Annotated in this window: 59 protein-coding genes (2 of these 59 running past the window's edge); 44 read left to right on the plus strand and 15 right to left on the minus strand. The window is 64.8% G+C overall.

Going from position 1 to position 54,806, the window contains the following annotated elements; all coding sequences use genetic code 11:
• From ASC83_RS17170 to gph, 3 genes are all read left to right on the plus strand, one after another.
• Window positions 1-18: the 3' portion of an SPFH domain-containing protein gene (locus tag ASC83_RS17170; RefSeq protein ID WP_056065287.1), read on the plus strand. The gene continues 1,332 nt to the left of window position 1, outside the view; only the last 18 of its 1,350 coding nucleotides appear in the window; its start codon lies off the left edge, out of view; its stop codon occupies window positions 16-18.
• Window positions 19-20: 2 nt separating this feature from the next.
• Window positions 21-1,544: a hypothetical protein gene (locus ASC83_RS17175; RefSeq protein WP_056065289.1), complete on the plus strand. Its 1,524-nt coding sequence runs from the start codon at window positions 21-23 to the stop codon at window positions 1,542-1,544.
• Window positions 1,545-1,623: 79 nt separating this feature from the next.
• Window positions 1,624-2,334: a phosphoglycolate phosphatase gene (gene gph, locus ASC83_RS17180; protein WP_056065291.1), complete on the plus strand. Its 711-nt coding sequence runs from the start codon at window positions 1,624-1,626 to the stop codon at window positions 2,332-2,334.
• 19 nt (window positions 2,335-2,353) lie between these two features.
• On the opposite strand, the gene ASC83_RS17185 is transcribed toward gph, so the two are convergent.
• Window positions 2,354-3,973 (minus strand): methyl-accepting chemotaxis protein, encoded by a 1,620-nt coding sequence (locus ASC83_RS17185; protein ID WP_056065293.1) that lies wholly within the window; start codon window positions 3,971-3,973, stop codon window positions 2,354-2,356.
• Between the two features lie 279 nt (window positions 3,974-4,252).
• Window positions 4,253-4,852: a chalcone isomerase family protein gene (locus tag ASC83_RS17190; protein WP_015016056.1), complete on the minus strand. Its 600-nt coding sequence runs from the start codon at window positions 4,850-4,852 to the stop codon at window positions 4,253-4,255.
• Between the two features lie 363 nt (window positions 4,853-5,215).
• Here ASC83_RS17190 and trpE point away from each other — a divergent pair, with 363 nt between their 5' ends.
• The 8 genes from trpE (at window position 5,216) to ASC83_RS17225 (ending at window position 11,109) form a co-directional block, all read left to right on the plus strand.
• Window positions 5,216-6,715 carry an anthranilate synthase component I gene (trpE, locus tag ASC83_RS17195; RefSeq protein WP_056065796.1) on the plus strand — a complete coding sequence of 500 codons (1,500 nt, stop codon included), beginning with the start codon at window positions 5,216-5,218 and terminating at the stop codon, window positions 6,713-6,715.
• Window positions 6,712-7,047 carry a chorismate mutase gene (locus tag ASC83_RS17200; protein WP_056065295.1) on the plus strand — a complete coding sequence of 112 codons (336 nt, stop codon included), beginning with the start codon at window positions 6,712-6,714 and terminating at the stop codon, window positions 7,045-7,047. The genes trpE and ASC83_RS17200 overlap by 4 nt, the downstream gene beginning before the upstream one ends.
• On the plus strand, window positions 7,044-7,628 hold the full coding sequence (locus ASC83_RS17205; protein ID WP_056065297.1) for an aminodeoxychorismate/anthranilate synthase component II: 585 nt from the start codon (window positions 7,044-7,046) through the stop codon (window positions 7,626-7,628). Before ASC83_RS17200 ends, ASC83_RS17205 begins: the two co-directional genes overlap by 4 nt.
• Window positions 7,625-8,296 (plus strand): LysE family translocator, encoded by a 672-nt coding sequence (locus tag ASC83_RS17210; RefSeq protein WP_056065299.1) that lies wholly within the window; start codon window positions 7,625-7,627, stop codon window positions 8,294-8,296. Before ASC83_RS17205 ends, ASC83_RS17210 begins: the two co-directional genes overlap by 4 nt.
• A gap of 23 nt (window positions 8,297-8,319) precedes the next feature.
• Window positions 8,320-9,357 carry an anthranilate phosphoribosyltransferase gene (trpD, locus tag ASC83_RS17215; RefSeq protein ID WP_055395612.1) on the plus strand — a complete coding sequence of 346 codons (1,038 nt, stop codon included), beginning with the start codon at window positions 8,320-8,322 and terminating at the stop codon, window positions 9,355-9,357.
• 7 nt (window positions 9,358-9,364) lie between these two features.
• On the plus strand, window positions 9,365-9,529 hold the full coding sequence (locus tag ASC83_RS24175; RefSeq protein WP_174240343.1) for a hypothetical protein: 165 nt from the start codon (window positions 9,365-9,367) through the stop codon (window positions 9,527-9,529).
• On the plus strand, window positions 9,519-10,322 hold the full coding sequence (gene trpC / locus ASC83_RS17220; protein ID WP_056065300.1) for an indole-3-glycerol phosphate synthase TrpC: 804 nt from the start codon (window positions 9,519-9,521) through the stop codon (window positions 10,320-10,322). The genes ASC83_RS24175 and trpC overlap by 11 nt, the downstream gene beginning before the upstream one ends.
• 70 nt (window positions 10,323-10,392) lie before the next feature.
• Window positions 10,393-11,109: a uracil-DNA glycosylase gene (locus ASC83_RS17225; protein ID WP_056065302.1), complete on the plus strand. Its 717-nt coding sequence runs from the start codon at window positions 10,393-10,395 to the stop codon at window positions 11,107-11,109.
• Between the two features lie 129 nt (window positions 11,110-11,238).
• Here the strand turns inward: ASC83_RS17225 and ASC83_RS17230 are convergent, their stop codons facing one another.
• Complete coding sequence (locus ASC83_RS17230) at window positions 11,239-12,150, minus strand: LysR substrate-binding domain-containing protein (protein WP_056065304.1); 912 nt, start codon at window positions 12,148-12,150, stop codon at window positions 11,239-11,241.
• Window positions 12,151-12,302: 152 nt separating this feature from the next.
• On the opposite strand from ASC83_RS17230, the gene ASC83_RS17235 reads away from it, so the two are divergent.
• Together ASC83_RS17235 and ASC83_RS17240 are read left to right on the plus strand one after the other, a co-directional pair.
• The gene (locus ASC83_RS17235) at window positions 12,303-13,286 is read left to right on the plus strand and encodes a tripartite tricarboxylate transporter substrate binding protein (RefSeq protein ID WP_056065307.1); all 984 of its coding nucleotides are present in this window, start codon (window positions 12,303-12,305) and stop codon (window positions 13,284-13,286) included.
• Between the two features lie 143 nt (window positions 13,287-13,429).
• The gene (locus tag ASC83_RS17240; RefSeq protein WP_056065309.1) at window positions 13,430-15,031 is read left to right on the plus strand and encodes a gamma-glutamyltransferase family protein; all 1,602 of its coding nucleotides are present in this window, start codon (window positions 13,430-13,432) and stop codon (window positions 15,029-15,031) included.
• A 29-nt stretch (window positions 15,032-15,060) separates the two neighbouring features.
• Here the strand turns inward: ASC83_RS17240 and ASC83_RS17245 are convergent, their stop codons facing one another.
• Window positions 15,061-15,669, minus strand: coding sequence for a hypothetical protein (locus ASC83_RS17245; protein WP_235509406.1), 609 nt, complete (start codon window positions 15,667-15,669; stop codon window positions 15,061-15,063).
• An 89-nt stretch (window positions 15,670-15,758) separates the two neighbouring features.
• Here ASC83_RS17245 and ASC83_RS17250 point away from each other — a divergent pair, with 89 nt between their 5' ends.
• Both ASC83_RS17250 and ASC83_RS17255 read left to right on the plus strand, forming a co-directional pair.
• Window positions 15,759-16,358, plus strand: a complete 600-nt coding sequence (locus ASC83_RS17250) for a DUF2975 domain-containing protein (protein ID WP_082437325.1) — start codon at window positions 15,759-15,761, stop codon at window positions 16,356-16,358.
• A 24-nt stretch (window positions 16,359-16,382) separates the two neighbouring features.
• Window positions 16,383-16,652: a helix-turn-helix transcriptional regulator gene (locus tag ASC83_RS17255; RefSeq protein ID WP_056065313.1), complete on the plus strand. Its 270-nt coding sequence runs from the start codon at window positions 16,383-16,385 to the stop codon at window positions 16,650-16,652.
• 727 nt (window positions 16,653-17,379) lie between these two features.
• On the opposite strand, the gene ASC83_RS17265 is transcribed toward ASC83_RS17255, so the two are convergent.
• From ASC83_RS17265 to ASC83_RS17280, 4 genes are all read right to left on the minus strand, one after another.
• Window positions 17,380-18,285 (minus strand): DMT family transporter, encoded by a 906-nt coding sequence (locus ASC83_RS17265; RefSeq protein WP_056065317.1) that lies wholly within the window; start codon window positions 18,283-18,285, stop codon window positions 17,380-17,382.
• On the minus strand, window positions 18,282-19,427 hold the full coding sequence (gene queA, locus ASC83_RS17270) for a tRNA preQ1(34) S-adenosylmethionine ribosyltransferase-isomerase QueA (protein ID WP_056065319.1): 1,146 nt from the start codon (window positions 19,425-19,427) through the stop codon (window positions 18,282-18,284). The genes ASC83_RS17265 and queA overlap by 4 nt, the downstream gene beginning before the upstream one ends.
• 90 nt (window positions 19,428-19,517) lie before the next feature.
• Entirely contained in the window at window positions 19,518-20,477 is a 960-nt protein-coding gene (locus ASC83_RS17275; protein WP_056065321.1) for a 1-phosphofructokinase family hexose kinase, read from the minus strand.
• Between the two features lie 3 nt (window positions 20,478-20,480).
• Complete coding sequence (locus tag ASC83_RS17280) at window positions 20,481-21,761, minus strand: HD-GYP domain-containing protein (RefSeq protein ID WP_056065324.1); 1,281 nt, start codon at window positions 21,759-21,761, stop codon at window positions 20,481-20,483.
• A 110-nt stretch (window positions 21,762-21,871) separates the two neighbouring features.
• On the opposite strand from ASC83_RS17280, the gene recG reads away from it, so the two are divergent.
• From recG to ASC83_RS17305, 5 genes are all read left to right on the plus strand, one after another.
• Window positions 21,872-24,031: an ATP-dependent DNA helicase RecG gene (gene recG, locus ASC83_RS17285; protein WP_056065327.1), complete on the plus strand. Its 2,160-nt coding sequence runs from the start codon at window positions 21,872-21,874 to the stop codon at window positions 24,029-24,031.
• Window positions 24,032-24,072: 41 nt separating this feature from the next.
• Window positions 24,073-25,038 (plus strand): LysR substrate-binding domain-containing protein, encoded by a 966-nt coding sequence (locus ASC83_RS17290; protein ID WP_056065331.1) that lies wholly within the window; start codon window positions 24,073-24,075, stop codon window positions 25,036-25,038.
• 146 nt (window positions 25,039-25,184) lie between these two features.
• Entirely contained in the window at window positions 25,185-26,918 is a 1,734-nt protein-coding gene (locus tag ASC83_RS17295; protein WP_056065333.1) for a dipeptidase, read from the plus strand.
• Between the two features lie 153 nt (window positions 26,919-27,071).
• Window positions 27,072-27,590: a Dps family protein gene (locus ASC83_RS17300; RefSeq protein WP_056065336.1), complete on the plus strand. Its 519-nt coding sequence runs from the start codon at window positions 27,072-27,074 to the stop codon at window positions 27,588-27,590.
• A gap of 170 nt (window positions 27,591-27,760) precedes the next feature.
• Window positions 27,761-28,129: a response regulator gene (locus ASC83_RS17305; protein ID WP_056065339.1), complete on the plus strand. Its 369-nt coding sequence runs from the start codon at window positions 27,761-27,763 to the stop codon at window positions 28,127-28,129.
• Window positions 28,130-28,226: 97 nt separating this feature from the next.
• Here the strand turns inward: ASC83_RS17305 and ASC83_RS17310 are convergent, their stop codons facing one another.
• The 4 genes from ASC83_RS17310 to ASC83_RS17325 are packed head-to-tail and all read right to left on the minus strand — an operon-like array spanning window position 28,227 to window position 34,312.
• A complete protein-coding gene (locus ASC83_RS17310) occupies window positions 28,227-29,351 on the minus strand; it encodes a hybrid sensor histidine kinase/response regulator (protein WP_056065343.1) in 1,125 nt (374 codons plus the stop codon).
• 52 nt (window positions 29,352-29,403) lie between these two features.
• Window positions 29,404-30,027 (minus strand): chemotaxis protein CheB, encoded by a 624-nt coding sequence (locus ASC83_RS17315; protein ID WP_056065346.1) that lies wholly within the window; start codon window positions 30,025-30,027, stop codon window positions 29,404-29,406.
• The gene (locus ASC83_RS17320; protein WP_056065800.1) at window positions 30,024-30,860 is read right to left on the minus strand and encodes a protein-glutamate O-methyltransferase CheR; all 837 of its coding nucleotides are present in this window, start codon (window positions 30,858-30,860) and stop codon (window positions 30,024-30,026) included. The genes ASC83_RS17315 and ASC83_RS17320 overlap by 4 nt, the downstream gene beginning before the upstream one ends.
• Window positions 30,861-30,868: 8 nt before the next feature.
• The gene (locus ASC83_RS17325) at window positions 30,869-34,312 is read right to left on the minus strand and encodes a response regulator (protein ID WP_056065349.1); all 3,444 of its coding nucleotides are present in this window, start codon (window positions 34,310-34,312) and stop codon (window positions 30,869-30,871) included.
• A gap of 197 nt (window positions 34,313-34,509) precedes the next feature.
• On the opposite strand from ASC83_RS17325, the gene ubiA reads away from it, so the two are divergent.
• On the plus strand, window positions 34,510-35,403 hold the full coding sequence (ubiA, locus tag ASC83_RS17330) for a 4-hydroxybenzoate octaprenyltransferase (protein WP_056065352.1): 894 nt from the start codon (window positions 34,510-34,512) through the stop codon (window positions 35,401-35,403).
• A 43-nt stretch (window positions 35,404-35,446) separates the two neighbouring features.
• Here ubiA and proC read toward each other — a convergent pair whose 3' ends face one another.
• The 3 genes from proC to ASC83_RS17345 all read right to left on the minus strand — a co-directional run bounded on the left by proC (window position 35,447) and on the right by ASC83_RS17345 (window position 38,721).
• Window positions 35,447-36,283, minus strand: coding sequence for a pyrroline-5-carboxylate reductase (gene proC, locus ASC83_RS17335; protein WP_056065802.1), 837 nt, complete (start codon window positions 36,281-36,283; stop codon window positions 35,447-35,449).
• A gap of 158 nt (window positions 36,284-36,441) precedes the next feature.
• Window positions 36,442-37,935, minus strand: a complete 1,494-nt coding sequence (glpK, locus tag ASC83_RS17340; RefSeq protein WP_056065356.1) for a glycerol kinase GlpK — start codon at window positions 37,933-37,935, stop codon at window positions 36,442-36,444.
• 21 nt (window positions 37,936-37,956) lie between these two features.
• Window positions 37,957-38,721, minus strand: coding sequence for a DeoR/GlpR family DNA-binding transcription regulator (locus tag ASC83_RS17345; protein ID WP_056065359.1), 765 nt, complete (start codon window positions 38,719-38,721; stop codon window positions 37,957-37,959).
• A 235-nt stretch (window positions 38,722-38,956) separates the two neighbouring features.
• On the opposite strand from ASC83_RS17345, the gene ASC83_RS17350 reads away from it, so the two are divergent.
• The 23 genes from ASC83_RS17350 to rpoA form a co-directional block, all read left to right on the plus strand.
• Entirely contained in the window at window positions 38,957-40,048 is a 1,092-nt protein-coding gene (locus ASC83_RS17350; protein ID WP_056065364.1) for an ABC transporter ATP-binding protein, read from the plus strand.
• A gap of 1 nt (window position 40,049) precedes the next feature.
• Window positions 40,050-41,141: an ABC transporter ATP-binding protein gene (locus ASC83_RS17355; RefSeq protein WP_056065366.1), complete on the plus strand. Its 1,092-nt coding sequence runs from the start codon at window positions 40,050-40,052 to the stop codon at window positions 41,139-41,141.
• 58 nt (window positions 41,142-41,199) lie between these two features.
• Window positions 41,200-42,096 (plus strand): carbohydrate ABC transporter permease, encoded by an 897-nt coding sequence (locus tag ASC83_RS17360; RefSeq protein WP_056065369.1) that lies wholly within the window; start codon window positions 41,200-41,202, stop codon window positions 42,094-42,096.
• Window positions 42,089-42,901, plus strand: coding sequence for a carbohydrate ABC transporter permease (locus ASC83_RS17365; RefSeq protein WP_056065372.1), 813 nt, complete (start codon window positions 42,089-42,091; stop codon window positions 42,899-42,901). The genes ASC83_RS17360 and ASC83_RS17365 overlap by 8 nt, the downstream gene beginning before the upstream one ends.
• A gap of 12 nt (window positions 42,902-42,913) precedes the next feature.
• Window positions 42,914-43,222, plus strand: coding sequence for a DUF2160 domain-containing protein (locus tag ASC83_RS17370; RefSeq protein WP_056065375.1), 309 nt, complete (start codon window positions 42,914-42,916; stop codon window positions 43,220-43,222).
• Window positions 43,223-43,335: 113 nt separating this feature from the next.
• The gene (locus ASC83_RS17375; RefSeq protein ID WP_056065378.1) at window positions 43,336-45,066 is read left to right on the plus strand and encodes an ABC transporter substrate-binding protein; all 1,731 of its coding nucleotides are present in this window, start codon (window positions 43,336-43,338) and stop codon (window positions 45,064-45,066) included.
• Between the two features lie 188 nt (window positions 45,067-45,254).
• A complete protein-coding gene (locus ASC83_RS17380) occupies window positions 45,255-46,847 on the plus strand; it encodes a glycerol-3-phosphate dehydrogenase/oxidase (RefSeq protein WP_056065805.1) in 1,593 nt (530 codons plus the stop codon).
• 194 nt (window positions 46,848-47,041) lie between these two features.
• Complete coding sequence (rplN, locus tag ASC83_RS17385; RefSeq protein WP_007861702.1) at window positions 47,042-47,410, plus strand: 50S ribosomal protein L14; 369 nt, start codon at window positions 47,042-47,044, stop codon at window positions 47,408-47,410.
• 9 nt (window positions 47,411-47,419) lie between these two features.
• Window positions 47,420-47,740, plus strand: coding sequence for a 50S ribosomal protein L24 (rplX, locus tag ASC83_RS17390; RefSeq protein ID WP_056065381.1), 321 nt, complete (start codon window positions 47,420-47,422; stop codon window positions 47,738-47,740).
• 9 nt (window positions 47,741-47,749) lie between these two features.
• Window positions 47,750-48,289 carry a 50S ribosomal protein L5 gene (gene rplE, locus ASC83_RS17395; RefSeq protein ID WP_005793632.1) on the plus strand — a complete coding sequence of 180 codons (540 nt, stop codon included), beginning with the start codon at window positions 47,750-47,752 and terminating at the stop codon, window positions 48,287-48,289.
• A gap of 8 nt (window positions 48,290-48,297) precedes the next feature.
• Entirely contained in the window at window positions 48,298-48,603 is a 306-nt protein-coding gene (gene rpsN / locus ASC83_RS17400) for a 30S ribosomal protein S14 (RefSeq protein WP_015016017.1), read from the plus strand.
• Between the two features lie 20 nt (window positions 48,604-48,623).
• Complete coding sequence (rpsH, locus tag ASC83_RS17405) at window positions 48,624-49,019, plus strand: 30S ribosomal protein S8 (protein WP_005793636.1); 396 nt, start codon at window positions 48,624-48,626, stop codon at window positions 49,017-49,019.
• A 25-nt stretch (window positions 49,020-49,044) separates the two neighbouring features.
• Window positions 49,045-49,578, plus strand: a complete 534-nt coding sequence (rplF, locus tag ASC83_RS17410; protein ID WP_056065384.1) for a 50S ribosomal protein L6 — start codon at window positions 49,045-49,047, stop codon at window positions 49,576-49,578.
• Window positions 49,579-49,589: 11 nt separating this feature from the next.
• Entirely contained in the window at window positions 49,590-49,955 is a 366-nt protein-coding gene (rplR, locus tag ASC83_RS17415; protein ID WP_005793639.1) for a 50S ribosomal protein L18, read from the plus strand.
• A 17-nt stretch (window positions 49,956-49,972) separates the two neighbouring features.
• The gene (rpsE, locus tag ASC83_RS17420) at window positions 49,973-50,491 is read left to right on the plus strand and encodes a 30S ribosomal protein S5 (protein WP_015016014.1); all 519 of its coding nucleotides are present in this window, start codon (window positions 49,973-49,975) and stop codon (window positions 50,489-50,491) included.
• A 14-nt stretch (window positions 50,492-50,505) separates the two neighbouring features.
• Window positions 50,506-50,688 carry a 50S ribosomal protein L30 gene (gene rpmD / locus ASC83_RS17425; protein WP_005793644.1) on the plus strand — a complete coding sequence of 61 codons (183 nt, stop codon included), beginning with the start codon at window positions 50,506-50,508 and terminating at the stop codon, window positions 50,686-50,688.
• Window positions 50,689-50,698: 10 nt separating this feature from the next.
• On the plus strand, window positions 50,699-51,130 hold the full coding sequence (gene rplO / locus ASC83_RS17430; RefSeq protein WP_056065387.1) for a 50S ribosomal protein L15: 432 nt from the start codon (window positions 50,699-50,701) through the stop codon (window positions 51,128-51,130).
• Window positions 51,131-51,154: 24 nt separating this feature from the next.
• Complete coding sequence (secY, locus tag ASC83_RS17435) at window positions 51,155-52,474, plus strand: preprotein translocase subunit SecY (RefSeq protein WP_056065391.1); 1,320 nt, start codon at window positions 51,155-51,157, stop codon at window positions 52,472-52,474.
• A gap of 137 nt (window positions 52,475-52,611) precedes the next feature.
• Window positions 52,612-52,725 (plus strand): 50S ribosomal protein L36, encoded by a 114-nt coding sequence (gene rpmJ, locus ASC83_RS17440; protein ID WP_005793651.1) that lies wholly within the window; start codon window positions 52,612-52,614, stop codon window positions 52,723-52,725.
• Window positions 52,726-52,748: 23 nt separating this feature from the next.
• Window positions 52,749-53,114, plus strand: coding sequence for a 30S ribosomal protein S13 (gene rpsM / locus ASC83_RS17445; protein WP_008906516.1), 366 nt, complete (start codon window positions 52,749-52,751; stop codon window positions 53,112-53,114).
• Window positions 53,115-53,130: 16 nt separating this feature from the next.
• Window positions 53,131-53,535 carry a 30S ribosomal protein S11 gene (gene rpsK / locus ASC83_RS17450; RefSeq protein ID WP_005793662.1) on the plus strand — a complete coding sequence of 135 codons (405 nt, stop codon included), beginning with the start codon at window positions 53,131-53,133 and terminating at the stop codon, window positions 53,533-53,535.
• A gap of 90 nt (window positions 53,536-53,625) precedes the next feature.
• Window positions 53,626-54,249 (plus strand): 30S ribosomal protein S4, encoded by a 624-nt coding sequence (rpsD, locus tag ASC83_RS17455; protein ID WP_008906515.1) that lies wholly within the window; start codon window positions 53,626-53,628, stop codon window positions 54,247-54,249.
• A gap of 113 nt (window positions 54,250-54,362) precedes the next feature.
• Window positions 54,363-54,806, plus strand: partial view of a DNA-directed RNA polymerase subunit alpha gene (rpoA, locus tag ASC83_RS17460; RefSeq protein ID WP_005793666.1) — the 5' portion only. 549 nt of this gene lie beyond the right edge of the window; 444 of the gene's 993 nt are visible here — the first part of the coding sequence; it begins with the start codon at window positions 54,363-54,365; its stop codon lies beyond the right edge, outside the window.

Below are 54,806 nucleotides of genomic sequence, written 5' to 3' on the forward strand. Positions count from 1 at the left end.
CAAGCCGTGGAGCAGTGAACATGAACGCGACCTTCGCAACTTTGTTGGCAGCCGTGGCCAGCGCTGCAGTGACCGTGGCGGCCGAGGCCGCCCCCCAGCCATCGCCCGGCGCCCACGGCAGTGCCATCGTGGTGCAGGACCAGGCCAGCCTGCGCGTTACACCGCGCGATGGTGCCCAGCAGCATGCCAGCCTGTGGCAGGGCGAAGTGCTGGAAGTGCGCGGCGAACGCCTCGACTATTTGCAGGTGTGGGACCACAAGCGTGAGCGCGGTGGCTTCATCCGCGCCAGCGATGTGCGCCGCGTGGCCCTGACCGAGGCCGAAGGCCCCGCGCTGCTGGCCGTGATGCGCTTTGTGCAGGACACCCCGGGCGCCGAAGCGCTGGGCATTGGCCTGACTGCCGCCTACCTGCAGGCCGCGCCCGCAAAGGCGCTGGCGGGGGTGGAGGGGGCCCAGGCTTTCGATGCCCTGGGCACCTTTGCCGACCGCCTGGCCCGCCGTGCCTCGGTGGCCGTGCCGGGCAAGGCCTCGGGTGCTGCGCTGTCGGCCCACCTGGATGTGGCCAATGGCTACGGCGTGCGCTTTGCCACCTACGAGGTCGAAGGCCGCATGCAGGTTTGCTACGAGGGCGAGGCCTTTCGCCGCCTGCTGGCCATGCCTGTGGCCGATGCCGAGCAGCGCGCCCGCGCCGTCCTGGCGCTGACCCGCCCCGAATGCATCAACCCCGAACTGCCCGCACACGAGCGTGCCAAGGTCACCACCTGGCAGGCTGAGGTACTGGAGCGCGTGGACGTGGCGGGCCTGCCCGGCTACCTGCGCAACCGCGTGCAGATGCGCCGCGCCAGCGTGTGGGGTGCTGCAGCCTTCCAGCAAGCACGCAAAAACGCGGCCGACCCGGCGGTGGCCGCTGCCGCCGCACGCGCCCTGACGGAATTCACCGGCGTGAGCAAGGCCGAGCTGCCTGACGAGGACCAGAGCGCCTACAACGACGCTGCCATGCGCGTGAGCGCCGTACGCTGGGCGCTGGTGCCTGCTCCGGCACCCGTCGCGACCGCCGCCGGAGCCCGCCCCGCACTGTTGACCGAACCCGGCGCACCCGGCGAAACCTGCGTGCTGCTGGTGGACGCGCAGCACAGCGCCAAGGCCCCGCTGCTGCGCCGCTGCACCTACGGCGTGGTATGGACTGCATCGGCCAGCACCAACCGTGAAGGCACAGCCCTGACCCTGGCCGTGCAGCCCATGGAAGGCTGGCGCGAGCTGTGGGTGCTGCGCAAAACGGAAGGCGGCTGGCTGGCCGATGTGCTGCCGCCCGCCGCCGCCACGCCCGAGACCGGCGTGGCCGAATGGGCGGGCTGGGTGCCCGGCGGCCAGCAGATGCTGGTGGCGCGCGAAGCCCGGGGCCAGGGCCGCTACCGCAAGAGTTTTGAGGTGGTGCGGCTGGAGGGCTTGACCACCGAGCGCGTGACGGGCGATGTGGCAGCGCTGCCCCTGTTCCAGCGTTGGCAAGACCCAGCGTGGAAGCGCGAGACGCTCAGCCTGCGGTGAACGAAGCAAGGCAGACCAGGGGAGGATTTGACGGGTTCCGTAAACTTGGTCCCGTCTTCTCTTTCCGAATGCTTGCCCAATGTCTCTCGCCGTTACCCCCCCGCTGTCCACATTGCTCACCGGCGTGGACGCCGCCATCATCGACCTGGACGGAACCATGGTGGACACCATGGGTGATTTCAACGAGGCACTGAACCGCATGCTGCGCGAACTGGAGCTGCCGTCGATTGCGGCACAGACCATCGAGCACATGGTGGGCAAGGGGTCGGAGCATTTGCTGCGTTCAGTGCTCCACCACGTGCTGGCGCATATAAATCATGCCTCTGTTGCTACTGAAATTGAAGCGTTGTATCCATCGGCCTGGGCCAGCTACCAACGCCACTATCTCGCCATCAATGGCCAGTATGCCGGGGTGTATGACGGTGTGAAGGCGGGGCTCCAGGCTTTGCGCGCCCGTGGTCTGCGTCTCGCCTGTCTGACCAACAAGCCCCGGGACTTTGCGCTGCCCTTGCTGCAGTCCAAGGGGCTTGACGGCTATTTCGAGAAGGTCTTCGGTGGCGACTCGTTCGAGCGCAAGAAGCCCGATCCGTTGCCGTTGCTCAAGACCTGCGAAGCATTGGGTACCGACCCTGCGCGCACGCTCATGGTGGGCGACTCCAGCAACGATGCGCAGGCCGCGCGGGCTGCGGGCTGCCCGGTGGTGCTGGTCACCTATGGCTACAACCACGGCCAGCCCGTGCGGGCCGTGGATGCCGATGGTTTTGTGGATACGCTGGCGCAGCTCGCCTGAGCTGGCCGAGCCTGCCTGTTTAGGCAGTCAGCTGGCGTGGCGCCACGCTGCGGTAGTCCAGACGTGATGACGCGGGGGAATTGCTACGCACGGGGGCGGGCACGGTGCTGTTGGGGCGCGTGGCGTTGTCAGAGAGGCGGAACACCGCCACGGCGTCCACCAGCTGGCCGGCCTGGGTCTTGAGGCTGTCGGCGGCTGCAGCACTTTGTTCCACCAGGGCGGCGTTTTGCTGGGTGGCCTGGTCCATCTGCGTGATGGCCTCGCCGACCTGTGAGACGCCCTGGCTTTGTTCGCTGCTGGCAGCGCTGATCTCGCCCATGATGTCTGTCACGCGCCGAATCGCGCTGACCACTTCGGTCATCGTGGCGCCGGCCTTGTCCACCAGGGCCGTGCCGCGCTCCACGCGTTCCACACTGGTTCCAATCAGACCCTTGATCTCCTTGGCGGCCTCGGCGCTGCGTTGCGCCAGGCTGCGCACCTCGCCCGCCACCACGGCAAAGCCCCGACCCTGTTCGCCCGCGCGTGCGGCCTCCACAGCCGCGTTCAGCGCCAGGATGTTGGTCTGGAAGGCGATGCCATCGATCACGCTGATGATGTCGGCGATCTTGCGGCTGCTGTCGTTGATGCCGTCTCCGCCCTGCACGGCCACGGTGCTGGCGCTCATGGCCAGCTGGTTGGCGGTGCGGGCGTTGTCGGCGTTCTGGCGCACGGTGGAGCCCAGCTCTTCCATGGAGGCTGCGGTTTCCTCCAGTGCGCTGGCCTGCTGTTCTGTGCGGGCACTCAGGTCGTTGTTGCCTGATGCAATCTCGGCACTGGCCGTGGCCACGCCCTCGGCGCTGTTGCGCACGTTGCCCACGATGGTGGCCAGGCGCGATTGCATGGTGGACAGTGCCTGTAGCAACTGGCCGGTTTCGTCATTGCCACTGGTGGTAATGGGGTGGGTCAGGTCGCCATCTGCAATGCTTTCGGCGGCTTGTTGGCCTTGCTGCAAGGGGCGCACGATGGAGCGCGTGACGGTCAGGCCCATCAATGCGCCGAGCGCGACGGCCACCAGCGTGCCTACGCCCAACAGCACCTGGCTGGCTTTGGCCAGGGTGGAGGTGTCTGCCTGGCTTTCGGCCAGCTGGGCGGCCATGGTTTTGCGCAGGTCGTCGAGGGATTGAAGGTATTTGTCGGCCAGCGGGCGCAGGTCTTTGTCCACGAGGGCGGGCACGTTGGGTTCGCCACCGCGGTGCAGTTCCCGGATTTCGTTGAGCTTGTCGTTGTAGGCCTGCCGGGCCGTCGCAATTGTGGCCAGAAGCCCCTTGGCCTGGTCGCCTTGCACCAGTGCCTCAATGCGCTTGACCTTGGCTTCCATGCCCTTCGCTGTCGCCTGGGTATCGGCGGTGAGCTTGTCCATGTAGTCGCGGTCGATGGCCTTGAGGAAGGCCTCGGTGCGTACCCAGTTCAGCCGGATGTCTGACGCCCAGTCCTCCACAAGTGTTTGCTGCTCGATCTCCTGCGTGGCGACGCGCTCGCTGGCGCTTTGCAGGCTGGCAATGCGCCACATCCCTGTGGCCGCAATGAGAGCCGTGATGAGAAGAATGGCGCCGAAGGATGCGCCCAGGCGCAGGCCGACGGAAAGGTTGCTGAGTTTCATGGTGGTGTCTGGCGCGTAAGGGGCTGGGGGCAGAAGGGGCGTTACAGACGGCTCGTTGCGGGGCGCGGATAGCGCACAAAGCTCGGTTCAGGCCGTGGCCTCGGGCGCTGCGGGTGTGCGCAGCGGGAGACCGGTTGTCGCGTTGTCAAAAAAGGGCTGGAAAGGTTGCGCAATGGCTGGAGCGGGGACTGAGGCACAGGCTACTCCCGGGTAGGGGGTGCGTCTGTCGGGCGCGCGACAGCCTTTGCCGGGAGGGCGTGGGTGTTTGCCCTAGGACAACTAGGACGATGACTGGGCGGTCTTGCCCAGCAACGCGTCCTTGAGCTTCCAGTCAGCTGGCGCATTGCCCAGCCAGATACCCAGCAACGCGTTGAAGAACTCGGGTTCCTTGAAGGGCTCTCCCTGCGGCTTGCCCTTGACGGTGATGATGGTGCCGGTACCCGGAATCCAGTCGATCTGGAACTGGTCTCCCGCCACCAGCTTCTTGTGGTCCGAGAAGATCTGGCTCATGCGGAGCACGCCAGGAATGAGCTTGGAGAATGCCGCGCGGTCCATGTTGTCCTCCATGCCGCGCGAGAACAGCTTGCCCAGCTCGGTGGAGTCGATGTCGCGCAGCATGGTGATGCTCATGCGCTTGGGGCCCTTCTGGGCCATGACGTCGGCGGGTGTGCCAGCTTTCTTTTCGAGATAGAGCCCTGCCGTGTACACCTTGAACACTGCCTTGTAGCGCACCCCTGCGCCGTTGAGCTGCAGGGTGCTGCCGCTCAGGCTGGCGGTTTCTTCGTATTTCACGTCGGCCACGGTAATGGGCTGGGCAATGGCACTGGCTGCCAACAGGCAAGCACCCGCCATCACAGCGCATCGCGTCAGGAATTTCATGCGCAGCTCCTAAAAAAAGAACGGTCGTTCGTTTCAAATTGTTGCAGCGCTCCTGTCGGGCCGCAACAGGGTTTTCGAGCGGTTGTGCGATCTCGCTGTGAGGGCTGTCAAATCAGCCCGCTAAAAAAGCTTTGCTACACTTTGGCCCATGTTCATTCACCACGTGTTCATCACAGGTTGCAGCGACCGGGGAGCCTGGCCCTGGCGTCAGCCTGTCGCTTTGAACGCCTGATGGCACCTGGGCAGCAGCCCCAGCGTGCACCCGTGGCCTCCACCCGGATGCGGTGAGGCCGATTGAATGGACCGCAGCGCCCCTTTTCCATTGCACAGGGACACGCGCTGCGACAGCTGGGAGCCCTCCCCGTGATCACAGAACTTGAATTCAAAAGCCTGGCCAGCGAAGGCTATAACCGCATTCCGCTCATGGCCGAGGCTTTTGCGGACCTGGAAACTCCGCTCTCGCTCTATCTGAAGCTGGCGCACACCAAAGACGGCGGCAAGCACAGCTTCCTGCTCGAATCCGTGGTGGGCGGCGAGCGCTTCGGGCGCTACAGCTTCATTGGCCTGCCCGCCCGCACCCTGCTGCGCGCCAGCGGCTTTGGCGACCAGGCCAAGACCGAGGTGGTGACCGACGGTCAGGTGGTCGAGACCGCGCAAGGCAACCCGCTCGATTTCATCGAGGCCTACCAAAAGCGTTTCAAAGTGGCTTTGCGCCCCGGCCTGCCGCGCTTCTGCGGTGGCTTGGCCGGTTACTTCGGCTACGACGCGGTGCGCTACATCGAAAAGAAGCTGGAGACCACCTGCCCACCCGATACCCTGGGCTGCCCCGACATCCTGCTGCTGCAGTGCGAGGAGCTGGCCGTCATCGACAACCTCTCGGGCAAGCTGTACCTCATTGTCTACGCCGACCCGGCCCAGCCGGAGGCGTACGCCAAGGCCAAGAAGCGCCTGCGCGAGCTGAAAGAGCAGCTCAAGTATTCGGTGAGCGCCCCCGTGGTCAAGGCCACCGAAAGCCACCCCGCCCAGCGCGACTTTGCCAAGGCTGACTACTTGGCCGCCGTGGAGCGCGCCAAGGAGCTGATTGCCGCAGGCGACTTCATGCAGGTGCAGGTGGGCCAGCGCATCCACAAGCGCTACACCGAGTCGCCCCTGTCGCTGTACCGTGCGCTGCGTTCGCTGAACCCGTCGCCGTACATGTACTTCTACGACTTTGGCGACTTCCATGTGGTGGGCGCCAGCCCCGAGATCCTGGTGCGCCAGGAGAAGACCGACGAAGGCACCAAGGTCACCATCCGCCCCCTGGCGGGCACCCGCCCGCGTGGCGCCACGCCCGAGAAGGACAAGGCCACCGAGGTCGAACTCATCAACGACCCCAAGGAACGTGCCGAGCACGTGATGCTGATCGACCTGGCGCGCAACGATATCGGCCGCATCGCCAAAACCGGCACCGTGAAGGTGACCGAGGCCTTTGCAGTTGAGCGCTACAGCCATGTGATGCACATCGTGAGCAACGTGGAAGGCATCCTGCACGACGGCATGACCAGCATGGATGTGCTCAAGGCGACCTTCCCGGCCGGCACACTCACCGGCGCGCCCAAGGTGCACGCCATGGAACTCATCGACCAGCTCGAACCCACCAAGCGCGGCCTGTACGGCGGCGCCTGCGGCTACCTGAGCTACGCGGGCGACATGGACGTGGCGATTGCGATCCGCACTGGCATCATCAAGAACGGAACGCTCTACGTGCAGGCGGCTGCCGGTGTGGTGGCTGACTCGGTGCCCGAGCTGGAATGGAAAGAAACCGAACACAAGGCCCGTGCGCTGCTGCGCGCCGCCGAACTGGTCGAGGAGGGGCTGGAATGACCCTCGCTATCACCCGAGTCAAACCCTGCACCACCATGCAGGACGTGCGCCGCGAAGTGAACGCGCTGGACGACGTCCTGGTGCCCTTGCTGGTAGAGCGCGTGGGCTACATGACCCAGGCCGCCCGCATCAAGCAAGGTGTGGAACAGGTGCGCGATGAAGCGCGCATTGAGGCCATCGTGGCCCGCGTGCGCGAGCGCGCCCAGGCCGAAGGCGGTGACGCCGACGTGATGGAAGCCATCTACCGCAGCCTCATGGAAGCCTGCATTGCCTATGAACACCGCGAGTTCGCCCGTCTGCGCGAGCCCGCCCTTGCCGGGAGCGCCGCATGAAACTCTTGATGGTCGACAACTACGACAGCTTCACTTACAACATCGTCCAGTACTTTGGTGAACTGGGCGCCGAGGTCGAGGTGTTCCGCAACGACGAGATCACCGTGGCCGAGATCGAGGCGCGCCTCAACGCGGGCCAGCTCGATCGCCTCGTCATCTCGCCCGGCCCTTGCTCGCCCGCAGAGGCGGGTATCTCGGTAGCAGCGATCAAGCACTTTGCCGGCAAGCTGCCCATCCTGGGCGTGTGCCTGGGCCACCAGAGCATTGGCGCGGCCTTCGGCGGCAACATCATCCGCGCGCAGGAGCTGATGCACGGCAAGACCAGCGTCATCACCACCACGCAAAAGGGCGTGTTTGCCGGGCTACCCGAGCAGTTCACCGTCAACCGCTACCACTCGCTGGCCATCGAGCGCGCCACCTGCCCCGATGTGCTGGAGGTGACGGCCTGGACGGAGGACGGCGAGATCATGGGCGTACGCCACAAGACGCTGGCGATCGAAGGCGTGCAGTTTCACCCCGAAAGCATCCTCACCGAACACGGCCACGCCATGCTCAAGAACTTTCTGGAGCAGCGCGCATGAGCTTCATCGACGCCCACGAGCTGGTGATGTTCATTGCCGCAGGCTGGCTGCTCAACCTCACGCCAGGCCCCGATGTGCTTTACATCGTGACCAACGCGCTCAAGACCGGCACCCGCGCGGGCATCGTGGCGGGGCTGGGCATCACCGCCGGGTGTTTTGTGCACATCTTTGCGGCCGCCGTGGGCGTGGGCGCGCTGCTGGCCACCTCGGCCACGGCGTTCACGGTGCTCAAGTGGATCGGCGCGGCCTACCTGATGTGGATGGGCGTGCGCATGCTGTTGTCCAAGCCCGGTGCTGATGGTGGTAACAGCGCAGCGCTGGCAGCTGCGCAGGCGGCCCCTGCGCCGCACACGCCGCTTCGCAAGGTGTTCCTGGGGGGCTTCTGGACCAATGTGCTCAACCCCAAGGTCGCCATCTTCTTCCTGGCCTTTGTGCCGCAGTTCATCGCGCCGGGCACCGACAACAAGGCGCTGGCCTTTGTGCTGCTGGGCGTGCTGTTCAACGTGAACGCCATCCCCGTCAATGTGGGCTGGGCGCTGGCGGCATCATGGATGGCGCGACGCGCCACGGTGATCCAGCGCGGCATGCACTGGCTGGACCGCGTGGCGGGCGCCATGTTCATCGGCTTCGGACTCAAGCTGGCCTTTACAGATCAACCGGCGGCCTGACCGCCACCCCAGGAGACACCGTCATGCCCATCACCCCCCAGGAAGCGCTGCAGCGCACCATCGAGCACCGCGAAATCTTTCACGACGAGATGCTGCACCTGATGCGCCTCATCATGAATGGCGAGCTGTCGCCCGTCATGACCGCAGCCATCATCACCGGCCTGCGCGTGAAGAAGGAAACCATTGGCGAGATCACCGCCGCCGCGCAGGTGATGCGCGAGTTCAGCACCAAGGTCCACGTCAAGGACGCGACCCACATGGTGGACATCGTGGGCACGGGCGGCGACGGTGCCAACACCTTCAACATCTCCACCTGCTCGATGTTCGTGGCCGCCGCAGCGGGCGCCAAGGTCAGCAAACATGGCGGGCGCGGCGTATCCAGCAAAAGCGGCAGCGCCGATGTGATGGAGGCCCTGGGCATCCACATCAACCTCAAACCCGAGCAGATCGCCCAGTGCATCGCTGAAGTCGGCATCGGCTTCATGTTCGCGCCCAACCACCACCCCGCCATGAAGAACGTGGCCCCGGTGCGCAAGGAACTGGGCGTGCGCACCATCTTCAACATCCTGGGCCCGCTGACCAACCCGGCCGGTGCGCCCAACATCCTGATGGGCGTGTTCCACCCCGACCTCGTCGGCATCCAGGTGCGCGCGCTGCAGCGCCTGGGCGCCGAGCACGCGCTGGTGGTGTACGGCCGTGATGGCATGGATGAAGTCAGCCTGGGCGCTGCCACTTTGGTGGGTGAGTTGAAAAACGGCCAGATCACCGAGTACGAAATCCACCCTGAGGACTTTGGCCTGCCGATGGCGAGCAATCGCGCGCTCAAGGTTGAGACGCCCGAGCAGTCGCGGGAGATGCTGATCGGCGTGCTCAAGGGCGAGCCTGGCGCCGCGCAAGACATCGTGTGTCTGAACGCAGGCGTGGCACTGTATGCCGCCAATGTGGTCGATTCGGTGCCCGCAGGCTTGGCCAAGGCCCGGGCCGTGATTGCGTCGGGCGCCGCGCTGGCCAAGCTGGAGCAGGTGGTCACGCGCACGCACGCGCTGGCCACGGCGGCCTGACACGGCCATGTGGCGCGACCCTGGCACCTGGATTGCACTGGGCATCTCTGCCCTTTTCATCGTGGCCGGGTTCGTGATGCACCGCGTGTTCACCAAAATTCTGAAACAGGGCTCCCCTGAGCCCGACGACACCGAAACCGACAACCCAAAGGCCGCGCACCATGAGCAGTGACATCCTCAACAAAATCGTCGCCGTCAAGCACGAAGAAGTAGCGGCAGCCAAAAAGCGCCTGTCCTTTGAAGCCATGCGCGCCGACGCCGAGAGCCGTGTGCTCACCCGCGACTTTGAAGGCGCGCTGCGCGCCAAGATCGCCAAGGGCCAGGCGGCGGTGATTGCCGAGATCAAGAAGGCCAGCCCCAGCAAGGGGGTGCTGCGCGCCGACTTCGAGCCCGCTGACATTGCCCAGAGCTACATGGAAGGCGATGGCAAGGTGAGCGCGGCCTGCCTGTCGGTACTGACCGACCGGCAGTTCTTTCAGGGCCAGCCCGACTACCTGAAACAAGCCCGCGCCAGCACGTTGCTTCCTGTGCTGCGCAAGGATTTCATGGTGGATGCGTACCAGATCTACGAATCGCGCGCCATGGGCGCCGACGCCATCCTGCTGATTGCGGCCAGCCTGGACGACGCCCAGATGGCCGACTTCGAGGCCATTGCCCGCAGCCTGGACATGGCGGTGCTGGTGGAGGTGCATGACCGGCCCGAACTGGAGCGGGCTCTAAAGCTCAAGACTCCGCTGGTCGGCATCAACAACCGCAACTTGCGCACATTCGAGGTCACGCTGGACACCACGCTCTCCATGCTCAAGGACGTGCCTGCAGACCGGCTTCTCGTCACCGAGTCGGGCATCTTGAAGCCAGCCGATGTGAAGGCCATGCGCGACGCTGGTGTGCACGCCTTCTTGGTGGGTGAAGCCTTCATGCGGGCGGACGATCCGGGCCTGGCCCTGGCCAAGCTCTTTGGGTGAGAGAGGGTGAAAACTCCTGATTTGATAGCTGCTTGCGCTTGATGGTAAAGCGCTACAGCCTATTTTGACCATGAATTCAACTCCCCAGACCCCGGCCCAACTCCAAAGCGCCAACCCCGCCGACTGGCCCGTGGCGCCCGGCTGGCAGCCGTTGGCGGACGCCTTTTTTGCTGGCGCACGCGGGCAGGCGTTGCTCGCGTTCTTGCAGGCGCGGCTGCAGGCGGGTGCGGCGATCTTTCCGCCCCAGCCGCTGCGGGCGCTGGAGCTGACGCCGCCTGAGGACGTGCGCGTGGTCATCCTGGGGCAGGACCCGTACCACGGCCGGGGCCAGGCCGAGGGGTTGGCGTTTTCGGTGGCGCCGGGCGTGCGCCTGCCGCCCTCGCTGCAGAATATCTTCAAGGAAATGCAGCGCGACCTGGGGGTGGCCTTCCCCCCGTTCCCGAACCCCGGCGGCAGCCTGGTCAAGTGGGCGAAGAACGGTGTGCTGCTGCTCAACACCTGCCTCACGGTGGAAGAGGGCCAGGCCGCCAGCCATGCAGGCAAGGGCTGGGAGGAACTGACCGACACCGTCATCCGCCATGTGGCTGAAGGCCCGCGCCCGGTGGTGTTCATGCTCTGGGGCTCGCACGCCCAGTCCAAGCGCGCGTGGATTCCCGCAGACCGCGGGCACCTGGTGCTCACGTCCAACCACCCCTCGCCCCTGTCGGCACTGCGCCCGCCTGTCCCTTTTATTGGCAACGGGCACTTTGGCAAGGCGCGGGATTTTCGCGCGCTGCACGGTTACTGAGCAGGGTTTGCAGCACCGCCTTCGCGTCACGCGCGGCGGGGTGCCGGTGGATGCCACAGTGCCGGGGGGGGGCGATTCGCCTGGGGCTGCCGGGTGATGACCAGCACGCCGGATAACCGACGCCAAGGGCTACCACTGCTGCGGTAGCCGTTCCTTGAGCAGCTCCAGAAACGCCTGCGCCGCCACTGGCAGGCTGCGCCCGGCCAGGGTCTGGATCTCGATGTCGCGCAGGTCCATGCCAGGGTCGCTGATGGGCAGGGCCACGATGGCGCCTTCGGCCACCAGGTGGCGCACGGCAATCTCGCTGGCCACGGACAGGCCGCCGCCCAGCTGTACAAAGTTGACCACCGTCTTGGCGTGGTTGCTGATGAGCACGGCGTCGAGCTGCAAGCCCTGGCGGCTGCAGACGATGTCGATCATCTGGCGCACCGTGGTCTCGGGCGGGGGTAGCGCCAAGGGGTATTCGGCCATCTGCGCCAGGGTCACACTGCCCGCGCTGGCCAGCGTGTGGCCAGGCGGCAGCAGGGCCAGCACCGGGGCGCTCTGGCGGTAGGCCACGTCGATGTCCTTGTGCGGCGCGCGGCTGAAGCACAGGCCGATGTCGGCCGTGCCGCTGCGCACGGCGTCGGGCACCTGGGCCGTGGGCAGGGCGATCACGCTGAACTGCACCCCGGCATAGGTGCGCTGGAACTCCACGCACAGGCGCGGCACCAGCTCGTTGGCAAATGCGTCGGAGGTGGCCAGGCGCACCTGCCCCGCGCGCAGGCCCTGCAGCGCGCCGATCTCGCCCAGTGCGCGCTCGGCGTCCAGCACCGTGCGGCGGGCGTGCACGGCCAGGATCTCGCCTGCCGCTGTCAGCACCATGCCGCGCGGGTGGCGCTCAAAGAGGGGCGTGCCCAGCTGGGCCTCCAGCCCCGCGATCTGGCGGCTCAGCGCCGAGGCGGCCACATGCAGCCGGGCCGATGCTTCGGTGAGCGATCCACTCTGCGCCACGGCCAGAAAGTAGCGCAGGGTGGTGTCTTGCAGCAGGTGGGGGCGCATGGGTGACCGAACCGGGAGTGAGGCTGGCAGTATGCGCCGGTTTGCCGTGGCAGCAAAGCAGCTTGCTGAAATGCTGGTAGTCAATCAAGGCGCGGCTTCCTAAGATGGTCCCATCCTCTGTTGTGTCCGATTTCTTTGCGGGAGTGCTCTGTATGCGTCTACTTTCCTGGGGCCGTGGTGTCTGGGGCCTGGCCGGCCTGCTGGTGCTGGCATCTGCCGCGCAGGCACAAGCCAATTGGCCGGATCGCCCCGTGCGGGTGATCGTGCCCTTCCCAGCCAGCGGCGCGACCGACCTGGTGGCCCGCGTGGTCACCCAGCGCGTCGCGGCCGACCTGGGGCAGCAGCTGGTGGTGGACAACAAGCCCGGCGCGGGCGGCACCCTGGGCACGGCCGAGGCGGCCAAGGCCGCACCCGATGGCTACACCCTGCTGCTGACCACGAGCAGCACCCACGCGATCTCGCCCCACCTCATGCCCAAGCTGGCTTATGACCCGCGCAAGGACTTCACGCCGGTGGCCCATGTGGCCGACGCACCCAGCGTGCTGCTGGTCACCAACAGCCTGCCGGTCAAGACCGTGGGCGAACTGATTGCCTACGCCAAGGCCCACCCCGGCAAGCTCAACTACGCCACCAGCGGCAACGGCACCATCGTGCACCTGAACACGGCCGCCTTCAGCGCCCAGGCGGGTGCGGAGATGACGCACATCCCCTACAAGGGCACGGCCCTGGCCATCCCTGACCTGATTGCTGGGCAGACGCATGTGCTGTTCGATTCCCTGCCCACCGGCATGCCGCACGCCAAGGCCGGCCGCCTGCGCGCACTGGCCGTGACCAGCGAAAAGCGCAGCACCCTGGCGCCCGAGCTGCCCACGCTGGCCGAATCTGGCCTGCCCGGCTATTCGTCGGTGACCTGGTTTGGCGTGTACCTGCCCGCCGGGGCTCCCCCCGCCTTGGTGGACCGCGTGCACAAGGCTTTTGCCAAGGCCGTGCAGGCGCCCGAGGTGGCCGAGAGCCTGGCCAAGCTGGGCGTGGAGCCCGCCGCGCCGCGCACACCCGCGCAGTTTGGTGCCATGGTGCAGGCGGACAGCAACCGCTGGGCGACGGTGATTCGCCAACACAAGATCACGGTGGAGTAACCCCCTGAGTCGCCTTCGGCGCCTTCCCCCTTGAAGGGGGGCGACGCTCTCTGTGCGGGGCGGCCCTTCCTGGGCGTCCCTCGCTTGAGGCCGCGCCAGTTTTCGCCTGCGAGCCGCCTCGCAAGGTATGGAGTCAGAACGCTATGAATACCCAATCCCTCGACTGGTCACTTCCCTACAGCTCCCACCGCAGCGCGGTGATGGGCCGCAATGTGGTCTCCACCTCGCAGCCGCTGGCGGCGCAGGCGGGCCTGCGCATGCTGCTGGCGGGCGGCAACGCGGTGGATGCCGCCATTGCCGCCGCCATGGCCCTCACGGTGGTGGAGCCCACGGGCTGCGGCCTGGGCAGCGACGGGTTTGCCATCGTGTGGGATGGCAAGGAGTTGCACGGTTTGAATGCTTCGGGCCGCTCGCCTGCTGCGTGGACGCCGGAGTACTTCGAGAAGCTGGGGGGCATCCCTGAAACCGGCTGGAACGCCGTCACCGTGCCAGGCGCCGTGTCGGCCTGGGTGGCGCTCTCCAAGCGTCTGGGCAAGCTGCCGTTTGCGCAGCTGGCGCAGCCCGCCATCGACTACGCGCGCAACGGGTTTCCGGTGTCGCCCACCATCGCCCGCCTCTGGGCGCTGGGCGCGGCCAAGCTGGGCACGCAGCCCGGGTTTGCCGAGTGCTTCATGCCGAACGGCAGGGTGCCGCTGGCGGGTGAAATCTTCCGCAGCGAAGCCCATGCCCGCACGCTGGAGCTGATCGCCGAAACCGAAGGCGAAGCCTTTTACCGGGGCGTGATCGCCGAGCGCATCGTGGCCCATGCGCAGGCGAATGGCGGCGCCATGGCGCTGGCCGACCTGGCCGCGCACCAGGCCGACTGGGTTGGCACCATTCAGCAGCGCTTTGGTGATTCCGTGGTTCATGAAATCCCGCCCAATGGCCAAGGCATTGCCGCACTGATGGCGCTGGGCATGCTCGACGCGCATGGCATCGGCGCTCACCCGGTGGACGATGTGGAGACCGTGCACGCCAGCATCGAGGCCATGAAGCTCGCTTTTGCCGACCTGCACCAGTACAACGCCGACATCGACGCCATGCACGTCAAGCCCGATGCGCTGCTGAACCCCGACTACCTGCGCGGCCGCGCCACACTGATCGACACCACGCGCGCTGGCGACCCTGGCTACGGCGCTCCGCGCCCCGGCGGCACGGTGTACCTGGCGGCGGCCGACGCGTCCGGCATGATGGTCTCGTTCATCCAGTCCAACTACATGGGCTTTGGCTCGGGCGTAGTGGTGCCGGGCACGGGCATCAGCCTGCAGAACCGCGGCCACGGCTTCAACCTGATCCCGGGCCACGCCAACCAGGTGGCGCCGCGCAAGCGCCCCTCGCACACCATCATCCCGGCCTTTGCCACGCATGCCGACGGCACGCCCCAAATGGCGTTTGGCGTGATGGGCGGGCCGATGCAGAGCCAGGGCCACACCCAGATGGCACTGCGCGTGCTGCGCTACGGCCAGAACCCGCAGGCGGCGGCTGATGCGCCCCGCTGGCGCGTGACGGGCGGCAAGGGTGTGGCCGTGGAGCCAGGCTTTGACCCTGCCGTGGTCGCCGCGCTGCGCGCGCGCGGGCACGAAGTGACGGTGGAAGAGGGCAACGGCGTGTTCGCCTTTGGCGGCGCCCAGCTGGTGCTGAAGAACGGCAACAGCTACATCGCAGGCTCCGACCCGCGCAAGGACGGGCACGCGGTAGCGTTCTGACGGCCTTGCGCGCAGCGCACTGAGGCGGCTCAGCGCGTTGTGCAGGCCGGAAACCGCTTGGCGATCTCTTGCGCTGGCATCGTCTCCGCAAGGTCGAGGTTGCGCACCAGCGGGATGTATTCCCCTGTGTCGGTGAATCGCAAGAGGGTGGTCACGACGCGGCTGCCGGAGCCGCCTTGTTGACAGCCCGACAGTTCCAGCCCCAGGCCCAGCTGGCGGGAACCATCGTCCGTGCCTTTCCAGCCCATGGCCCGCTCTCGCAGAGCCTGCAGGCGCGGCAGGGCGGCTGGGTCGATCCGCCAGACCTGCACATGGGTCCGGGACGTTTCATATTCCGCGAGCACGCTGCGATCGGCCGTGCTGCGTAGCTCCTGAAGGGGCAATTTTTCTTCCAGGCGCTCGGTGGCGATGGCTCCCCCGGGCTTGCGCAGCGTGCGCGAAACGCTCACCGTGAGCTCCAGTGCGTTGCCTTGAAGCTGCAGGCCCGGGCTGTGTACCACGGCGGCGCGCAGCGCGGCGGGGTCCAGCGTCTCCAGCTGGAGCTGCCGCAGCTTCCACAGTGATGACACCGGCACACTGCCACAGGCCGACAGCAGCACCAGGGCCAAAAAACACGAGAAAGCACGGAGAAAAGCCAAAGGGCGCAGGGGCGTTAGGAAAAAAAGCATGGTAGTAAATTTCTGTTTGACGGTATATTATTATTGTTTTACAGAAAAATACACCAACCATGACGCAACATTTACCCCCATCGGTATCTTCTGTTCACAGCCCCTCGTTTCGCCGCCTGGCCTGGGGCCTTCTCGCGGCCAGCTGGGCGTGTGCCCTGGTATCGCTGGTGTTGTCGATGGCGCGCTGGGCGGCCATCGGGCATGAAACGGGTTGGGGTGGCTGGATGCCGCTTTCGGTGGTGCCCTCGCAGGCCTTGTTGGTCGGCCTCACACCGCCGCCCTCCATGGAGACCCATTGGCGCTGGGTGGGCGTGGCGCTGGAGTGCATTCCCGCTGCGGCCATGCTGTATGCGGTGCTGTGCGTGCATCGCATCTGCCGGTCCTTTCTGGCCGGGGCCGTGTTCGGGCCGGCGGTGGTGCACGGGTTCCGTGGCGTGGGCTGGGGCTTTTTGGCGATGTTCGTGACTTCACTCGTCTACCAGGCGGGGGTGACGGCGCTGCTGTCCTGGCTGGCTTCCGGCCAGCAGAACGGCCTGGTGGCGCTGGGCGTGGGGCCGTTTGAAATGAGCGTATTGGTCGTGGGACTGATGATGTTGCTCCTGGGGCACGTGCTGGCCGAGGGCCACCGCCTGCAAGCCGAAGCGGATGCGTTTGTTTAGCAACTCGCCAGCGAAGGAATTCCCATGGCGATTGTCGTGACCCTGGATGAAATGCTCGCGCGCCGCAAGGTCAAGTCGCGCGATCTGGCGGCCCATGTGGGCATCACCGAGGCCAACCTGTCCCTGCTCAAGAGCGGAAAGGTCAAGGGCGTGCGTTTCGAGACCCTGTCCGCCATCTGCAGTTATCTGCAGTGCCAGCCGGCAGACCTGCTGGCCTGGGTGCCCGATGCGGACACGAAGGATAGCGAGGCGCCTTCGCGTGGCGGGGCTGGTGGCTTGGCCCAGGGCGACTAGGGCAGTGCGAGGCACGCGCGGCTCCGGCCCGCGACTGGCCTGGGCAGTAGGTGGGGCGCTGTTGCTGCATGGATTGGTTCTGGCGATGCTGAGCAGAAGCGATGGTGCTCTGCGAACTTCGCCCGAGCGCAGCGATGCACCTGCCATGGTATGGGTGACGCTGGTGCCGCTGCCCGCGTCTACGGCACCCAGCGAGCCGTTGCCAGCTGCCGTTCCCCAGCCTGCCGCTCCAACCCGGAGCGCCACACCCGTTGCCAGCGGGCAGGGCCCAAAGCAGGCCGTTACCCGCAGCGGGCGGCCGATCGCTGTGGAGCCTGCTGCGCCTGATGGCAGCGTGGAGGGCTTGACTGCCGCCCTGCCGGTTGCGCCCGCGCCGCAGGCGCCGGCATCCGGGCCGGGTGATGCCCCACGGGCTGCTCCCAGCATGGACGATGTGGCATGGGCGCTCCAGCGCGAGCGGGCCTGGCAGCGCCGGCAAGGCGCACAGCAACCACAGCCGCCGCATCAGCGCTGGGAAGTCGCTCCAGCGGGTGCCTTGGGATCTGGCATTGCCGAGCGCGACCTGCGCGGCGCAGAGGGCCGGCGCACGGTTCAGGCTGCGGGCCCTTGGGGCACCTACTGTGTGGAGTTGCCTTCGGCCAACCAGCCTCCGTCCATGGGGGCTGCGCCCCGCGTTGCGCCAACCAGCACCTGCCGCTGAATGCTGGGGCGGCGATGGGCAGTGCCGTCAGCGCGTTTCCCGCACGGTCAGCCAGGTGCTGGCCGCGCCGCTGAGCACGATCGCGGCGATCCCGGCCATCGACCAGCCATCGGGCACATGGCGGTACACCAGCCAGCCCGCCAGCATGGCAAACCCGATCTGCGAATACAGGAACGGCGCAATCGTCACCGGCGTGGTGCGCGCATAGGCATGGAGCAGCAGCATGTGGCCCACCGCGCTCGACAGGCCCATGGTGAACATGCCCGCCCATAGCCACGGGTCGCTCACCGGCTGCCAGAAGAACGGCACGCCCAGCGACACCAGCGCGGTGGCGATCCAGCTGGTGTAGAGCTGCGTGGTGGCGGGGCTCTCGTGCCCGGCCATCTTGCTGCTCAACACCTGGTAGCCCGTGCCCGCAGCCAGCATGCACAGCGGCCACAGCAGCGCCCAGGTGAAGGCCTCGCCACCGGGCCGGATGATGGCCAGCGTACCCGCCAGGCCGGTGACCACCAGCAGCCAGCGCACCGCGCTCACGGGCTGGTGCAGCCACAGGGCCGCCACCACCGTCACACACAGCGGCACCGTGGCCACGATGGCCGTGAACTCCGCCAGTGGCAGGGCCGTGAGGCTGATGAAGCCGAACAGGCTGGTCATGGCGAACAGCGCACCGCGCAAGGCCTGGAAGCGGGGCTGTGTGGTGCGCAGGGCAGGGCGCCCCGCCCGTTGCAGCACGAAGGCCGTGGTCAGCAGCGACTGGAACACATAGCGCATCCACAGCGCCATGACGATGGGTACGCCCACGCTGACCAGCTTGCTCGCGGTGTCCAGCAGCGCAAAGAACGCGCAGGCCGTGACGGCCAGCGCGATGCCTGCCAGCGCCGCACGCCGGCGGGCTGCAGGGCTGGTCGACGACGCAGGGCCGGGGGGACTCACGGCGTGCCGCGCGCACGCTCCAGCAGCATGGCGTCGCCATAACTGAAGAAGCGGTACTGATGCGCAATGGCGTGCCGGTACAGGCCCATGATGTGGGCGTAGCCCGCAAACGCGCTCACCAACATCATCAGCGTGCTCTTGGGCAGGTGGAAGTTGGTGACCAGCACATCCACCACCTGGAATGCAAAGCCCGGTGTGATGAAGATGTTGGTGTCGCCAGAGGCCTGTCCCGTCTTCGCCCAGGATTCGAGTGTGCGCACGGTGGTGGTGCCCACGGCCACCACGCGGCCGCCGCGCTGGCGGCAGCGCTCCAGCGCGGCCAGCGTGGCCAGCGGAATCTCGTACCACTCGCTGTGCATCTGGTGCTCGGCCAGGTTCTCGGTCTTGCAGGGCTGGAAGGTGCCTGCGCCCACGTGCAGCGTGACGCTGGCACGTTCGATGCCGCGTGCAGCCAGGTCGGCCAGCACGCCCTCGTCAAAATGCAGTGCGGCCGTGGGCGCTGCCACGGCGCCGGGGTTGCGGGCAAACACGGTCTGGTAGCGCTGGCTGTCCTCGGCCTCGTCGGGGTCGTGGTCGGTGTTTTGCTGGCGCTCGATGTAGGGCGGCAGCGGCAGGTGGCCGTGGCGGTCCATCAGCTCCCAGGGCGATTCGCCTGCGGGGCCGTGCAGCGCAAAGCGGAACAGCGGGCCGTCCTCGGTGGGCCAGCGGCCCAGCAACTGCGCGTCAAAGCCGCCCGCCTTGCGGCCACCGGCCATGTGCACCACGCTGCCGGGCAGGGGCTTCTTGCTGACCTTCATGTGGGCCACGACTTCGTTACCCGGGTTGCCAGCCTCGGCGGGCAACACGCGTTCGATCAGCAGCTCCAGCTTGCCGCCGCTGGCCTTCTCGCCAAAGATGCGCGCCTTGACCACGCGCGTGTCGTTGAATACGAGCAGGTCGCCCTCGCGCAGCAGGCCGGGCAGCTCGCGGAAGATGCGGTCCACCGGCTGCATGGCGCGGCCGTCGAGCAGGCGCGATGCGCTGCGTTCGGGCGCGGGGTGCTGGGCAATGAGTTCGGGGGGCAGCGAGAAGTCGAAGTCGCTGAGGGTGAACACGCGGGGTGTTGTGGGGGCGCTGGCTGCGCCGCTGGAGAGATCAGTCATCGTGCTTGAGGGCCGAACGGGCCCGTGCCAAGGTAAAAATTGCGGAAGGCGCGATTGTCACACGCGGGTGCGGGCGCTGCAGGCGCGGTGCTATGGCTGGGGGGTGAACGCCATCGGCGCGGGCACACTGCGCACCAGCCGCCGCACGTCATCCGCCTGTGCGAGCGTGGTGCCAGGGTGCAGCAGCGCGGCCGCTCCGGCCGCCACGCCCCAGCGCAGGGCCTCGGCCGGCGCATCGCCCCGGTCCAGCGCCCAGACCAGGGTCGCCAGAAAACAGTCGCCCGCGCCCGTGGTGCCGGAGGTGGCGGGTACGTTGAGGGCTGGCGCTTGCCACACGCCCTCGCGCGTGGCCAGCACGGCGCCTTGTTCGCCCACTGACAACGCCACGATGTCGGCAGCGCCGCTGCGCACCAGCGACTGGGCGGCAGTGCACCAGTCGGCCGCCTGTTCCAGGGGCTGTTGCAACAGGTCGCGCAGCTCGCGCAGGCTGGGCTTGACCAGCGCCACCCCGGCCTGCAATGCCGCCGCCAGCGGCGGCCCAGAGGTGTCGACGGCTACCCGCACGCCCCGGCCGGATGCGGCGCGCGCCAGCTGGGCGTAGAAGTCGTCCGGCGTGCCAGGCGGCAGGCTGCCGCTGGCAATCAGCCAGCGGGGTGGCGGTGTGTGGGTAGCCAGCGCATCCAGGCAGGCCTGCCACTCGCTGGCCTGCAGCGTGGGGCCGGGCAGCACAAAACGAAACTCCTGGCTTGTGGTGGTCTCGACCACCGAGAAGTTCTCGCGCGTGTCGCCCGCAATGCGCTGCAGCCGCGTGGGCACGCCCTCGCCGGCCAGCAACTGCTGCACCTGGGCGCCCGCCGCGCCGCCCGCCAGTGCCCACGCGCTCACGTCCGCGCCCAGGCGGTGCAGCACCCGCGCCACGTTGATGCCGCCGCCCCCCGCAAACCGCCACACCGGGCCGCAGCGCAGCTTGTGTGTGGGGACCACGTGGTCGGTGGTGGTCGCCAGGTCCAGGGCGGGGTTGAGTGTCAGGGTGATGATCAGTGCAGGCATGTGCTACCAGACCTTGTCGGAGAAGCCGGACCACAGCTCGTCCAGGTCGGGAAAGCGCCACTTCTCGGGGTCTTCGCGTGCCACGATCTTCTCGTTGCAGTCCGGGGCGGCCAGGTTCACCACCTCGGGCGGAATGCGCAGGTCGGACTTGGTCGAGAAAAACACCTTGACGATGGGGGTGGTCAGCGCGGTGGGCGATTGCTCAGTCACGATGCCGATGCGGCCCGAGGTCAGCCGCACCAGCGAGCCCACGGGGTAGATGCCGATGCTTTTGACAAACGCCTGGAAGATGCGTGCGTCAAAGTGGTCCCTGGTCCACTCGGCCATGCGGCGCAGCGACTCGGCCGGGTCCCAGCCGCGCTTGTAGGGCCGGTCGGAGGTGATGGCGTCGTACACGTCGCAGATGGCCGTCATGCGGGCGATCACGCTGATGCCTTCGCCCTGCAGCTTGTCAGGGTAGCCCGAGCCGTCCACCTTTTCATGGTGGTGCAGGCAGGCGTCCAGCACGGCGTCGGGCACGTTGCCGCCTTCCTTGAGCATGTGGTAGCCCTCCACCGGATGGCTGCGCACCACGGTGAACTCCTGGTCAGTGAGCTTGCCGGGCTTGTTGAGCACTGCCAGCGGGATGGCCGCCTTGCCCAGGTCGTGCAGCAGGCCTGCCATGCCAGCGAGCCGCTGCTGGTCGTCCTTGAGCTTGAGCTGCTTGGCCAGGGCCACCATGAGCGCGCACACCGCCACCGAATGCATGTAGGTGTAGTCGTCGGCCGTCTTCAGCCGCGCCAGGCTGATGAGTGCGCCGGGGTTGCGGGTGACGGAGTCGGAGATTTCTTCCACCAGGCTCTGTGCACTGGCCGAGTCCACTGCGCGGCCCATGCGGGCCTCGTTGAACATCGAGACCACCGCTTCCTTGGACTTGACGCAGATGGCGGCGGCCATCCTCAGTTCGCTGTGCATGTCCGCCGGTTGGCGGTCCCGCTTGGGGGGAGGAGGGGGTGAAGGCAGCGTCACCTTGATGGGGGGCAGGTCCTCCAGGCGGCTGAAGTCGGTCTCGATCTGCGCATCCACCTCTTCGCGCGACATCGACGCCGTGCCAGCGGCCACATCCAGGCCCTTGTCGGTGTCGATCCAGATTTCCTGAATGGCAGTGGCCTGGATGCGGGCGAGGTCCTTGGGGTCCTTGAGCAGGAACTTGGCCCGCCAGAAGGGGTGCTCCATCCACGAGCCGCAAAACTCGTGCAGGTACATGCCCAAGGTCAGGTGTTGGATTTGAATGCGCTTGAGCATGACGGGGCCCCGGACTCGAAAACACGCCGTGATCAGGCGTTAGCAATGGTAACCATGGTAGCCTTTTCAGGCTGCGATCTCCGCTCGTTTTCCCTAGCAAATTGCTCCCCATGCCCGCTGACGCCCCTGCTCCCGCCAAACCCACTGCGCGCTCCGCCGTCCCGGCCGCGCGTGGCCAGGGTGCGGCCTCGGTGGCGCAGAAGGCGTTGCAAAAACTGGGCCTGCGCCGCGATATCGACCTGGCCCTGCACCTGCCCTTGCGCTATGAAGATGAAACCCGCATCACCCCGCTGGCCAATGCGCGCGACGGGCAAACGGTGCAGATCGAGGCCACGGTCACTGCCAGCGAGGTGCAACTGCGCCCCCGCCGCCAGCTGCTGGTGCAGGTGGAGGATGACACCGGCAGCTGTGAGCTGCGCTTTTTCAGCTTCTACCCGTCGCACCAGAAGACCCTGGCCGTGGGCGCGCGCCTGCGCATTCGGGGCGAGGTCAAAGGCGGCTTCTGGGGGCGGCAGATGCTGCACCCGGCCTTCCGCGTGGCGGGTGGCGAGTTGCCCGCCGCTCTCACGCCCGTCTACCCCACCACCGCCGGACTGCCCCAGCCCTACCTGCGCCGGGCCGTCGTCAGTGCGCTGACGCGGGTGGATTTGTCCGACACCCTGCCACCCGGCACAGAGCCACCGATGGCCCGGGTTTATGGCCCCAATGGCCTGCAGCGCAGGTTCAGCTTGCGCGAGGCGCTCACTTTTTTGCATCACCCCACGCCCGATGTGGCGCTGTCCACGCTGGAGGACCAGAGCCACCCCGCCTGGCAGCGGTTGAAGGCGGAGGAGTTGCTGGCCCAGCAGCTGTCGCAGCAGCAGTCGCGGCGCGAACGCGACATGCTGCGCGCGCCGGTGCTGCGGCCCCGGCGCAGCACCGACGGCGCCTTGCCATTGCACGAACAGTTGATGGGCGTATTGCCGTTTGACCTGACGGCGGCCCAGCGCCGCGTGGGCGAAGAGATTGCGGCCGATCTGGCCCGCCAGGTGCCCATGCACCGTCTGCTGCAGGGCGACGTGGGTTCGGGCAAAACCGTGGTGTCGGCCCTGGCCGCCTGCCTGGCCATGGACGCGGGCTGGCAGTGCGCGCTGATGGCACCCACCGAAATCCTGGCCGAGCAGCACTTTGCCAAGATGATCGGCTGGCTCGAACCGCTGCTGGCCGCACACGGCCGCAAGGTGGCCTGGCTGGTGGGCGGGCAAAAGAAGAAGGACCGTACTGCCATGCTGGCGCTGGTGGCCAGCGGCGAGGCGGCGCTGGTGGTGGGCACGCACGCCGTGATCCAGGACCAGGTGCAGTTCAAGAACCTGGCGCTGGCCATCATCGACGAGCAACACCGCTTTGGCGTGGCCCAGCGGCTGGCCTTGCGGCAAAAGTTGGCTGCACACGGCATGGAGCCGCACATGCTCATGATGAGCGCCACGCCCATCCCGCGCACTTTGGCCATGAGCTACTACGCGGACCTGGATGTGTCGGTGATCGACGAGCTGCCGCCAGGCCGCACGCCCATCGTCACCAAGCTGATTGCCGACAGCCGCAAGGACGAAGTGATCGAGCGCATCGGCGCGCAAGTCGAGGCCGGGCGGCAGGTCTACTGGGTGTGCCCGCTGATTGAAGAAAGCGAGGCGCTGGACCTGAGCAATGCCACGGCCACCCATGCCGACCTGAGCGAGGCCTTGCCGGGCTGCATGGTCGGCCTGCTGCACTCGCGCATGCCCACCGCCGAAAAGAAGGCCGTGATGGCGCTCTTCACCAGCGGCCAGATGGGCGTGCTGGTCAGCACCACCGTGATTGAAGTGGGCGTGGACGTGCCCAACGCCTCGCTCATGGTCATCGAACATGCCGAGCGTTTTGGCCTGAGCCAGTTGCACCAGCTGCGCGGCCGGGTAGGGCGCGGCGCGGCGGCCTCGGCCTGCGTGCTGCTGTATGCCACCAACGACAGTGGCCGCGTCGGCGAAACCGCCAAGGAGCGCCTGCGTGCCATGGCCGAGACCAACGACGGCTTCGAGATCGCCCGGCGCGACCTGGAGATCCGAGGCCCCGGCGAGTTTCTGGGCGCCCGCCAGTCGGGCGATGCGCTGCTGCGGTTTGCCGACCTGGCGACCGATACCCATCTGCTGGAATGGGCGCGCGAGCTGGCCCCCCAGATGCTGGACCGCTACCCGGAATTGGCCGCCAAACACGTGGCGCGCTGGTTGGGTGGAAAATCGGACTATCTCAAGGCATGAGACGCTCAGAACGACACTGACGTGGCCCGCAGGAACACACCATGACCCTCACCGAACTCAAGTACATCGTTGCGGTGGCCCGCGAGAAGCACTTTGGCCATGCGGCCGACGCCTGCTATGTGTCGCAACCCACGCTCTCGGTGGCCATCAAGAAGCTGGAAGAAGAGCTGGACGTGAAGCTGTTCGAGCGCAGCGCGGGCGAAGTCACGGTGACCCCGCTGGGCGAGGACATTGTTCGCCAGGCGCAAAGCGTGCTGGAGCAGGCCGCGGCCATCAAGGAAATCGCCAAGCGCGGCAAGGACCCGCTGGCCGGGCCGCTCACGCTGGGCGTGATCTACACCATCGGGCCCTATCTGCTGCCCGAGCTGGTGCGCCAGTCCATCACGCGCACCCCGCAGATGCCGCTGATGCTGCAGGAGAACTTCACCGTCAAGCTGCTGGAGATGCTGCGCACGGGCGAGATCGACTGCGCCATCCTGGCCGAACCTTTCCCCGACACTGGCCTGGCCATGGCGCCGCTGTATGACGAACCCTTCATGGCGGCCGTGCCCAGCACGCACCCCTTGGCGGTTAAGAAGTCGGTCACGGCTGCCGAGTTGAAAAACGAGACCATGCTCCTGCTGGGTGCGGGCCATTGCTTCCGGGACCATGTGCTGGAGGTGTGCCCCGAGTTCGCGCGCTTTGCGAGCAATGCCGAGGGCATCCGCAAGTCGTTTGAGGGCTCATCGCTGGAGACCATCAAGCACATGGTGGCCGCCGGCATGGGGGTGACGCTGGTGCCACGCCTGTCGGTGCCGCGCGATGCGTTGCTCACGGTGTCGCGCCGCCGCAAGAGCGACGAGACCTACATCCGCTACCTGCCCATCCGTGAGGAAGACGGTGGCCCGCCGCCCGTGCGCCGCGTGGTGCTGGCGTGGCGCCGCAGCTTCACGCGCTACGAAGCCATTGCCGCCCTGCGCAACGCCATCTATGCCTGCGAGCTGCCAGGCGTGACGCGACTGTCCTGAACGGCTGCTGGGCACTGATTCGCTTCCTGGAATCGGCGCTACACTCCCGCCGCCCCTGCGCAGGTCCACCCGGCCCGGGCAGGCCCTGCTCCACGGCGCCCTCTGCCCATCGGCGGTCGGTGCCTTTGCCCCCACAAGAGGTTTTTATGAAGACGCTTTGGCTCACCGCCACGCTGGTTGCCGCCCTGACGGCTTGCTCCACCCCCACCCCACCACCCGCAGCCCAGACGCTGAAGAAGCCTGCGCTCGACCGCATTGCGGCCGCGCCTGCCGCCGCTGCCGCAGCGGACTTCCGACAGTTCCTGGCGCTGGCTGCACAGATGCAGCCGCAGCTGCAGACCGCCGTGTCGGCTTACCTGGCGCACAAGCCCTTGGTGGGTGATGACCTGGTCAACATCAGCCGCTTGCTGGGGCTGCACAACCGCTTGCGCAACCAGGCGGCGGTGATCGACGCCACGGCGAAGATGGTGGCCATTCCCACGGTACGGGCCGACAAGGTGCCGCCGCACGAAGACAAGCACATCATCGCGTTCGGTGCCTTGGTCGAAGGGATGGCCAAGGACTTTGGCCTGCAGTACCGCAATGTGGACAACCGCATCTTTGAAGTGAAGCTGCCCGGCAGTGGCCCCGAAGAATTCGGCATCCTCACCCATGCCGACGTGGTGCCCGTGGTGGCCGACGAATGGGTGCTGGACGATGGCACGAAGCTTGACCCCTTCCAGCTGACCCGCGTGGGCGGCAACCTGTATGGCCGGGGCTCCATTGACGACAAGGGCTCCATCGCCACGGTGCTGTTTGCGATGAAGGCCGTCAAGGACAGCGGCTTGCCGCTGGCGCGCACCATCCGACTCATGATCGAAACCACCGAAGAAACCGGTGGCGATGCGATGAAGTACTACCGCGCCAAGACCTCGCTGCCTGAGTACAACATCGTGCTCGATAGCAAATATCCTGCGGTGGTGGCCGAGAAGGGCTCGGGTGCGCTGCGCACCACCTTTGCCTTGGGCGCCGCTGCAGGCAACCAGCCCACCATCGTGGCCATGGCGGGCGCCGCATCGGCCAACGCCGTGCCCCAGACGGCCACGGCCCGCCTGCGTGGCGGCAACGCCGATGCCACCACCCGCCAGCTCAGCGCTGGCAAGGACGCCTTTATCGGCAAATACACCAGCCAGGGCGGCAAGTTCAGCATCGATGTGGCGCGTGAAGGCGCAGACGTCTTGGTCAAGGTCACGGGCGCATCGGCCCACGGCTCGCGCCCCGAAGAAGGCGTGAATCCGCTGCCGCGCCTGGCGCTGTTTATCAAGGAGTCGGGCCTAGTGCTGGCCCCCAACGGCTACGCGCAGGCCGTGCGTTACCTCACAGACCTGTATGGCACCGACTACCTGGGTCGTACGATGGGGCTGGCCTACAGCGATGACTTCATGGGCCCGCTCACGATGTCTCCCAACCTCATCCGCGAAAAGGATGGCAAGGTCGATGTGCTGGTGAACGTGCGCATGCCCCGGGGCAACACGCCCGAAGCACTGGCCAAAGCCACCACCGAACGCATCAAGACCTGGGGCACCCAGGCGGGCGTGGCGGTGGAGGTTGACCACAATCAAGGCAACTGGATGGCCCGCGACCCCAAGGGCGCCTGGCTGGCCACGTTGCTCAACACCTTTGGCGACACCACTGGCCTCGAAGCCAAGCCCGTGCCCACGGCCGGCAGCACCACCGCCAAGCTGATGCCCAACGCCATCAACTTTGGCCCTGCCATGCCTGGCAAGAAGTACACCGCCCACAATGCCAAGGAGTTCAAGGAAGTGGCGGACCTGGATGCCGACATGCAGATGTTCACCGAAATGCTGGTGCGCATTGGCAACTTGCCGCACATGCAATAAGCCTGTGGGGCTTGGCTCCGCTTGCGCTTTCTTGACCCAGGTGCAAGACATCGGCCTTGGCTGACACTGGGGGCCAGGCGCTTGCGCTACAGTATTTGAGGACCCCGCACAGCGCGGGGTGTTTCATGTTCTCCGCACGGAAGGAACCTCCCCATGGCCAAAGCTCCTGGCAAAGCCGCATCCGGCAAAACCTCTGCCCCCAGCATCAACATCGGCATCAGCGACAAGGATCGCGCTGCCATCGCTCAGGGCCTGTCGCGCCTGCTGGCCGACACCTACACGCTGTACCTCACCACCCACAACTTCCACTGGAACGTCACGGGCCCCATGTTCAACACCCTGCACACCATGTTCATGGCGCAGTACACAGAGCTGTGGAACGCGGTGGATCCGATTGCGGAGCGCATTCGCTCGCTGGGCCATGTGGCACCAGGTTCTTATGCCGAGTTTGGCAAGCTGGCGACGGTGCCCGACGCCCCCGCCAAGCCCCCCAAGGCGCTGGACATGGTGCGTGTGCTGGTTGAGGGCCACGAAGCCGTGGCCCGCACGGCGCGCAGCCTGTTCCCTCTGGCCGACAAGGCCAGCGACGAGCCCACGGCCGACCTGCTGACGCAGCGCCTCACGGTGCACGAGCAGACGGCGTGGATGCTGCGCTCGCTGCTCGAAGAGTAAAAGGGTTCGCAGCTTCCACGCGCATTACCCGAGGGGCGCAGAACACTGCAGCACAGCGAAGAAGAGCGCCTTGTCCTACATGGCGCAGTTCCATCGCCTGCGCATGATGCGGGTTTTGGTCATGCTCCCTTCTTCGCAGGGCGGCATGGCGTATCAATCCCCTCTGATGTATGCGAATCCTGTACGTTGAAGACAACCCGGAGCTGCGCGAGACCATCGGCATGCTTATGGAAGGTGAAGGCCGGACGGTCACGCCCTGCGCCACTGCCGAGGAGGCGCTGGCTCTGGATGCTGGGGACGTCTTTGATGTGGTGGTGACCGATGTCAGCCTGCCCGGCCTTTCGGGCACGGAACTGGCCCGCCAGCTGCTGGCGGATGATCCGCAGCGGTGGGTGGTGCTGTGCTCCGGCTACGAGCTGGGTAGCCACCCGCGCAGTTGGGGGCCCAACGTGCGCGCATTGCTCAAACCTTTTGAGCTGGAAGAGCTGGAGCATTTGCTCGAGTCCATCCATACAGCGCTGGCTTCAGCCGCCGGCTGAGGCTTGCTAGCGCCGATCGCTCGCTGTTCATCCTTTACTTCATCACGCCACCCGCCTGGTCGTGGTGACCTGCGCTGTTGTGCTGGGCTGCGCGCAGTCAATTGCGGGGGCTGCGTACTGGCGAGTGGCGCGGCAGCCTCACCCGAAAGGTCGTGACATCGTCCCGTGACTGGGCCTCGATGGTTCCATGGTGGGCCCGCACGATCTGGTGCGCAATGAAGAGCCCCAGCCCCAGCCCTTGGTGGCGGCCGGGCTCACGCTCTCCACCCCGGAACGGGTCGAACAAATGCGGCAGCAGCACAGGGGGAATGGTGCCGCCGTTGGACACCGTGATGCTCACCTCCTCAGGGCTGGTACCGTCCACTGCAATCTGCACAGGGTGGTCGACTCTGCCGTGGTGCAGGGCGTTGCCAACCAGGTTGGTGATCACCTGACATAGGCGTTCGGCATCCCAGGTGCCGGCCAGGTCGCCTTGCAGGGTGGACCCGATGTAGCGTTCCGGGTGGCTGGTGGCCATCTCATCCAGCGTGCGCTGCACCAGCGCCTGCATGTGGGTGGAGCCCAGCTGCAGCGCCAGCCCGCCCGCCTGGCGAATGCGGGTCACGTCCAGCAGGTCTTCAATCATGTGGCCCATGCGCTGGCTGGCGCCCAGCACCCGGTCGGCCATCAGCACCGCCTTGTCGGGGGGCGGCTGGCGCTTGAGCACGGTGGCCGCCGCCACGATGGACTGCAGTGGTGTGCGCAGGTCGTGGCTCAGCACTGCCATGAACATTTCGTTGATGCGCAAGGCCTCGGTGCGTGCGCGCAGCTCGTGCGCCAGCGCCTGCTTGCGCCGGTGCAGTTCAAAGAACACGCTCGCCTTGTTGGTGAGCATGTGCGGGTCGATGGGTTTGTATAGAAAGTCCACCGCCCCGCTCTCGTACCCCCGGAACTGCCAGTTTTGCTCGCGTGAGCCCGCTGTCATGAAGATGAGCGGGATGTGCCGGGTGCGCTCGCTGCCCCGGATCAGTTCCGCCAGCTCGAAGCCGTTCATGTCGGGCATCTGCACGTCCAGCAAGGCCAGGGCCACGTCGTCATGGGCCAGCAGCAGTTCCAGGGCCTCGGGGCCCGACTGGGCCTTGAGGATGTCCAGCCCGTCGCGTTGCAGCAGCGCCTCCAGGGCGATCAGGTTTTCCTCGACATCGTCAACGAGCAGGCATTTGGTGCGGTCAGTCTGGGGCATGGGCGGTGGGGAGGGTGGATGGGGTTCTCAAGGAAGGACGCATATGCCCGTATCAAAGCTGCTGGCGGCGGTGCAGGTCCACCAGCAGCCTGGCAATGCCTTCAGGGGGCAGGATGTGGTCAACCGCCAAGGCCGCGATGGCCGCCTGCGGCATGGTGGGCATGCTGGCGCTGGCGGGGTCTTGCACGATGGTGAGGCCGCCCCCCGCCTGAATGGCTTGCAGGCCGTGCACACCGTCTTCATTGGCGCCCGACAGCAGGACGCCCACCAGCCGGGGGCCGTAGTGGTCTGCCGCCGATTCGAACAGCACGTCGATGGAGGGGCGGGAAAAATGCAGGGGAGGGTCTACCGACAGCCCCACATGCGGGCCTTGGGGCCCAGCATCGACCAGTAGGTGGTAGTCCGGTGGCGCAAAGCTCACCGAGCCCAGAGTGATGGCATCCTTGTCCTGAGCCTCGCGCATCGGCATTGCGCAGCGGGGCTGAAAAATATCTACCAGCAGGCTGCGCCGGTCCCGGGGCAGGTGCAGCACCACTAGCACAGCCGCCTGCAGCGTGGCGGGCAGCGCGGGCAGCAGTTCCAGCAAGGCGTCGATACCGCCCGAGGAACCGCCCACCACGATGGCTGCGTAGCCCCCGGAAGGTGCTGGTCTGGGCGCGAGGTCGGTGGTGCTCACAGCCCGGCCTTTTTTCGGTAAATGCGGTCTTCCTTCACAAAGTCCTCGAAGGCATCGGTGTGCGCTGAAAACCGCAGAGACTCCTTGGACCCCAGACCCAGAAACCCCCGATGGCACAGCGACTCGCGGAACAGCCCCAGGGCGCGGTCTTGCAGGTCGCGCTCGAAGTAGATGAGCACATTGCGGCAGGACACCAGATGAACCTCGGCAAACACGCTGTCGGTGGCCAGGCTGTGGTCAGAGAACACCATGTGCTCGCGCAAGCCCTTGTCGAACACCACGCGGCCATAGCCGGCAGCGTAGTAGTCCGACAACGAACTGCGGGCGCCGGATCGCGCATGGTTCTCGGTAAAAGCCGCCACCCGCGACACGTCGAACACTCCAGACTCTGCCGCGCGCAACGCGTGCGGGTTGATGTCGGTGGCGTAGATCAGCGTGCGGTCCAGCAGGCCTTCTTCCTGCAGCAGGATGGCCAGCGAATACACCTCTTCCCCCGCACTGCACCCGGCCACCCAGACCTTGAGCGACGGGTAGGTGCGCAGCAGCGGCACCACCTCCTGGCGCAGCGCCTGAAAGTAGCTGGGGTCGCGGAACATGTCGCTCACCTGCACGGTGAGGTATTCGAGCAGCGCAGGGAACACGGCGGGTTCGTGCAGCACGCGGTCCTGCAGCTGCGACAGCGTCTTGCAGTCAAACTGCACCAGCGCCGACGCCAGCCGCCGCTTGAGCGACGCCTGCGCGTAGCCCCTGAAGTCGTAGTGGTAGCGGTGGTAGATGGCATCGATCAGCAGGCGCTGCTCGATGTCGGCGGTGCGGGCCTTGCGATGGGGCATGGCGGGGCCTACTTGGGCATCCACACCCGCACCAGGGACAGCAGCTTCTCCACGTCCAGCGGTTTGGCGATGTAGTCATTGGCCCCGGCGGCCAGGCATTTTTCCTGATCGTCCTTCATGGCCTTGGCGGTCAACGCGATGATGGGCAGGCGGCGCCACTCGGGGCGGCTGCGGATCTCGCGCATGGCGGTGTAGCCGTCCATCTCCGGCATCATGATGTCCATCAGCACCAGGTCAATCGCAGGGTGGCCGCCGCTGCCGGCGCGCTCCAGCGCCTGCAGGGCCTCCAGGCCGTTGCGCGCGATCTCCACACGGATGCCGGTGGGCTCCAGGATGCTCGAGAGCGCAAACACGTTGCGCACATCGTCTTCCACCACCAGCACGTTGCGGCCTTCCAGGGCAGTCTCGCGGTTACGGGCCACCTGCAGCATCTGGCGGTGTTCGGCCGACAGTTCGGACTCCACCTGGTGCAGGAACAGCGTGACTTCATCCAGCAGCCGCTCGGGCGAGCGCGCGTCCTTGATGATGATGGACTTGGAGAACCGGCGCAGTTGCTGCTCCTCGTCGCGCGACAGGGCACGGCCCGTGTACACGATGACGGGCGGGAAGGAGACACCGTCCTGCTCCGTCATCTGCTGCAGCAGTTCGTAGCCGCTCAGGTCGGGCAGGTTCAGGTCCATCACCATGCAGTCAAAGGTGGAGCCGCGCAGGTGCGCCAGCGCCTCGGCCGCCGTGCCGGCGCCCACAATCTCCACGTCGTCGTTGGTGAGCAGGTGGCGCACGCTCTCGCGCTGGCGTTCGTCGTCTTCCACCACCAGCACGCGCCGCAGGTTCTGGGTGAACTTGGCTTCCAGCCGCTGCAGGGCATGCACCAGTTCGTCGCGCTTGACGGGCTTGAGGGCGTAGCCCACGGCGCCCCGGCCCAGGGCCTCTTGCGAGTAATCGGCCACCGAGACCACGTGCACCGGAATGTGGCGGGTGGCCGGGTTGCGCTTGAGCTGGTCGAGCACCCCCAGGCCCGAGAAGTCGGGGAGGTTCACGTCCAGCACGATGGCGCTGGGCAGGCTGTGTACGGCGTAGGCCAGGCCATCCGCCGCGTTGTGGGCCAGGTGGCAGTCAAAGTCCATCTCACCGGCCAGGTCGCCCAGGATCTGCGCAAAGCGCACGTCGTCCTCGATCACCAGAATGCTGCGCGCGCTCGCGCGGCGCGGGGCTACGGGTGCGGTGGGGGCCGCCACGGGTGGCAACGCGGGGGCCGAAGGAACCGGTGCGACGACCGGTGCCGTCGCGTGGGCTGGCGCAGGCGCCGCCAGCGGCATTGCGGGTTCAGCTTCAGGCGACGAAGGCACCAGCTTCTGGGGCAGGACCAGGGTGAAGACGCTGCCCTCGCCCGGCGTGCTGTGCACGTGGATGGAGCCTCCCAGCAGCTGCGCCAGATCGCGCGAGATCGACAGGCCCAGGCCCGTGCCGCCGTACTTGCGGTGGGTGCTGCCATCGGCCTGGCGGAAGGCCTCGAAAATCAGCTCCTGCTGGTGCGCCGGAATGCCGATGCCGGTGTCCTTGACGGCAAACGACAGGGTGTCGTCCGGGTTGCGCGACACATGCAGCGCCACTGAGCCCTTTTCGGTGAACTTGAGCGCGTTGGACAGCAGGTTCTTGAGCACCTGCCCCAGGCGCTGCGGGTCGGTGTCCAGCATGGCGGGTGCGTCGGGCGCGACGGTGGCCGTGAGCGTCAGGCCCTTCTCTTGCGCCAGCGGGCGCAGCGGGTCGATCAGGGTTTGCAGTGCCTTGGACAGCGTCACCGTTTCCACCGACACGGTGGCCTGGCCAGCCTCGATCTTGGACAGGTCGAGGATGTCGTTGATGAGTGCCAGCAGGTCGTTGCCCGCCGCGTAGATGGTCTGCGCGTACTTCACCTGCTCGGCGCTCAGGTTGCCCGGCTTGTTGTCGGACAGCAGCTTGGCCAGGATCAGGGTGGAGTTGAGCGGCGTGCGCAGCTCGTGGCTCATGTTGGCCAGGAACTCGCTCTTGTACTGGCTGGCCAGCTCCAGTTCGCGCGCCTTGTCCGTCATGGCGCTTTGGGCGCGCAGCAGTTGTTCGCGCTGGTATTCCAGCTGCTGGGTCTGCGCCTCCAGGTGGGCGTTGGTCTGCTCCAGCTCGGTCTGCTGTACCTCCATCTGGGCCTGCGACTCTTGCAGGATGCGGCTTTGCTGCTCCAGCTCCTCGTTGCTCACACGCAGCTCTTCTTGCTGGGTCTGCAGCTCTTCGGACTGGCGCTGGGTTTCTTCCAGCAAGGCTTCGAGCCGGTTGCGGTCGATGCCCGCGCGCACGGCCACTGCCAGCATCTGCGAGGCGCGTTCCATCAGGGTGCGCTCGGGTTCGGTCACCGGGCGATGAAAGCCCAGTTCGATCACGGCAAACACTTCGCCGTTCTCGATGGCGGGGGCCAGCAGCAGCTCGGTTGGTGCGGACTGGCCGGTGCTGGACGACACCATCAGGTGCCCGGCGGGCACATCGCGCACATGCAGCATCTGGCGCGAGCGCGCGACCTGGCCCACCAGGCCTTCGCCGGGCAGCAGGCGCTGCTCCAGCCGTTCGCGGGGCAGGGCGTAGCCACCAAACAGGGTGAGCGCGCCGTTGCAGTCGGCCACATAGCCTGCCCCCACGGCCGCGCGCAGGTATTGCGCCAGGTATTCGAGCGTGAGCTGGCCCAGGTCCTCCAGCCGGTGGTCGCCCTGGATGCGCTGGCTCAGCCCGTTGAGGCCGGCCGCCACCCACGACTGCTGCGCCTTGAGGCGGTACTCCCGTGCATTGGCGGCAGCCGACAGGCAGATGAGCACCAGCAGCACGAACGAGCCGCCCCAGGAGTAGTAGGTGGACATCGAGGCGGCCTCTACCCACTGCTTGCGGTCACTTTCCAGCTGCTGGTTCAGCAGCGTGGACAGGTCCGATGCCAGGTCGCGGATGCGGTCCATCAGCACCCTGCCGGCATCACTGCGGGTCACGGCCACAGCGGCCTCCTGACCCTTGGAACGGCGCAGTTCAATGGTCTCGCCCAGCTCGCGCAGTTTTTCGTGGCGCAGGTCGTCGATCTGCAGCACCAGGCGGCGCTGCACGGCGCTGTCGTTCGTCAGCTCCTTGAGGCGCGCCATGTTGCGCTCCATGGCGCCCAGGGACAGGTTGTAGGGCTGCAGATAGGTGTCGTCCCCCGTGAGCAGATAGCCGCGTTGCCCGGTCTCGGCGTCTTTCAGCGAGGACACGAACAGGTTGAGGTGGCGCATGGTCACCGTGGTTTCGTCCATGGCTTCCACCGCTTGCGCCCGCACCTGGGCGGTGCGGAAGTTCACCAGCGCGATCAGCACGGTGGCGAGGGCGGCAATCACAAATCCCACCAGCATTCCGCGGGGGACAGCAAAACGCGTGGCGGCCTGGGAGGTCGATGTATGGGGCATGCGTCGGTGCCCCAGAGGGCGGTGCGTTGGGGGAACGAGCGGAGACTTTAACGGGTTTTGTGCTCGCGCTGGGGCTGTTACCTGGCCCCGGGGATGCGTGCCCCCGGTCGCGGCGCTGCTGCTACATTCTGTGCGCCCGTGGCCCGCCACCCGCCGCAGCGTCTTGCTGCGAAGCCTGCTCTTGTAATGGTCCCATCATGTCGTCGTCCCCTGTTTCCCCCCGCAGCCGTTTTTCGCTCTATCTCGACCTGATCCGCTGGGACCGCCCTGCTGGCTGGCTGGTGTGCCTGTGGCCCACGCTGAGCGCGCTCTGGATTGCGGCCGACGGCTTCCCGGGCTGGCACCTGCTGGCGGTGTTTGTGCTGGGCACCATCCTCATGCGCAGCGCGGGCTGCTGTGTGAACGACGTGGCCGACCGCGACTTTGACAAACACGTCAAGCGTACTGCGCAGCGCCCGGTCACCACCGGTGCGGTGTCGGTGAAGGAGGCTCTGGGCCTGGGGGCGCTGCTGGCGCTGGTGTCGTTTGGCCTGGTGCTCACCACCAACACCGCCGCCATCGCCTGGTCGGTGCCCGCCGTGCTGGTGGCCATTGCCTACCCTTTCACCAAACGCATCATCTCCATGCCCCAGGCGGTGCTGGGCATTGCGTTCAACTTCGGCATCGTCATCGCGTTTGCCGCCGTGCAGGGCAGCGTGCCTGCGGTGGCGTGGTGGATGTGGCTGGGCAATATGTTCTGGGTGCTGGCCTACGACACCGAATACGCCATGGTGGACCGGGACGACGACCTCAAGATAGGCATCAAGACCTCGGCCATCACCCTCGGGCGGCTGGATGTGGCCGCCATCGTGGTGTTTTATCTGCTTTTCTTGGGTATTTGGGCGGTAGCGCTACAACCGTATGCCTTGGGTGCTATATTTTATGTAGCGCTTGCGGTGGCGCTGGCCCAGGCCGTGTGGCACTTCACCCTGATCCGCACCCGCACCCGCGACGGCTGCTTCAAGGCGTTCCGCATCAACCACTGGCTGGGCGCCACTGTGTTTGCGGGCATTGCGGGCAGCTATCTGGTGCGGGCGGTACTCACAAATTAATAGCGGTCAGCGCTTGATCGACTAGCGCTACCGCCCCAAAACATCAAGATCCGAACTCGTTGCCGAGTTCGTTGGCGCGTTTTTCGGCGGCGCGCATGGCGGCCTCGAACGCCTGCGACACGCCGCTGGCTGCCATCGACTGCAGGGCCGCATAGGTCGTGCCGCCCTTGGAGGTGACACGTTCGCGCAGCACGGCCGGCGGCTCGTCCGAGCGGCGGGCCAGCTCCGAGGCGCCCACAAAGGTGCCCACGGCCAGCTGGTGCGCCTGCGCTTCGGTCAGGCCCATGCCCACACCGGCGCGTGTCATGGCTTCGAGGAAATAGAACACATAGGCCGGGCCCGAGCCCGAGAGGGCGGTGACAGCGTCCAGCTGGGTCTCGCTCTCCACCCACAGGAATTCGCCGGTGGACGCCATGATGGCCTCCACGTTCTGGCGCTCGGCGCTGGTCACGGCGGGGCGCGCGTAGATCGCGCTCATGCCCTTGCCCACCAGCGCGGGCGTGTTGGGCATGGTGCGCACGATGCGCTCGGTGCTCAGCCACTGGGCGATGCTGTCCGAGCGGATGCCCGCCGCCACGCTCAGGTGCAGGGCCTGCTGGGTGTGCGCCTTGGCCTGTGCGGCGGCGTCCTTGAAGGTCTGGGGCTTGACCGCCCAGACCACGATGCTGGCGCGCTGCAGTGCAGCGCCCGCCTCGGGCTGCGCCGTGAGTCCAAAGTTCTTGAGCAACGCCTCGCGCGTGGGGGCGTAGGGCTCGACCACCTCGATCTGGCTCACGGGGTGGCCCTGGCCGATCAGGCCGCCGATGATGGCGCTGGCCATGTTGCCGCCGCCGATGAAGGCGATGGTGGGGAGGTTTGGGGAGGCAGTGGTCTGGCTCATGGTGCGTGCAGGCAAGGTGGCAAACAAGGAAGGGCCACGATGGTAGCGCCGCCGGGCCGTCAGTCCATGTCTGCAGCGGCGACAGCGGCAGGACTCATGGGAGGAAAGACGGGCTACTGGGACGGCAGAGACCTTGTCACCCCAGCGCCGCGGGGACCTCAGGCTGCCGTAGTTTGGCGCACGGCGTGTTCCCAGTTCGCCATCAGCTCCTGCGCACGCGCGCTGCCGAGCGTGGGCACAAAGCGGCGGTCGGCGCGCCACAGCTGCGAGAGTTCATCCGTGCTGCGGTACACGCCGCTCGACAGCCCCGCGAGGTAGGCAGCGCCCAACGCAGTGGTCTCGATGACCGCAGGGCGCACCACCGGGATGCCCAGCAGGTCGGCCTGGAACTGCATTAGCAGGTCGTTGATGCAGGCGCCGCCGTCCACGCGCAGCTCGCTCACGGGCGCGCCACCGGCGGCCACGGCGTCGCGGCTCATGGCCAGCAGCAGGGCGGCGCTTTGGTAGGCGATGCTTTCGAGCGCCGCGCGCGCAATGTGGCCCAGCGTGGTGCCGCGTGTGAGGCCGGTGATGGTGCCGCGGGCGTCGGGCTTCCAGTACGGGGCGCCCAGGCCGGTGAAGGCGGGCACCATCATCACGCCGCCCGAATCGGGCACGCTTTGGGCCAGTGACTCCACCTCGTTGCTGGTGGAGATGGCGCGCAGGCCGTCGCGCAGCCACTGCACCACCGCGCCGCCGACAAACACACTGCCTTCCATCGCAAATTCAGGTTGCGCCGTCGCCTGTGCTGCGCTGGTGGTGAGCAGGCCGTTCTGGCTGGTCTGGAAGGTGCCGCCCGTGTGCATGAGCATGAAGCAGCCGGTGCCATAGGTGTTCTTGGCCATGCCCGCCGTGAAGCAGGCCTGGCCGAACAGCGCGCTTTGCTGATCGCCCGCCACGCCGCCGATGCGGATGGCGTGGCCCAGCAGGTCGGCCGCAATGTCGCCAAAGTGGGCGCTGGACGGTAGCACCTCGGGCATCAGCGCCTTGGGAATGCGCAGCAGCGCCAGCAGCTCGTCGTCCCACTGGTTGGTGTGCACATTGAACAGCATGGTGCGCGAGGCGTTGCTCACATCCGTCACGTGCACTTTGCCGTGGGTGAGTTTCCACATCAGCCAGCTGTCCACTGTGCCAAAGGCCAGCTCGCCGCGCTCGGCCGCTTGCCGCGCGCCGGGCACATGGTCCAGCATCCACTGCAGTTTGGTGCCGGAGAAGTAGGCGTCCACCAGCAGGCCGGTCTTGGCCTGGATGGTGGCGGCATGGCCTTGTTCGCGCAGCTGGGCGCAGGCGGGTTCGGCGCGCCGGTCCTGCCACACGATGGCGTGGTGCACGGGCTGGCCGGTCTGGCGGTTCCACAGCACGGTGGTCTCGCGCTGGTTGGTGATGCCGACAGCGCGTATGTCGCTGGCCGCAATGTCCGCCTTGGCCAGCGCATCGCGTGCGGTGGTGATCTGGGTGCGCCAGATCTCCAGCGGGTCGTGCTCCACCCAGCCGGGCTGGGGGTAGATCTGCGGCAGCTCCAGCTGCGCCTGCGCCACGATGTGGCCGCCTTCGTCAAAAACGATGCTGCGGGAGCTGGAGGTGCCTTGGTCGAGAGCGAGCAGGTAGGTCATGAGGGCAAAGGATAGGTGAAGCTATGCAGCTACCGTGCAGATGACTTCAGCATCTTGCAGAAGGGCCGGGAAGGGCTCGGGCGGTGGTGCGTCGGTGAACAGGCGGTCGATCTGCGCCAGCGTGGCCAGTTGCACCATCGCCGGGCGGTTGAACTTGCTGAAGTCGGCCGCCAGCCAGACCTCGCGCGCGTGCTCGATGATGGTTTGCGCCACCTTCACCTCGCGGTAGTCGAAGTCGCGCAGCGACCCGTCCGGCTCGATGCCCGAAATGCCGATGAGCGCAATGTCCACCTTGAACTGGCGGATGAAGTCCACCGCCGCTTCGCCCACGATGCCCCGGTCACGGGCGCGCACCACGCCGCCGGCCACGATGACCTCGCACTCGGGGTTGCCGCTCAGGATCGCGGCCACATTGAGGTTGTTGGTGATCACGCGCAGGCCCCGGTGGTGCAGCAGCGCCTTGGCAATGGCCTCGGTGGTGGTGCCGATGTTCAGGATCAGCGAGCAGTCGTTGGGCACCTGTTCGGCCACGGCGCGCGCAATGCGCGCTTTGCCTTCGGCATGCAGGTTTTCGCGCTGGGTGTGCGCCAGGTTCTCCACCGTGGAGCTGGGCACGCGCACGCCGCCATGAAAGCGCGTGAGCAGTCCCGACTCCGCCAGGCGCTGCACATCGCGGCGCACCGTCTGCAGCGTGACCCCCAGGGTGTCGGCAAGTTGTTCCACCGTGGCGGACTTGCGCGCGCGCACTTCTTCGAGGAGTTGGAGTTGGCGGGGATTGGTGTTCACGGTCGGGTGTTGTGCGCAGTGTTATGTCACCGAATCGTAACGAATCTGAAACATTCGCTTTGGTGCCCGGTGGCACGCTAAAGACTGTAAATCGAACAAAAACGAATTGATTAAGGGTAAACCTTGATTCGATTCGAACAAAAAGGAACAAAAATGAAAAAGATCGAAATTTGAGGGCTGCCGTGCGTGTGTGCAGCCCTTTCACACAGGCCTCAGGGCCGGAAGAGGATGCTTCATGCAGCTGGCGTTGGACAGCATCAGCAAAAAAGTCGGGGCACAGACCTGGCTGTACGACATGAACCTGTCGCTGCAGCCCAATGCCGTGACGGTATTGCTGGGGGCGACCCAGGCGGGCAAGACCAGCCTGATGCGCATCATGGCCGGGCTGGATACGCCCACGTCGGGCACCGTCAAGGTCGATGGTGTGGATGTGACTGGCATGCCCGTGCGCGACCGCAATGTGGCCATGGTGTACCAGCAGTTCATCAACTACCCCTCGATGAAGGTGGCGGCCAACATTGCGTCGCCCCTGAAGCTGCGCGGTGAAAAAAACATCGACGCCAGGGTGCGTGAGATTGCGAGCCGCCTGCACATCGACATGTTTCTGGATCGTTACCCGGCCGAACTCTCCGGCGGGCAGCAGCAGCGTGTGGCGCTGGCGCGTGCGCTGGCCAAGGGTGCGCCGCTGATGCTGCTGGACGAGCCGCTGGTGAACCTGGACTACAAGCTGCGCGAAGAACTGCGCGAGGAGTTGACCCAGCTGTTTGCCGCCGGCCAGTCCACCGTGGTCTATGCCACCACCGAGCCGGGCGAGGCCCTGCTGTTGGGTGGCTACACCGCAGTGCTCGACGAAGGTCAGTTGCTGCAGTATGGCCCCACCGCCGAGGTGTTTCATTCCCCCAATTCGCTGCGTGTGGCGCGCGCTTTCAGCGACCCGCCCATGAACCTCATTGCTGCCTCGGCGGCCCCTTCCGGGGTGCGTCTGCAGGGTGGGGTGGAGCTGGCCGTGCATCTGCCGCAAGGGGTGGCCACGGCTGCAGGGCTCACCGCAGGCGTGCGCGCCAGTGCGCTACGCGTGGTGGCCCGCCCGGGTGACATCAGCGTGGGCGGAGTGGTCGAGCTGGCCGAAATTTCGGGCTCCGACACCTTTGTGCACGCGGCCACACCCTGGGGTGACCTGGTGGCGCAGTTGACCGGTGTGCATTACTTTGAACTGGGCACCCCCATCACGCTGCACCTGGACCCTGCCCAGGTTTATGTGTTTGGTGCCGACGGCCGACTGGCATGGGCGCCCGCACGGCCCGCTACTGCACAAGGAGGTCGCTGACATGGCCCGCATCAGCCTGGACTTGGCGCATTCGTACAAGCCCAACCCGCAGCAGGACGGCGACTACGCGCTGCTGCCTTTGAAGATGGAGTTCGAGGACGGTGGTGCCTATGCGCTGCTCGGCCCCTCGGGCTGTGGCAAGACCACCATGCTCAACATCATGTCGGGCCTGCTCGTGCCGTCGCACGGCAAGGTGCTGTTTGACGGGCGTGACGTGACGCGCGCCAGCCCCCAGGAGCGCAACATTGCCCAGGTGTTCCAGTTCCCGGTGATCTACGACACCATGACGGTGGCCGAGAACCTGGCCTTCCCGCTGCGCAACCGCAAGGTGCCCGAGGACCAGATCAAGCAGCGTGTGGGCGTGATCGCCGAGATGCTGGAAATGAGCGGTCAGCTCAACCAGCGCGCGGCAGGCCTCGCGGCCGACGCAAAGCAGAAGATCTCGCTGGGCCGTGGACTGGTGCGCGCCGATGTGGCGGCCGTGCTGTTCGACGAACCGCTCACGGTGATCGACCCGCACCTCAAGTGGCAGCTGCGCCGCAAGCTCAAGCAGATTCACCACGAACTCAAGCTCACGCTGATCTACGTGACCCACGACCAGGTGGAGGCGCTGACCTTTGCCGACCAGGTGGTGGTGATGACGCGCGGCAAGGCCGTGCAGGTGGGGGCGGCCGATGCCTTGTTCGAGCGGCCTGCGCACACTTTTGTGGGGCACTTCATTGGCTCGCCAGGCATGAACTTCCTGCCTGCGCACAGCGAGGGCGACAGCCTCACTGTGGCCGGGCACCGCCTGGCCAGCCCCGTGGGCCGTGCGCTGCCAAACGGTGTCCTGCAGGTCGGCATCCGGCCCGAATACCTGGCGCTGGCCCAACCGCAGCAGCCGGGCGCATTGCCTTGCAACGTGGTGCAAGTGCAGGACATCGGCACCTACCAGATGCTGACCGCCAAGGTGGGCGAGCACACCGTCAAGGCGCGCTTCACGCCCGAGACGCGGCTTCCATCGGCCGGTGACACGGCATGGCTGCAGGTGCTGGGAACCCACACCTGCTTCTACCAGAACGAGCAGTTGCTGACCGCGGAGGTCGCCCCATGAGCGCCGCCCGGCCGCCCGAAGGCGCTCAGCACCGCAGTGCGCAGCACGGAGGTTTCCAATGAGTACCACGACCAAACCCGTGAACCAGAAGGCCTGGTTCCTGATCCTGCCCGTGATTTTGTGTGTGGCCTTCTCAGCCATCCTGCCGCTGATGACGGTGGTGAACTACTCGGTGCAAGACATCATCAGCCCCGAGCGCCGCGTCTTTGTGGGCACGGAATGGTTCGTACAGGTGATGCGCGACGAGGAACTGCACGCCGCGCTGCTGCGCCAGCTCACCTTCTCGCTGGCCGTGCTGGCGGTGGAGATTCCGCTGGGCATCCTGCTGGCACTGTCCATGCCTGCGCAGGGCTGGAAGTCGTCCGCCGTACTGGTGGTGGTGGCGCTGTCGTTGCTGATCCCCTGGAACGTGGTGGGCACCATCTGGCAGATCTATGGCCGTGCCGATATCGGCCTCATGGGCAGGCTGCTGCAAGAGGTGGGCATCGAATACAGCTACACCGGCAACGCCACGCAGGCCTGGCTCACGGTGCTGCTGATGGATGTGTGGCACTGGACGCCGCTGGTCGCGCTGCTGGCCTTTGCCGGGTTGCGCTCCATCCCCGACGCGTACTACCAGGCGGCACGCATCGATGGCGCCAGCAAGTTCGCGGTGTTCCGCTACATCCAGCTGCCCAAGATGCGTGGCGTGCTGATGATTGCGGTGCTGCTGCGCTTCATGGACAGCTTCATGATCTACACCGAGCCGTTCGTGCTGACCGGCGGCGGACCGGGCAATGCCACCACCTTCTTGAGCCAGTACTTGACGACCAAGGCCGTGGGCCAGTTCGACCTGGGCCCTGCCGCAGCGTTTTCGCTGATCTATTTCTTCATCATCCTGCTGCTGTGCTTCATCCTCTATAACTGGATGCAGCGCGTGGGTACCGCCAGCAACGAAGGAGCCGGCCATGAATGAAAAGCGCTTCCAGAAGCGGTCGATCTTCCTTGTTGTCTACCTGCTGTTCGCGCTGTTGCCCATCTACTGGATGGTCAACATGAGCTTCAAGACGAACGAGGAGATTCTTTCGACCTTCACGTTCTTTCCCCAGCACTTCACCTGGGCCAACTACAAGACCATCTTCACGGACGAGTCCTGGTATTCGGGCTATATCAACAGCCTGATCTATGTGGGCATCAACACGGTGATCTCGCTCACCGTGGCGCTGCCCGCTGCTTATGCCTTCAGCCGCTACCAGTTCCTGGGCGACAAGCATGTGTTCTTCTGGCTGCTGACCAACCGCATGACGCCGCCCGCCGTGTTCCTGCTGCCGTTCTTTCAGCTCTACACCACCGTGGGGCTGATGGACACGCACATTGCCGTGGCACTGGCGCACCTGCTGTTCAACGTACCGCTGGCGGTGTGGATTCTGGAAGGCTTCATGAGCGGTATTCCGCGCGAGATCGATGAGACGGCCTATATCGATGGCTACAGCTTTCCGCGCTTTTTCATGACCATTTTCCTGCCGCTCATCAAGGCTGGTGTGGGTGTGGCCGCGTTCTTCTGCTTCATGTTCAGCTGGGTGGAACTGCTGCTGGCGCGCACGCTGACCAGCGTGAATGCCAAGCCCATCGTGGCCACCATGACGCGCACGGTGAGCGCCTCGGGCATGGACTGGGCGACGCTGGCCGCCGCTGGCGTGCTGACCATCGTGCCGGGTGCGATCGTGATCTGGTTTGTTCGCCACTACATCGCAAAAGGCTTTGCGATGGGGCGGGTTTGAGGAGGCAGCGACATGTTTGATTGGATGGCCTGGACGCTGCCCGTGGCGGTGTTCTTCATTTGCATCGTGCTGATGCTGATCGGTATGACAGTGTGGGAGATCAAGTCGCCCACGACGATGCGCAAGGGTTTTTTGCCGCTGGAGACGACGCGCGGTGATCGGCTGTTCATTGGGCTGTTGTCAGCGGCCTACGTGAATCTGATTTTTGTCGGCGTCAGCGGCAAGCTGGCCCAGTGGTTCAGCCTGCAGGGCGACCCGTCGATCTGGATCAGCTTTGTGTTGTCGATGGCGCTGCTGCTGCTCATCCTGCGCAAGGGGTGAGGTGTTTGCAGGCGGCCTTGGTTTCAATGGTTCCCGTCGCGCGGCTCAACCCTTCCCCGGAGCCGCGTGACCCTTGCATCCAAAGGGGAGATGACTATGAGGAGACAGGCACTATGAAGACGCGGTACACAGCGCTGGCACTGGCAGTGGCGGTCATGACGGGTCAGGCCGCCATGGCGGGCGAGGCGGAGGCCAAAAAATGGATCGACACCGAGTTCCAGCCCTCCACGCTGAGCAAAGACCAGCAGATGGCCGAAATGAAGTGGTTCATGGACGCGGCCAAGAAGCTGCAGGCCAAGGGTGTGAAGGAAATCTCGGTGGTGTCCGAGACCATCACCACCCACGAATACGAATCCAAGACGCTCGCCAAGGCGTTTGAGGAAATCACTGGCATCAAGGTCAAGCACGACCTGATCCAGGAGGGCGACGTGGTCGAGAAGCTGCAGACCTCCATGCAGTCTGGCAAGTCCATCTATGACGGCTGGATCTCGGACTCGGACCTGATCGGAACGCACTACCGCTACGGCAAGATCATGAACCTGACCGACTACATGGGCGGTGCAGGCAAGGAGTGGACCAACCCCGGCATCGACATCAAGGACTACATCGGCACCAAGTTCACGACCGGACCAGACGGCAAGCTGTACCAGTTGCCCGACCAGCAGTTCGCCAACCTGTACTGGTTCCGCGCCGACCTGTTCGACCGCAAGGACATCAAGGACAAGTTCAAGGCCAAGTATGGTTACGACCTGGGTGTGCCGCTCAACTGGAGCGCCTATGAGGACATCGCCGAGTTCTTCACCAACGACGTGAAGAACATCGATGGCAAGCCTATCTATGGCCACATGGACTACGGCAAGAAGGACCCGTCCCTGGGCTGGCGTTTCACCGACGCATGGCTGTCCATGGCGGGCTCTGCCGACATCGGCGCGCCGAACGGCCTGCCGATCGACGAATGGGGCATCCGCGTGGCGGACGACAAGTGCACTCCCGTGGGCGCCAGCGTGGCCCGTGGCGGTGCGACCAACTCGCCCGCAGCCGTGTATGCGCTGACCAAGTACGTGGACTGGATGAAGAAGTACGCGCCCAAGGAAGCCACGGGCATGACCTTCGGCGAAGCCGGCCCCGTGCCCGCACAAGGTCAGATCGCGCAGCAGATCTTCTGGTACACCGCCTTCACGGCCGACATGACCAAGCCCGGCCTGCCCGTGGTGAATGCTGACGGCACGCCCAAGTGGCGCATGGCCCCCGGCCCCAACGGCCCCTACTGGAAGCAGGGCATGCAGAACGGCTACCAGGACGTGGGCTCCTGGACCTTCTTCAAGGACCATGACGCCAACAAGACGGCTGCCGCCTGGCTGTACGCCCAGTTCGTGACGGCCAAGACCACGTCGCTCAAGAAAACGCTGACGGGCCTGACCCCGATCCGCGAGAGTGATATCCAGTCCAAGGCCATGACGGACGCCGCGCCCAAGCTCGGTGGCTTGGTCGAGTTCTATCGCAGCCCGGCGCGCGTGGCATGGTCGCCTACCGGCACCAATGTGCCCGACTACCCCAAGCTGGCCCAGTTGTGGTGGAAGAACGTGGCGCAGGCGGTCACGGGCGAGAAGACTCCCCAGGGCGCCATGGACACCCTGGCCGACGAGATGGACCAGGTGATGGCCCGTCTGGAACGCGCAGGCATGGCCCACTGCGCGCCCAAGCTCAACCCCAAGAGCGACCCCAACAAGTGGCTGAGCGACAAGCAGGCGCCCTGGAAGAAGCTGGCGAATGAGAAGCCAAAGGGCGAAACCATTGCCTACGACAAGCTGCTGCAGGCGTGGAAGGACGGCAAGACGCGCTAATCCACAGATCAAGGTGTGGTTGTAACCACCATTGATCGGCAGCCAGGGCTCACAAGGTCTCTGGCTGCCTTTTTTGCTCGATACCGCTCTCGGCACCTGTGCGGCTGCGGGGCGGGTTCTCACCCCGGGAGTGTCAGGAATTCAAGGGTAAACCCTTGGTTTCTACTCCGCCCATGGACAATCACCCCATGACCATTGCCACCGCACCCCTTCCTACACGGCGCGCCGACCTCCTGGCCCGCCTCGCCCAGCCGCACCAGTATGACCTCGCCGTGATCGGCGGTGGCGCGACGGGCCTGGGGGTGGCGCTGGATGCCGCGGCGCGCGGCTTCAGCGTCGTGCTGGTGGATTCACACGATTTCGCCAAAGGAACCTCGTCCCGGGCCACCAAGCTGGTGCATGGCGGGGTCCGTTACCTGGCCCAGGGCAACATCGCGTTGGTGCGCGAGGCGCTGCATGAACGCACCACGCTGCTGCACAACGCGCCCCATCTGGCGCAACCGCTGCCCTTTGTGATGCCGTCGTACCGTTTCTGGGAAACACCCTTCTATGGCATCGGGCTGATGATGTATGACGCGCTTGCAGGCAAGGCTGGCCTGGGCGCTACGGAGTTTCTGGGGCGCGCTCGCACCCTGCAGTGTCTGCCCACCGCCCGTACCGAGGGGCTCAAGGGCAGTGTCAAATATTGGGACGGCCAGTTCGATGACGCTCGCCTGGCCTTGGCGCTGGCGCGCACGGCCGCCAGCCTGGGCGCTTTGGTTGTCAATTACTGTCCCGCACGGTCGCTGGTTCACGAGGCTGGCAAGGTCGTGGGTTTTGTCTGCGAGGACGCGGACAGCGGCCAGCAATTCACGGTGCGCGCTCGGTCGGTGGTCAATGCCACGGGCGTGTGGGTGGACACCCTGCGCCAGATGGACGGCGAAGCCATCGGTCGGCCTGTCAAGCCCATGGTGGCGCCCAGCCAGGGGGTGCACATTGTGGTGGACCGGGAGTTCTTGCCGTCCGACCACGCGCTGATGGTGCCCAAGACGGCCGATGGCCGCGTGCTGTTTGCGGTGCCTTGGCTGGGCAAACTTATTCTGGGCACCACCGACAGCCCGCGCCAGGATGTGGTGCGCGAGCCTGAGCCCTTCCGGGAGGAAGTGCGGTTCATCCTGGAGGAATCCGCGCGCTACCTGACCCGCGCGCCCCGCGTCGAGGACATCCGTAGCATCTGGGTGGGCTTGCGTCCGCTGGTCAAGCCGCAGGACGACGACGGCGACAACACCAAGAAGATCAGCCGGGAGCACACCGTGCTGGCCAGCCGCAGTGGCCTGATCACCGTGACGGGTGGAAAATGGACCACCTACCGGGCAATGGCCGAAGATGTGTTGCAAAAATGCTTCACCACGGGGCTGTTGCCTGAAAAACCAGCTGGGGTGACCAATCATCTTCCGTTGGTGGGAACTCCTCGGGAGCCCGTACAGCACCGCATCAGCGATGCCCAAGGACTGCACTCTTACGGCACGGAAGCGGCTGAGGTGCGGTCAATGCCCGGAGCGCAGACGGATCTCGGGGGCGGCCTGACGGAGGCAATGGTGCGCTTTGCGGCCCGTTACGAATACGCCTGTACGGTGGAAGATGTGCTGGCGCGGCGTTCGCGTCTGCTGTTCCTGGATGCCCGCAAGGCGATTGAGCTGGCGCCGGTTGTCGCAGGCCTCCTGCGCGAGGAGCTGGGCGCCGATCCGCAACTGGAGGCCTTTCTGGCCCTGGCGCAACAGTATCTGCATGTGCCCACATAACACGCGCTTGACTTCCTAAAAGTCTTTTGCAATAATCGAAGGCTTCGCGTTTCATACGTGAAGTTTCTGCCCAGCGGGAAGTGCTGCAAATGGTTTGCGGTGCGGACGACGGGCCCAAGACTGACTGGCTGATTTGCAGCCCTTGAGAAGTTCTCTGGGGCTGTTGTCTTCTGGTGCAAGTTGGGAATATTGAAATGATCCAGACAGAATCTCGGTTAGAGGTTGCCGACAATACCGGCGCCAAGTCCGTCCTTTGCATCAAGGTGCTGGGTGGCTCGAAGCGTCGCTATGCAAGCGTTGGCGACATCATCAAGGTGAGCATCAAAGAAGCCGCTCCACGTGGCCGCGTCAAAAAAGGCGAGGTTTACAGCGCAGTGGTGGTTCGCACGGCGAAGGGTATTCGTCGCGGCGACGGTTCGCTCGTCAAATTCGACGGCAACGCAGCAGTGTTGCTGAATGCAAAGTTGGAGCCCATTGGCACCCGCATCTTTGGACCCGTGACGCGTGAACTGCGTACCGAGAAGTTCATGAAGATCGTGTCCCTGGCTCCTGAAGTTCTCTAAGGACGCGCCATGAACAAGATTCGCAAGGGCGACGAAGTCATCGTGCTGACCGGCCGTGACAAGGGCAAGCGTGGCACTGTGTCGCTGCGCAAGGATGACTCTCACCTCGTCATCGAGGGTATCAACCTGGTCAAGAAGCACGCCAAGCCAAACCCTATGAAGGGTACGACGGGCGGCATCATCGAAAAGGCCATGCCGATTCACCAGTCCAACGTGGCCATCTTCAACGCCGCTACTGGCAAGGCTGATCGCGTGGGCATCAAGGTGCAGGCTGACGGCACGCGCGTTCGCGTGTTCAAGTCCAGCGGCGCTGAAATCAAGGCGGCCTAAGGGGTAAACATGGCACGACTCCAAGAAATTTACCGCGACAAGATCGCTCCCGAGCTGACCAAGCAGTTCGGTTACACCTCGCCGATGCAGGTTCCCCGTCTGACCAAGATCACGCTGAACATGGGCGTGAGCGAAGCAGTCTCGGACAAGAAGGTGATGGACAACGCTGTGGCCGATCTGACCAAAATTGCTGGTCAGAAGCCTGTGGTGACCAAGGCCAAGAAGGCTATCGCTGGTTTCAAGATCCGCGAAGGTCAGGCCATTGGTTGCATGGTCACGCTGCGTGGCGTGCAGATGTATGAGTTCCTGGATCGTTTCGTGACCGTGGCGCTGCCCCGCGTTCGTGACTTCCGTGGTATCTCCGGTCGCGCCTTCGATGGCCGTGGCAACTACAACATCGGCGTCAAAGAACAGATCATCTTCCCTGAAATTGAGTACGACAAGGTTGACGCCCTGCGCGGTCTCAATATCAGCATCACCACGACGGCCAAGTCCGACGAAGAAGCCAAGGCGCTTCTCGCTGGTTTCCGTTTCCCGTTCAAGAACTGAGGCGAAGCATGGCTAAAGTAGCTTTGATCCAGCGCGAACTGAAGCGCGAAAAACTGGCAGCCAAGTACGCAACAAAGTATGCGGAACTGAAGGCAATCGCTGGCGATGCCAAGCGCAGCGACGAAGAGCGTGATGCAGCCCGCCTGGGCCTGCAAAAGCTCCCGCGCAACGCAAACCCCACACGTCAGCGTAACCGTTGCGAAATCACCGGTCGTCCACGTGGCACCTTCCGTCAATTCGGTCTGGCTCGCGCCAAGATCCGCGAACTGGCTTTCAATGGCGACATCCCGGGTGTCACCAAGGCCAGCTGGTAAGCAGGCAGGAGAGATTAAACATGAGCATGAGTGATCCCATCGCTGACTTGCTGACCCGCATCCGTAATGCACAGATGGTCTCCAAGGCCACGGTTCTGGTGCCATCTTCCAAAGTGAAGATCGCCATCGCCCAGGTGCTGAAGGACGAAGGTTATATCGACGGCTTCCAGGTCAAGACCGAAGCTGGCAAGTCCGAACTCGAAATTGCCCTGAAGTATTACGCAGGCCGTCCAGTGATTGAGCGCATCGAGCGCGTCAGCCGCCCTGGTCTGCGTGTCTACAAAGGCCGTGATTCCATTCCACAAGTCATGAACGGTCTGGGTGTGGCAATTGTCACAACGCCCAAGGGCGTGATGACCGATCGCAAGGCGCGCGCCACCGGTGTCGGTGGCGAAGTGCTCTGCTACGTGGCCTAACCCGCGGCATTGAGGAGAAACTGAAATGTCCCGAGTAGGAAAAATGCCCGTGACCATCCCCGCAGGTGTGGATGTGTCCGTGAAGAGTGACCAGATCTCCGTGAAGGGTTCTGGCGGCACCCTGTCGCTGGCGCAAAACGCGCTGGTGAAGGTGTCCAGCAATGAAGGCAAGCTCAGCTTTGAGCCTGCCAATGATTCCCGCGAAGCCAATGCCATGAGCGGCACGATTCGCCAGTTGGTCAACAACATGGTGGTCGGCGTCAGCAAGGGTTTCGAAAAGAAGCTGAGCTTGGTAGGCGTGGGTTACAAGGCTGCTGCAGCCGGTTCCAAGCTGAACCTGGCCGTCGGCTATTCGCACCCGGTCAACATCGAGATGCCCGCTGGTATCACGGTTGCCACCCCTACCCCCACTGAAGTGGTGATCAAGGGTGCTGATCGTCAACGCGTCGGTCAGATCGCCGCTGAGATCCGTGCTGTTCGTCCACCCGAGCCCTACAAGGGCAAGGGCATCCGCTACGCGGACGAAAAGATCACGATCAAAGAGACCAAGAAGAAATAAGGAGCTGCAACATGTTGACCAAGAAAGAGCAGCGTCTTCGTCGTTCGCGCCAGACCCGCATCCGCATTGCACAGCAAGGCGTGGCGCGTCTGACCGTGAACCGTACGAACCTCCATATCTACGCCAGTGTGATCTCCGGCGACGGCAGCAAGGTGCTGGCAAGCGCTTCGACGGCAGAAGCCGACGTGCGCAAGTCGCTCGGCGGTTCGGGCAAGGGTGGCAATGCCGCTGCAGCCCAGATCATCGGCAAGCGTATCGCTGAAAAGGCGAAAGCTGCAGGTGTCGAGAAGGTTGCATTTGATCGCGCAGGCTTTGCCTACCACGGTCGCGTCAAGGCTTTGGCCGACGCAGCCCGTGAAGCCGGCCTGCAGTTCTAAGCGGAGCGGAATAAAAAATGGCTAAATTTCAACCCAAAGTGCAAGACGAAGGTCGTGACGACGGTCTGCGCGAAAAAATGATCGCGGTCAACCGCGTGACCAAAGTCGTGAAGGGTGGCCGTATTCTCGGTTTCGCCGCACTGACTGTGGTTGGCGACGGTGACGGCCGCGTGGGCATGGGTAAGGGCAAGTCCAAGGAAGTGCCTGCTGCTGTGCAAAAGGCGATGGAAGAAGCCCGCCGCAACATGGTCAAGGTGTCCCTGAAGAACGGCACCATCTATCACAACGTGACCGGCCACCATGGCGCGGCGGTGGTGATGATGGCTCCCGCACCCAAGGGTACCGGTATCATCGCTGGCGGTCCTATGCGCGCAGTCTTTGAAGTACTGGGTGTGACCGACATCGTGGCCAAGAGCCATGGTTCGTCCAACCCCTACAACATGGTCCGTGCTACCTTTGACGCGCTCGTCAATTCGACGACTCCGTCGAACGTTGCTGCCAAGCGCGGCAAGACAGTCGAAGACATCTTCGCCTGAACCGGAGCCTGAATATGACAACGCAACAAACCGTCAAGATTCAACTGGTGCGCAGCCCGATCGGCACCAAGGAATCGCACCGCGCCACTGTCCGTGGCCTGGGTCTGCGCAAGCTGAACAGCGTCAGCGAATTGAAGGATTCGCCCGAAGTTCGCGGCATGATTAACAAGATCAGCTACCTGGTCAAAATCGTCTGAGAGATAGATCATGGAACTCAATAGCATCAAGCCCGCAGACGGCGCCAAGCATGCCAAGCGCCGCGTAGGCCGTGGTATCGGCTCCGGCCTGGGCAAGACCGCTGGCCGTGGTCACAAGGGCCAAAAGTCCCGCTCTGGTGGCTACCACAAGGTGGGCTTCGAAGGCGGTCAAATGCCGCTGCAACGTCGCTTGCCCAAGCGCGGCTTCAAGTCGCACCTGCTCAAGTTCAATGCAGAAGTTACGCTGACGGCACTGGACCAACTGGGCCTGGCCGAAGTGGATGTGCTGGCACTGAAGCAAGCTGGTCTGGTGGGCGAGCTGGCCAAGGTGGTCAAGGTCATCAAAAGCGGTTCCCTGAGCAAGGCAGTCAAGCTGTCTGGCGTGGGTGCTACGGCTGGTGCCAAGGCAGCCATCGAAGCTGCTGGCGGCAGCGTCGCCTGAGTGTGGCACTGAAGGAAGGCATCTGTGGCTACTAGCGCGGCTCAAATTGCAAAGACCGGAAAATTCGGCGACCTGCGTCGTCGTCTGGTTTTTCTGTTGCTGGCGCTGGTCGTATACCGCATCGGGGCTCATATCCCTGTGCCTGGTATCGATCCAGCCCAACTTCAGCAGCTGTTCAGTGGCCAGCAGGGTGGCATCCTGAACCTGTTCAACATGTTTTCGGGTGGCGCGCTGTCGCGTTTCACAGTGTTCGCACTGGGGATCATGCCGTACATCTCTGCATCGATCATCATGCAGCTGATGACCTACGTGCTGCCCGCGTTTGAGCAGTTGAAGAAGGAAGGTGAAGCTGGTCGCCGAAAGATCACGCAATACACCCGTTACGGAACCCTGGGCCTGGCCCTGTTCCAGTCTCTGGGCATTGCCGTGGCTCTCGAAAGCTCTGCTGGCTTGGTTCTGAGCCCCGGTTTTGGCTTCCGCCTGACTGCGGTGGTCAGTTTGACGGCCGGAACCATGTTTCTGATGTGGTTGGGTGAGCAGATCACCGAGCGTGGTCTGGGCAACGGGATTTCGATCCTGATCTTCGGTGGCATCGCCGCCGGGTTGCCCAGTTCGATCGGCGGTCTTCTGGAGCTGGTTCGTACTGGCGCGATGAGCATCCTGGCAGCCATCTTCATTGTTATCGTGGTGGGTCTGGTGACTTACTTCGTGGTGTTTGTGGAGCGTGGTCAGCGCAAGATCCTGGTGAACTATGCACGGCGACAAGTCGGCAACAAGGTGTATGGCGGTCAATCGTCACACTTGCCCTTGAAGCTGAACATGGCTGGTGTGATTCCTCCGATCTTCGCGTCGTCGATCATCTTGCTGCCTGCGACTGTGGTGAACTGGTTCAGTGCTGGTGAATCGATGCGTTGGCTCAAGGACATCTCGGGTGCACTGACTCCAGGTCAGCCGATCTATGTGATGTTCTATGCCGCTGCGATCATCTTCTTCTGCTTCTTTTACACGGCGTTGGTGTTCAACAGCCGCGAGACAGCAGATAACCTGAAGAAGAGTGGCGCGTTCATCCCAGGCATTCGTCCCGGTGAACAAACTGCCCGTTACATCGACAAGATTCTGGTTCGCCTGACCTTGGCCGGTGCCGTGTACATCACCTTCGTGTGTCTGTTGCCGGAATTTCTGATCCTGAAGTACAACGTACCGTTTTACTTTGGCGGAACTTCCCTGCTGATCATCGTGGTGGTGACCATGGACTTCATGGCCCAGGTCCAGAACTACATGATGTCGCAACAGTACGAATCGCTGCTCAAGAAGGCGAACTTCAAAGGCAGTGCAGGCGGTTGACATCACGAGGGCAGCGCCCAGCGCTGCCAGCAAAGAGTTGGATATCGGTTGAGTTGGCGCCCCACGATTTTTCGCGGGCACAAATTGTGTTCCGTGCGAAGCAGCCGGGACGGATGGAAAAGTTTTAGGAGAATGCAATGAGAGTTTCGGCTTCGGTCAAAAAAATCTGCCGCAACTGCAAGATCATCCGCCGCAAGGGTGTGGTGCGCGTGATCTGCACGGATCTGCGTCACAAGCAGCGCCAAGGTTGATTGGAAAGTATTAGAGGACGCATATGGCACGTATCGCTGGCATTAACATTCCGCCGCACAAGCACGCGGAAATCGGTTTGACCGCCATTTTTGGCATTGGTCGCACCCGCGCTCGCAAGATCTGCGAAGCAACTGGTATCGCTTACTCCAAGAAGATCAAGGATCTGACGGACGGCGATCTGGAAAAAATTCGCGAGCAAATCGAGCAGTTCACCATTGAAGGTGACCTGCGCCGCGAAACCACGATGAACATCAAGCGTTTGATGGACATCGGCTGCTATCGTGGCTTCCGCCATCGCCGCGGTCTGCCAATGCGTGGTCAGCGCACCCGTACTAATGCTCGCACTCGCAAGGGTCCGCGCAAGGGTGCAGCTGCACTGAAGAAATAAAGATTGAAAGATCATCATGGCTAAGTCTCCTGCCAATAACGCAGCTCAGCGCGTTCGCAAGAAGGTCCGGAAGAATGTTTCGGACGGCATTGCACACGTGCACGCCTCGTTCAACAACACCATCATCACGATCACCGACCGTCAGGGCAACGCCCTGTCGTGGGCTTCGTCCGGTGGCCAAGGTTTCAAGGGCTCGCGCAAGTCCACCCCATTCGCAGCCCAGGTGGCTTCGGAAGTGGCCGGTCGCGCTGCCATCGATCAAGGTATCAAGAACCTTGACGTTGAAATCAAGGGCCCAGGCCCTGGTCGTGAGTCTTCGGTGCGCGCATTGGGCGCACTGGGCATCCGTATCACATCGATCTCCGATGTGACCCCGGTGCCACACAACGGCTGCCGCCCTCAAAAGCGCCGTCGTATCTAATCTCTCTAAGCCCACCGCCGCCTGTGAACGCGCAAGCGCCTCAGGCGGCTCCCGCAATGGTTTGCGGTAGATGACACAAAGGAAGCTCAAGTGGCACGTTACCTCGGCCCCAAGGCCAAACTCTCCCGCCGTGAAGGCACTGACCTGTTCCTGAAGAGCGCACGCCGCTCGATCGCTGACAAGTCCAAGTTCGACTCCAAGCCTGGTCAGCACGGCCGCACCTCGGGTGCCCGCACCTCTGACTATGGTCTGCAACTGCGTGAAAAGCAGAAGGTCAAGCGCATGTACGGCGTGCTGGAAAAGCAATTCCGCCGGTACTTCGAAGCCGCCGAAGGCAAGAAGGGCAACACTGGCGCCAATCTGCTGTTCCTGCTGGAATCGCGTCTGGACAATGTGGTGTACCGCATGGGTTTCGGCTCGACCCGCGCTGAAGCGCGTCAGCTGGTGTCTCACAAGGCGATCACCGTGAACGGCAAGTCCGTGAACATCGCTTCGTACCTCGTGAAGACGGGTGACGTGGTGGCTGTGCGTGAAAAGTCCAAGAAGCAAAATCGCGTGGTGGAAGCCCTGCAACTGGCAGCTCAAGTGGGCATGCCCGCATGGGTGGAAGTGAATGCCGAGAAGGCAGAAGGCATCTTCAAGAAGGTGCCAGACCGTGATGAGTTTGGCGCCGACATCAACGAATCGCTGATCGTTGAGTTGTACTCGCGCTAATCGGTCGAGTACGTAATTCAAGAAAACCGTCCCTGAACCGCGAGGCATCGCGGTTTAGGCGCTTCACCAGCCTTACCGGTGTAACGAGCTGGGGGTATTGAGAGGAAGTCTGAATGCAAACCAATTTGCTGAAACCCAAGGCGATCAATGTCGAGCAGCTTGGCCACAACCGTGCCAAGGTCGCACTGGAGCCGTTCGAGCGTGGGTACGGCCACACGCTGGGCAACGCCATTCGGCGCGTCCTGCTCTCGTCCATGGTGGGTTACGCAGCGACGGAAGTCACCATTGCAGGCGTTCTGCACGAGTATTCGTCTATTGACGGTGTTCAAGAGGATGTAGTCAATATTCTGCTGAACCTCAAGGGTGTGGTGTTCAAGCTCCATAACCGTGATGAAGTGACGTTGAGCCTGCGCAAAGATGGCGAAGGTGTGGTCACTGCCCGTGACATCCAGACCCCTCATGACGTGGAAATCGTCAACCCTGATCACGTGATCGCCAACCTGTCTGCCGGCGGGAAGCTGGACATGCAGATCAAGGTAGAGAAGGGTCGCGGCTAT

The sequence above is a fragment of the Acidovorax sp. Root402 genome (assembly GCF_001425125.1).
Classification (GTDB): Bacteria; Pseudomonadota; Gammaproteobacteria; order Burkholderiales; family Burkholderiaceae_C; genus Acidovorax; species Acidovorax delafieldii.

Excerpts from the sequence above, each read along its gene's own strand:
- ASC83_RS17175 (WP_056065289.1), top strand. The coding sequence starts at position 21 with ATGAACGCGACCTTCGCAACTTTGTTGGCAGCCGTGGCCAGCGCTGCA.
- gph (WP_056065291.1), top strand. The coding sequence starts at position 1,624 with ATGTCTCTCGCCGTTACCCCCCCGCTGTCCACATTGCTCACCGGCGTG.
- ASC83_RS17185 (WP_056065293.1), bottom strand. The coding sequence starts at position 3,973 with ATGAAACTCAGCAACCTTTCCGTCGGCCTGCGCCTGGGCGCATCCTTC.
- ASC83_RS17190 (WP_015016056.1), bottom strand. The coding sequence starts at position 4,852 with ATGAAATTCCTGACGCGATGCGCTGTGATGGCGGGTGCTTGCCTGTTG.
- ASC83_RS17200 (WP_056065295.1), top strand. The coding sequence starts at position 6,712 with ATGACCCTCGCTATCACCCGAGTCAAACCCTGCACCACCATGCAGGAC.
- ASC83_RS17205 (WP_056065297.1), top strand. The coding sequence starts at position 7,044 with ATGAAACTCTTGATGGTCGACAACTACGACAGCTTCACTTACAACATC.
- ASC83_RS17210 (WP_056065299.1), top strand. The coding sequence starts at position 7,625 with ATGAGCTTCATCGACGCCCACGAGCTGGTGATGTTCATTGCCGCAGGC.
- trpD (WP_055395612.1), top strand. The coding sequence starts at position 8,320 with ATGCCCATCACCCCCCAGGAAGCGCTGCAGCGCACCATCGAGCACCGC.
- ASC83_RS24175 (WP_174240343.1), top strand. The coding sequence starts at position 9,365 with ATGTGGCGCGACCCTGGCACCTGGATTGCACTGGGCATCTCTGCCCTT.
- trpC (WP_056065300.1), top strand. The coding sequence starts at position 9,519 with ATGAGCAGTGACATCCTCAACAAAATCGTCGCCGTCAAGCACGAAGAA.
- ASC83_RS17225 (WP_056065302.1), top strand. The coding sequence starts at position 10,393 with ATGAATTCAACTCCCCAGACCCCGGCCCAACTCCAAAGCGCCAACCCC.
- ASC83_RS17230 (WP_056065304.1), bottom strand. The coding sequence starts at position 12,150 with ATGCGCCCCCACCTGCTGCAAGACACCACCCTGCGCTACTTTCTGGCC.
- ASC83_RS17235 (WP_056065307.1), top strand. The coding sequence starts at position 12,303 with ATGCGTCTACTTTCCTGGGGCCGTGGTGTCTGGGGCCTGGCCGGCCTG.
- ASC83_RS17240 (WP_056065309.1), top strand. The coding sequence starts at position 13,430 with ATGAATACCCAATCCCTCGACTGGTCACTTCCCTACAGCTCCCACCGC.
- ASC83_RS17250 (WP_082437325.1), top strand. The coding sequence starts at position 15,759 with ATGACGCAACATTTACCCCCATCGGTATCTTCTGTTCACAGCCCCTCG.
- ASC83_RS17255 (WP_056065313.1), top strand. The coding sequence starts at position 16,383 with ATGGCGATTGTCGTGACCCTGGATGAAATGCTCGCGCGCCGCAAGGTC.
- queA (WP_056065319.1), bottom strand. The coding sequence starts at position 19,427 with ATGACTGATCTCTCCAGCGGCGCAGCCAGCGCCCCCACAACACCCCGC.
- ASC83_RS17275 (WP_056065321.1), bottom strand. The coding sequence starts at position 20,477 with ATGCCTGCACTGATCATCACCCTGACACTCAACCCCGCCCTGGACCTG.
- ASC83_RS17280 (WP_056065324.1), bottom strand. The coding sequence starts at position 21,761 with ATGCTCAAGCGCATTCAAATCCAACACCTGACCTTGGGCATGTACCTG.
- recG (WP_056065327.1), top strand. The coding sequence starts at position 21,872 with ATGCCCGCTGACGCCCCTGCTCCCGCCAAACCCACTGCGCGCTCCGCC.
- ASC83_RS17290 (WP_056065331.1), top strand. The coding sequence starts at position 24,073 with ATGACCCTCACCGAACTCAAGTACATCGTTGCGGTGGCCCGCGAGAAG.
- ASC83_RS17295 (WP_056065333.1), top strand. The coding sequence starts at position 25,185 with ATGAAGACGCTTTGGCTCACCGCCACGCTGGTTGCCGCCCTGACGGCT.
- ASC83_RS17300 (WP_056065336.1), top strand. The coding sequence starts at position 27,072 with ATGGCCAAAGCTCCTGGCAAAGCCGCATCCGGCAAAACCTCTGCCCCC.
- ASC83_RS17305 (WP_056065339.1), top strand. The coding sequence starts at position 27,761 with ATGCGAATCCTGTACGTTGAAGACAACCCGGAGCTGCGCGAGACCATC.
- ASC83_RS17310 (WP_056065343.1), bottom strand. The coding sequence starts at position 29,351 with ATGCCCCAGACTGACCGCACCAAATGCCTGCTCGTTGACGATGTCGAG.
- ASC83_RS17320 (WP_056065800.1), bottom strand. The coding sequence starts at position 30,860 with ATGCCCCATCGCAAGGCCCGCACCGCCGACATCGAGCAGCGCCTGCTG.
- ASC83_RS17325 (WP_056065349.1), bottom strand. The coding sequence starts at position 34,312 with ATGCCCCATACATCGACCTCCCAGGCCGCCACGCGTTTTGCTGTCCCC.
- ubiA (WP_056065352.1), top strand. The coding sequence starts at position 34,510 with ATGTCGTCGTCCCCTGTTTCCCCCCGCAGCCGTTTTTCGCTCTATCTC.
- proC (WP_056065802.1), bottom strand. The coding sequence starts at position 36,283 with ATGAGCCAGACCACTGCCTCCCCAAACCTCCCCACCATCGCCTTCATC.
- glpK (WP_056065356.1), bottom strand. The coding sequence starts at position 37,935 with ATGACCTACCTGCTCGCTCTCGACCAAGGCACCTCCAGCTCCCGCAGC.
- ASC83_RS17350 (WP_056065364.1), top strand. The coding sequence starts at position 38,957 with ATGCAGCTGGCGTTGGACAGCATCAGCAAAAAAGTCGGGGCACAGACC.
- ASC83_RS17355 (WP_056065366.1), top strand. The coding sequence starts at position 40,050 with ATGGCCCGCATCAGCCTGGACTTGGCGCATTCGTACAAGCCCAACCCG.
- ASC83_RS17360 (WP_056065369.1), top strand. The coding sequence starts at position 41,200 with ATGAGTACCACGACCAAACCCGTGAACCAGAAGGCCTGGTTCCTGATC.
- ASC83_RS17365 (WP_056065372.1), top strand. The coding sequence starts at position 42,089 with ATGAATGAAAAGCGCTTCCAGAAGCGGTCGATCTTCCTTGTTGTCTAC.
- ASC83_RS17370 (WP_056065375.1), top strand. The coding sequence starts at position 42,914 with ATGTTTGATTGGATGGCCTGGACGCTGCCCGTGGCGGTGTTCTTCATT.
- ASC83_RS17375 (WP_056065378.1), top strand. The coding sequence starts at position 43,336 with ATGAAGACGCGGTACACAGCGCTGGCACTGGCAGTGGCGGTCATGACG.
- ASC83_RS17380 (WP_056065805.1), top strand. The coding sequence starts at position 45,255 with ATGACCATTGCCACCGCACCCCTTCCTACACGGCGCGCCGACCTCCTG.
- rplN (WP_007861702.1), top strand. The coding sequence starts at position 47,042 with ATGATCCAGACAGAATCTCGGTTAGAGGTTGCCGACAATACCGGCGCC.
- rplX (WP_056065381.1), top strand. The coding sequence starts at position 47,420 with ATGAACAAGATTCGCAAGGGCGACGAAGTCATCGTGCTGACCGGCCGT.
- rplE (WP_005793632.1), top strand. The coding sequence starts at position 47,750 with ATGGCACGACTCCAAGAAATTTACCGCGACAAGATCGCTCCCGAGCTG.
- rpsN (WP_015016017.1), top strand. The coding sequence starts at position 48,298 with ATGGCTAAAGTAGCTTTGATCCAGCGCGAACTGAAGCGCGAAAAACTG.
- rpsH (WP_005793636.1), top strand. The coding sequence starts at position 48,624 with ATGAGCATGAGTGATCCCATCGCTGACTTGCTGACCCGCATCCGTAAT.
- rplF (WP_056065384.1), top strand. The coding sequence starts at position 49,045 with ATGTCCCGAGTAGGAAAAATGCCCGTGACCATCCCCGCAGGTGTGGAT.
- rplR (WP_005793639.1), top strand. The coding sequence starts at position 49,590 with ATGTTGACCAAGAAAGAGCAGCGTCTTCGTCGTTCGCGCCAGACCCGC.
- rpsE (WP_015016014.1), top strand. The coding sequence starts at position 49,973 with ATGGCTAAATTTCAACCCAAAGTGCAAGACGAAGGTCGTGACGACGGT.
- rpmD (WP_005793644.1), top strand. The coding sequence starts at position 50,506 with ATGACAACGCAACAAACCGTCAAGATTCAACTGGTGCGCAGCCCGATC.
- rplO (WP_056065387.1), top strand. The coding sequence starts at position 50,699 with ATGGAACTCAATAGCATCAAGCCCGCAGACGGCGCCAAGCATGCCAAG.
- rpmJ (WP_005793651.1), top strand. The coding sequence starts at position 52,612 with ATGAGAGTTTCGGCTTCGGTCAAAAAAATCTGCCGCAACTGCAAGATC.
- rpsM (WP_008906516.1), top strand. The coding sequence starts at position 52,749 with ATGGCACGTATCGCTGGCATTAACATTCCGCCGCACAAGCACGCGGAA.
- rpsK (WP_005793662.1), top strand. The coding sequence starts at position 53,131 with ATGGCTAAGTCTCCTGCCAATAACGCAGCTCAGCGCGTTCGCAAGAAG.